We start from the raw sequence: 56,295 nt of genomic DNA on the forward strand, positions 1-56,295 counted from the left end.
TGCGACCATTGCTCGTCATTCAACCAAAACAAGCGGCTCATGGAACTTACCTCTCCCATGACCTGCTTGAATCACAAACTGGCCGTTGAGTTTAGACCCTAGAGCATCGCGCGTCCGATCGGACGCGATAACGATGATCTATCACATTGTTATCGCATCGGATTCTTCCGAAAAGAGGATTCCACTTTTCGGTCCGATGCCATAGGCGCTGTCGGCGGCGAGCCTCACCGGCCAGAGGCCGAAGCGCTCCTGCGTCCGATCGAGCATGGTCCGGGCCGAGCCGACCTTAAGCCTGCCGGATGGCGCGGCTGGCCTCGACATCGACGATGACGGCGTGGTCGAGCTCGATCAGATAGTTGGTCGCATAGGCGAAGAAGGCATGGCCCGTCAGGGCTCCGGTCCATTGCGCCGCCGGATCGGAGCGCGAGACGAACTTCGGCTTGGCCTCGCTCGCGGCGCCCCAGGCGGCCTCGTCGAGCGTATCGAGATGCTCGCGCACCGAGCGCCGTGTCCGGGCCAGATCATCCCGGTCGATCGGCTCGGACGCGTCGGCCGAGCCTTGCTTGTTTGCGTCGGCTCGGATCAGGCCGGCATCGACCGCGAAGCCTTCGCCGCCGACGAGCCCCTCCGCGGTGCAGCGCCGGAGGGTCGCCTCGAACAGCTCGCGCGGCATGGGGTATCAGTAGCCGAGCGCGGTCTCCAGCGGCCCCTTCGGCAGCGGCACCAGGAACCAGACCTCGAACATCATGAAATTGACGATCGCAATGCCGAGCGAGACGGCCAGAGCCTTCCACACCGCGAACTTGCCGAAGAACACCATGAAGGCGCCGATATAGATCGCGGCCGAAACGTAGATGCCGATATAGTTCGTCGCCAGCACGAAGACGACGGCGGGAACGAAGATCGCCGCCATGCGCTTGAGGCCCGGCACGGTCGTCGCAACCTTCTCGCCCTCTGCCGTGTCCGGCAGCGCATGGGCCAGGTTGATCAGCGAGGCGATGCCCATCGCCATGACGATGTAGAACGGGAACAGGCCGGGCTGCGGCCCCTCGTTCGGCTTCCAGGAGATGCCGAGGCGCAGGCTGTCGGTCATCACGATCGCCGCGACGATCAGGAAGAAGATCGCGACCGCGATGTCCAGCGTGCGATGGCTGACGAGCGGGCGTTCTTCGGCTTCTTCGTTGCTGCTCATTGTCTTGCTCCTGGCTGGCTTCCGTTTCCGGCGCGCCGGCTTCATGACGGTTGGCTGATCGGAGCGCGATCGCTGGCGCCGCGCTCCGCTGCTGTCGGGCTCACTGGGTCGCGAGGAAGCCGGCCTTTTTCATCAAGTCGGAATGCAGCGCCTCCGCAGTGGTCAGCCACTTTTCGAAATCGGGGCCGGTCATGAAGGTCTGGTTGAAGGCGCCCTTCTCCATGAATTCCTTCCAGTCCGGCGTCGCCATCACCTTCTTGAGCAGATCGACATAGAAGGCGACCTGCTCGGGCTTGGCATTCTTGGTGGTGAAGATGCCGCGCAGCATCTGGTATTCGACCGGCAAACCCGATTCCTTGCAGGTCGGAATGTCGCTCCAGGCTTCCTTCTCGGTGACCTTGGCGGTGTAGGTCGAGCGCTGCGCATCGAAGATGCAGAGCGGACGCAGTTGGCCAGCACGCCATTGGCCGACGGCCTCGATCGGGTTGTTCACGGTCGAGTCGACATGGTTGCCGACGAGTTGAACCGCGACCTGGCCGCCACCGGCATAGGGCACGTAGGTGAACTTCTTGCCGCCGGTCTGCTGCTCGACCGCCGCCGTGACGATCTGGTCTTCCTGCTTCGAGCCGGTGCCGCCCATCTTGAACTGGCGGTCCTCGCCGGCCTTGACCGCCTCCACATAGTCCTTCGTCGTCTTGTAGGGCTTCTCGCTGTTCGTCCACAGGATGAACTGGTCGAGCGCCAGCATCGCGACCGGCTTCATGTCCTTCCAGTTGAAGGGCGAGCCGGTGCCGAGCGGCGTCGTGAAGACGTTCGACAGGGTGATGGTGATCTTGTGCGGATCGTTGGCGCTGGCCTTCATCTCCAGGAAGCCTTCGGCGCCGGCACCGCCCGCCTTGTTGATCACGATCAGCGGCTGCTTCATCAGGCTGTGCTTCTGGACGACGCCCTGGATGAAGCGCGCCATCTGGTCGGCACCGCCGCCGGTACCCGCCGGGATGACCAGCGTCACGGGCTTGCTCGGTTCCCATTTCTGCTGCGCCAGGGCTGGCGCGGTCAGGCAGGCGCTCGCCGCCAGCGCTATCGCAATTGTCCTTGCCTTAGACGCTCCCGTCCGGATCATCACGCTTCCTCCCTTGAGGCGGCTTTGGTGCCGCGTTGGTAAAGTCATGAAGGCGAATAGTTTGCGGAAACCGGCCCGCGCGGGCCTCAGGCTGCGCGGGCGACGGCGTCGTTGCTCGAGAGTTTGGTGCGCAGCGCCTGCAGGGCCGGCCAGAACGCCATCAGCAGGCCGAGCGTCATGATCCCGCCACAGAGCCAGTTCGACCAGAACACGCCGACATTGCCCTGCGAGACCAGCATGGCCTGGCGGAAGGAGCTCTCCGCCTGGTCGCCGAGCACCAGCGCCAGCACGAGCGGCGGCAGCGGGTAGCGCAGCTTGTTGAAGAGATAGCCGAGCACACCGAAGACCAGCATCATCCAGACGTCGAACATCGCGTTGTTCACGGTGAAGGCACCGATGGCGCAGACGAAGACGATGGCCGGCGCAATGATCGAGAAGGGCACGCGCAGGATCGCGGCGAAGAAGGGCACGCAGGTCAGCACCATGACGAGGCCGACGACGTTGCCGAGATACATCGAGGCGATCAGGCCCCAGACGAAATCCTTCTGCTCGACGAAGAGCAGCGGGCCGGGCTGCAGACCCCAGATCAGCAGGCCGCCGAGCAGCACCGCTGCGGTCGGCGAGCCGGGGATGCCGAGCGTCAGCATCGGCAGCAGCGCGCTCGTGCCGGCGGCGTGGGCGGCGGTCTCCGGCGCGACGACGCCCTCGAGCTCGCCCTTGCCAAAATTGTCGCCGCGCTTCGAGAGGCGCTTGGCGATGCCATAGCCCATGAAGGAGGCTGGCGTCGCGCCGCCGGGAGTGATGCCCATCCAGCAGCCGACGATGCAGCTGCGGAGGAAGGTCATGCTCATCGCCGGCAGTTGCTTCCAGGTGCGGATGACCGCGTCCATGCGCAGCTTCGCAGCGGCTCCGTTGAACTTCAGCCCATCCTCCATCGAGCAGAGGATCTCGCCGATGCCGAACAGGCCGATGACGGCGACGAGGAACTTGAAGCCGTTCAGCAGCTCGTCCTGGCCGAAGGTCATCCGGAGGGTGCCGGTCACGCCGTCGAGCCCGACGGAGGCGAGCGCGAAGCCCAGGCACATCGAGGCGATCGTCTTGAACGGCGAGCCCCGGCCCATGCCGATGAAGCTGGCGAAGGTGAGGAACTGCACCGCGAAGAACTCGGCTGGACCGAATTTCAAGGCGAATTTAGCGACCACCGGCGCCAGGAAGGTGATCAGGCAGACGGCGAAGATGGCGCCGACGAAGGAGGCCGTGAAGGCGCCGACCAGCGCCTCGTCGGCCTTGCCGTTTTGCGCCATCGGGTGCCCATCGAAGGTCGTCGCCACCGACCAGGGCTCGCCGGGAATGTTGAACAGGATCGAGGTGATGGCGCCGCCGAACAGCGCGCCCCAGTAGATGCTGGTCAGCAGGATGATCGCCGAGGTCGGCGGCATGGTGAAGGTCAAAGGCAGGAGAATGGCGACGCCGTTTGCACCGCCGAGCCCCGGCAGAACGCCGATGACGACGCCGAGCGTGATGCCGATGACCATGAGCAGGATGTGATAGGCGCTGAGAGCAACGGCGAATCCGCCGAACAGGGCGTTCAGTTCATCCATAGCGCTTCGTCCCCATAAAATGGCCTTGTTCAGGGACCGCGCAATGACCAACGCAGAGCTGACTGGCCTTGTTTGAGTTAGCCTAGGATGAAACTGCTTGGCATGCAATATGCCATATTTGGATGCGGCGCAGCATAATAATTGCTGGGTTTCGGCCGTTGCGCCACCATTTCTTTCATTATATGGTATGCCAGAAACCACCGGGCTGGGACGCATCCTGCGTCCGGGCGAGGCTCGGGTAAGGCAGAACGGAAATCGACGTCGCAATGATCAAGGCACAGCTTGAAATTCAGCCGATCGAGGAGGTGCAGAGCCTCAAGAGCCGCACCTATGAGGCGCTGAAGGCCGCGATCGGCGCGATGAAGATCTATGACGCCGGCGCCGAGCTGCGGCTCGACGAGCGCGCGCTCTCGCTCCAGTTCGGCGTCAGCCGGACGCCGCTGCGCGAGGCGCTGGCCCAGCTCGAGCAGGAAGGCCTGGTCAGGATCGCGCCCCGACGCGGCATCTTCATCGTGCGCAAGACCAAGGCCGAGATCCTCGAGATGATCACGGTCTGGGCCGCGCTCGAAAGCATGGCCGCCCGGCTCGCCACCGAAGTCGCCTCGGACGAGGAGATCGCCGGGCTGCACACCCTCGTCGACACCTTCGACAGCGACGCGCTCGAGGGGCATGTGGGCGAATACTCCGACGCCAATATCCGCTTTCACGCGGCGATCATCGCCCTCTCGGGCTGCAAGCTTATCGCGGAGATCACCAACGGCCTGTTCACGCATGTGCGCGGCATCCGCCAGCGCACGATCTTCGAGAAGGACCGGGCCCGGCGTTCGATCGTCGATCACAAGGAGATCATCGAGGCCCTGGAGACCCGCAACGGCGAGCGCGCCGAGCGCCTCGTGCGTGAGCACACGCTCAAGCTGCGCCAGCACGTCGAACAATTCGTCCAGCTCGACTGAGCCGGACCAAGACCAACAAAGAAGAATTATCGACAACAAACATCTATCTAGGGAGAAGCGGGATGTCCGCAGTTGTACAAAGCATCTCTTCTGCCGCGCCGGAAGCTGAGCGCGAGCTGACCGACGGCTTCAACCTCATCATCGATGCGTTGAAGCTCAACGGCCTCGACACGATCTATGGCGTACCGGGCATCCCGATCACCGATTTCGGCCGCATGGCGCAGGCGGCGGGCATTCGCGTGCTGTCGTTTCGCCACGAACAGAATGCCGGCTACGCCGCCTCGATCGCCGGCTTCCTCACCAAGAAGCCCGGCATCTGCCTCACCGTATCGGCACCCGGCTTCCTCAACGGCCTGACCGCGCTCGCGCACGCCACCACGAACTGCTTCCCGATGATCCTGATCTCCGGCTCGTCGGAGCGTGAGATCGTCGACCTGCAGCAGGGCGACTATGAGGAGATGGACCAGCTCGCCGTCGCCAAGCCGCTGTGCAAGGCGGCGTTCCGCGTCCTGCACGCGCAGGATATCGGCATCGGCCTGGCGCGCGCGATCCGGGCCGCGGTCTCCGGCCGGCCCGGCGGCGTCTATCTCGACCTGCCGGCCAAGCTGTTCGGCCAGGTGATGGGCGCCGAGGAAGGCCGCAAGTCGCTGGTCAAGGTGATCGACGCCGCGCCGGCCCAGCTGCCCGCGCCGGAGGCGGTCAAGCGCGCGCTCGACGTGCTCAAGGGCGCCAAGCGCCCGCTGATCATCCTCGGCAAGGGCGCGGCCTATGCCCAGGCCGACGACGAGATCCGCCAGTTCGTCGAAAGGAGCGGTATTCCCTTCCTGCCGATGAGCATGGCCAAGGGCCTGCTGCCGGATCTGCATCCGCAATGCGCCGGCGCGGCGCGCTCGACGGTGCTGAAGGATTCCGACGTCGTCATGCTGATCGGCGCTCGGCTCAACTGGCTGCTGTCGCACGGCAAGGGCAAGAGCTGGGGCGATCAGCCGAAGAAGTTCATCCAGATCGACATCGAGCCGAAGGAGATGGACTCCAATGTCGAGATCGTCGCGCCCGTGGTCGGCGATATCGGCTCCTGCGTCTCCGCGCTGCTCGCGGGCATGGGCGGCGCCTGGCCGGTGCCGCCGGCCGACTGGACCGCGGCCGTCGCCAGGAAGCGCGACGAGAACGTCGCCAAGATGGCGCCGCGCCTGATGAACAACAACGTGCCAATGGACTATCACGGTGCGCTCGGTGTGCTGCGTACGATCATCGCGGAGCGGCCTGACGCCATCCTGATCAATGAAGGCGCCAACACGCTCGACCTCGCGCGCGGCGTCATCGACATGCATCAGCCGCGCAAGCGTCTCGATGTCGGCACCTGGGGCGTGATGGGCATCGGCATGGGCTATGCCATCGCCGCCGCCGTCGAGACCGGCAAGCCCGTGCTCGCCGTCGAGGGCGATTCGGCCTTCGGCTTCTCCGGCATGGAGGTCGAGACGATCTGCCGGTACAACCTGCCGATCTGCGTCGTCATCTTCAACAATAACGGCATCTATCGCGGCACCGACGTCAACACGGCCGGCGACGATCCGGCCACGACCGTCTTCGTCAAGGATGCCCGCTACGACCGCATGATGGAGGCGTTCGGCGGCGTCGGCGTCAACGCGGTCTCGCCCGACGAACTGAAGCGCGCCGTCAACGCCGCGATGGACAGCGGCAAGCCCACCCTGATCAACGCGGTGATCGACCCGACCGCCGGCAGCGAAAGCGGCCGCATCGGCAATCTCAATCCGCAAAGCGCACTCAAGAAGAAGTAAGGGAGGACTCAACAATGAAAGCGCTCGAAGGCGTCAAGATTCTCGACTTCACCCATGTCCAGTCAGGCCCGACCTGCACGCAGCTTCTCGCCTGGTTCGGCGCCGACGTGATCAAGGTCGAGCGTCCCGGCAGCGGCGACATCACGCGCGGCCAGCTCTGCGACGTGCCGGATGCGGACAGCCTCTATTTTACGATGCTGAACCACAACAAGCGTTCGATCACGCTCGACACCAAGAACCCCAAGGGCATGGAAGTGCTCTGGGAGATGGTGAAGGTCTGCGACGTCCTCGTCGAGAACTTCGCCCCCGGCGTGCTCGACCGCATGGGCCTGACCTGGGAGAAGATCCACGCCACCAATCCCCGGCTGATCGTCGCCTCGGTCAAGGGCTTCGGCCCCGGTCCCTATGAGGACTGCAAGGTCTACGAGAACGTCGCGCAATGCGCCGGCGGCGCCGCCTCGACCACCGGCTTCCGCGACGGCGTGCCGCTCGTCACCGGCGCCCAGATCGGCGACTCGGGCACCGGGCTGCATCTGGCGCTCGGCATCGTCACGGCGCTCTATCACCGCACCCATTCCGGCCTCGGCCAGAAGGTCGATTGCGCGATGCAGGACGGCGTGCTCAATCTCTGCCGCGTCAAGCTGCGCGACCAGCAGCGCCTCGAGCACGGCCCGCTGAAGGAATACAGCCAGTTCGGCGAGGGCGTGCCCTTCGGCGACGCCGTGCCGCGCGCCGGCAATGATTCCGGCGGCGGCCAGCCCGGCCGCATTCTCAAGTGCAAGGGCTGGGAGACCGACCCCAACGCCTATATCTACTTCATCACCCAGGCGCCTGTCTGGGAGAAGATCTGCGACGTCATCGGCGAGCCGGGCTGGAAGACCGATCCGAACTACGCCAAGCCGCCGGCCCGCCTGCCTCGGCTGAACGAGATCTTCGGGCGGATCGAGCAGTGGACCATGACCAAGACCAAGTTCGAGGCCATGGACCTCCTCAACGAATACGACATCCCCTGCGGGCCGATCCTGTCGATGAAGGAGATCGCCGAGGAGAAGTCGCTGCGCGACACCGGCACCGTGGTCGAGGTCGACCATCCCAAGCGCGGCAAGTACCTCTCGGTCGGCAATCCGATCAAGCTCTCCAACAGCCCGACCGTGGTGAAGCGCTCGCCGCTGCTCGGCGAGCACACCGACGAGGTGCTGCGCGACGTTCTGAAATTCGACGAGGCACGGATCGCCGCGATCACCGAGTCCGGCGCCACCGGCGCGCTGACCCGCGAGGCGGCGGAATAGCTCCCTCCGAGCCCTCGATGGCGACTATGGGCGGCGCTTTGGCAACGAGGTGCCGCCTCTTTTTCATGCGCGCATGGTTTCGCACCGAGAGCGAACGGTGCGGTGACCGCGCGGGAATTGACGCCTCCATCAGGGCGGCCCCCGAGGGCGCGTGGCAGAGCCTGGTGCAGCGGTCGGAATTGTTCGAGCCGAAACCGGTTCGAACCAGCTTCTGGAACAGATTGGCCTCCTCGTTCGAGCCTTGGCCGAGCCGACGCCTGCTTGCTGCGCCGTCATCCCGGCACTCGCGGCGAACCGGGAGGGGTTATTCGACAGATTTCGAGGCGCTAGCACTGGCATTCATAATGCCAATTGATGACACATGGCGGAATCGTTTCGCATTGTCGGGCCCAATCCGTCGCTTCTCGTCACTAATCCCCTCTTGACAGTCGCGCTAATTGGCATGCCAAATACCAAACAAGAACCTCGGCCGGGCGGAACGCACCGAAGCACACGGGCAGCCCGCCGAAGGATCAGCAAATAAGATTCCACGGGAGGAAGCGCATCATGAACCACGCAGCCCTCAAGATGAATCCGCGCGAAACAGACATCGACCAGGCAACGGTTCGCAAGGTCCTGGATGGCGTCAAGGCCGATGGCCGCACCAGTCTGACGGCTCCCGAAGCCAAGCTGGTCTGCGACGCCTACAACATCCCGCTGCCCAAGGAAGGCCTAGCCAAATCGGCCGATGAGGCCGCCAGGCTCGCCGGCGGCATGGGCTATCCCGTCGTCATGAAGATCGTGTCCGCCGACATCCTGCACAAGACCGATGCCGGCGGCGTGATCGTCGGCGTCAAGAGCGATGACGAGGCGCGCCGAGCCCATGACACCATCCTGGCCAATGCCAGGAAGTACAAGGCCGACGCCAAGATCGAGGGCATCCAGGTCCAACAGATGCTGCCCACGGGCGCGACCGAGACGCTGATCGGCGCGATCACTGACCCCTCCTTCGGCAAGCTCGTCGCCTTCGGTCTCGGCGGCGTGCTCGTCGAGGTGCTGAAGGACCTGACCTTCCGCCTGGCGCCGGTCAACGAGGCGCAGGCGCTCGACATGATCGGCTCGATCAAGGCCAAGGAGATGCTCGACGGCGTGCGCGGCGGCGAAGCCGTCGACCGCGGCGCGCTCGCCTCGATCCTCGTCCAGGTCTCGGCGCTGCTCGACGATTTCCCGGAGATCGAGGAGCTCGACCTCAACCCCGTCTTCGCGACGAAATCCGGCGCGACGGCGGTCGACGCCCGCATCGTCTGCAATTTCGAGGCGCGCAAGGAGCGCTTCCGCCCGGATCAGGATGAGATCGTCAGGGCGATGAACCGCATTTTCCACCCGAAGGCGGTGGCGGTGATCGGCGCTTCGAACGAGGCCGGCAAGATCGGCAATTCGGTGATGAAGAACCTGATCAATGGCGGCTACAAGGGCACGATCGTGCCCGTGCACCCGAAGGCCGACACGATCGAGGGCATCAAGGCCTACAAGTCGATCCTCGACTATGACGGCGAGGTCGATGTCGCGGTCTTCGCCGTGCCGGCCAAGCTTTGCAACGGCGCCATGGACGAGGTCGGCCGCAAGGGCGTGCCCGGCACGGTGATGATCCCCTCGGGCTTTGCCGAGTCAGGCGAGCCCGAGCTGCAGGAAGAGCTGCTGGCGACCGCCCGCAAGTACAATGTCCGGATCATGGGGCCGAACATCTACGGCTTCTACTATACGCCGGAGAACCTCTGCGCGACCTTCTGCACGGCCTTCGACGTCAAGGGCAAGGCGGCCCTGTCCTCGCAGTCCGGCGGCGTCGGCATGTCGATAATCGGCTTCGCCCGCTCGACCAAGATGGGCGTCTCCTCGATCGTCGGCCTGGGCAACAAGTCTGATCTCGACGAGGACGACCTGCTGACCTTCTTCGAGCAGGATCCGAACACCTCGGTGATCGCGATGCATTGCGAGGACCTGAAGGACGGCCGTGCCTTCTCCGAGGTCGCCGAGCGCGTCTCGAAGAAGAAGCCGGTGATCGTGCTCAAGGCCGGGCGCACGGCTTATGGCGCCAAGGCCGCCGCCTCGCATACCGGCGCGCTCGCCGGCAACGACAAGATCTATGACGACGTCCTCAAGGCGTCGGGCGTCATCCGCGCGCCCTCGCTGCGCGGCATGCTCGAATATGCCCGCGGCGTGCAGGTCCTGCCGGCGCCGAAGGGCGAGAACGTCCTGATCATCACCGGCGCCGGCGGTTCCGGCGTGCTGCTCTCGGACGCCTGCTTCGACAACGGCCTGACGCTGATGAAGATGCCAGACGATCTCGACGCGGCCTTCCGCAAGTTCATCCCGCCCTTCGGCGCCGCCGGCAACCCGGTCGACATCACCGGCGGCGAGCCGCCGCTGACTTACCAGAACACGGTCCGGCTCGGCCTCAATGACGAGCGCATCCATGCGCTCATCCTCGGCTACTGGCATACGATCGTGACGCCGCCGCTGGTCTTCGCCGACAAGATGATCGAGGTCGTCACCGAGGCCCGCGCCAAGGGCATCGACAAGCCGATCGTCGCCTCGCTGGTCGGCGATGTCGAGGTCGAGAAGGCCTGCGAGAAGCTCTACGACCACGGCATCGTGGCCTATCCGTACACCACGGAGACGCCGGTCGAGGTGCTGGGCGCCAAGTACAAATGGGCGCGCGCCGCCGGCCTGATCAAGGGCTGAGCCGCCAGGTTCCCGATTCCCGCGACTCCCGGAGTCCGTCCAGCGTCGCAGGCTGCACGCAACGCGTGATCGCCGCTCCCATCCGGCAGGAGGGAGCGGCCTAGAGCATGTTCCGCAAAAGTGGATACCACTTTTGCGATGAGAACAGGCTCAACATTATAGTTTTGCGCGAATTCTTTTCGTTCGACCGATGGTCGAACGGAAAGCGCGCAGACAAATCGTTCAAGGCTTCTGTTCCGAATGGCCGGCGCCTCGGAAGGGCCGGTCGCTCTCCCCGAACTTCGAGAGAGATCGCAATGAACATCCATGAATATCAGGCGAAGGGGTTGCTGAGGGAATTCGGGGTGCCCGTCCCGGACGGCCTCCCCGTGCTGACGGCTGAGGATGCCGAGGCCGCCGCAAAGCAGCTGCGGGGTCCGGTCTGGGTCGTCAAATCGCAGATCCATGCCGGCGGCCGCGGCAAAGGCACCTTCAAGGAGGCCGAGGCCGGCGAAAAGGGCGGGGTTCGCCTGGCGAAGTCGGTCGACGAGGCCAAGGCTTTCGTCCAGCAGATGCTCGGCCACACCCTGGTCACCGTCCAGACCGGCCCGGCCGGCAAACAGGTCAATCGGCTCTATATCGAGGACGGCTCGCTGATCGACCGCGAATTCTATCTCTCGATGCTGGTCGACCGCGAGACCTCGCGGATCTCCTTCGTGGTTTCGACCGAAGGCGGCATGGATATCGAGGCCGTCGCGCACGATACGCCCGAGAAGATCAAGACCTTTTCGGTCGATCCGGCCACCGGGATCATGCCGCTGCATGGCCGCACCGTCGCCGAGGCGCTGAACCTCTCCGGCGACCTCGCCAAGCAGGCCGAGGACCTGACCACCAAGCTCTATGCCGCCTTCATCGCCAAGGACATGGCGATGCTCGAGATCAACCCCCTGATCGTCACCAAGGACGGCAAGCTGCGTTGCCTCGACGCCAAGATCTCCTTCGACGACAACGCGCTTTACCGGCATCCGGACGTCTACAAGCTGCGCGACGAGACCGAGGAAGACGCCAAGGAGATCGAGGCGTCCAAGTACGACCTCGCCTATATCGCGCTCGACGGCACGATCGGCTGCATGGTCAACGGCGCCGGCCTCGCCATGGCGACGCTCGACATCATCCAGCTCTACGGCGAGAGCCCCGCCAACTTCCTCGATGTCGGCGGTGGCGCCTCCGAAGAGAAGGTCACGGCCGCCTTCAAGATCATCACCGCCGATCCCAATGTGAAGGGCATCCTGGTCAACATCTTCGGCGGCATCATGAAATGCGACGTCATCGCCCGCGGCGTGATCGCGGCGGTGAAGACCGTCGGGCTGGAAGTGCCGCTGGTGGTTCGCCTCGAAGGGACGAACGTCGAGGAGGGCAAGGCGATCATCCGCTCCTCCGGTCTCAACGTCATTCCCGCCGACGACCTCGACGACGCCGCCCAGAAGATCGTCACCGCCGTGCGCAAGAATTAGGGACGGGAAGAAAGCGCGGGAGCCGAGTTCCCGCACGGGCAATGCTCCAAACAACTAAAAACGATCATGCTTTTTGCGTTGAGACGAGCCCGCGCCAACGCGACGTGATCTAGGGGAAGAAACATGTCCATCCTGATCGACAAGGCCACCAAGGTCATCTGCCAGGGTTTCACCGGCAAGAACGGCACCTTCCACTCCGAGCAGGCGATCGCCTATGGCACGCGCATGGTCGGCGGCGTCGCCCCCGGCAAGGGCGGCCAGAACCATCTGAATCTGCCCGTGTTCAACACCGTCGCCGAGGCGCGCGCGAAGACCGGCGCCACCGCCTCCGTCGTCTACGTTCCGCCGCCGGGCGCGGCCGACGCGATCTGCGAGGCGATCGACGCAGAGATGCCGCTGATCGTCTGCATCACCGAGGGCATCCCGGTGATGGACATGATCAAGGTCAAGCGCATGCTCTCCGGCTCGAAGTCGCGGTTGATCGGGCCGAACTGCCCGGGCATCGTCACCGCCGGCGAGAGCAAGATCGGCATCATGCCAGCCAACATCTTCAAGCGCGGCTCGGTCGGCATCGTCTCGCGCTCCGGCACGCTGACCTATGAGGCGGTGTTCCAGACCAGTTGCGAGGGGCTGGGCCAGACCACGGCCGTCGGCATCGGCGGCGACCCCGTCAAGGGCACCGAGTTCATCGACATGCTGGAAATGTTCCTGGCCGACCCCGCGACCGAGTCGATCGTGATGATCGGCGAGATCGGCGGCTCGGCCGAGGAAGACGCGGCCCAGTTCATCAGGGATGAGGCCAGGCGCGGACGAGCCAAGCCGATGGTCGGCTTCATCGCCGGCCGGACGGCGCCTCCCGGCCGCCGCATGGGCCATGCGGGGGCGATCATTTCCGGCGGCAAGGGCGGTGCCGAGGACAAGATCGCGGCGATGGAAGCAGCCGGCATCCGGGTCTCGCCATCACCGGCGCGGCTTGGAAAGACGCTGGTCGAGCTGCTCAGCGGCGAGGTCGCCGTCAAGAAGCGCTGCGCCGAGATCGAATGGTCATTCTGATCCCGGCTGCCAGGTCCCAGCCGACGATCAGTCGATCCGACCTTCCCCTGTGGCGCCCGTAACCATCCGGACACAGGGCCTCCATTCCGGCTGCCGCTACGGCAATCAACTTTGCCCGCCGCGTAGACGCGGCGTGCCCCCGGCGCTATGCCCTGCAGCAATGCAGGAGTAGCGATCGTGAAAGCCCCCAGCGCCACCACCACACCCGCCGCCGTGACGCAGGGCCTCGAGCTCAAACGCTTCGCGCCCGAGGTGACCTTCAAGACCAAGGTCTATGCTGCGCTGAAGCAGGCGATCATCACCATGGACATCTACGGCACACCGGAGCCGACCTGGATCGACGAGCGCCAGCTCTCGGAGCAGCTCGGCGTCAGCCGTACGCCGGTGCGCGAGGCCGTCGCGATGCTCGAGCAGGAAGGGCTGGTGAAGTCGCTGCCACGCCGTGGCATCATGGTTCTGAAGAAGACCAAGAGCGAGATCGTCGAGATGATCCAGGCCTGGGCGGCGCTGGAGAGCATGGCCGCGCGCCTCGCCGTGGAGCGTGCCAGCGATGCCGAGATCGGCAGGCTTCGCCTCTTGTTCAAGGCTTTCGACGAGGCACACAAGCCGTCCGACCATGTCGGCGAATACTCGTCGGCCAATCTTCTCTTCCATCAGACCCTGATCGGGCTGAGCAAATCGCAATTGCTCGTCGAGATGACCGACAATCTGCTGCTGCATGTACGTGGCATCCGCCAGATGACGATCGGGCGCGAGGACCGCGCCAGCCGCTCCATCGTCGACCACCTGCAGATCATCGAGGCGCTCGAGCAGCGCGACGTCGCCCTTGCGGAGCGCCTCTCGCGCGAGCATACGCTGGGCCTCGCAGCTTTCGTCGACCAGCACGCCGACATCTTCGACTGAGATACCAATCAGTTGCCCTGCACGAAGGCGTTGGCCAGCGTGCCGATGCCCTCGATCGTCACCTCGACCGTGTTGAGCGACTCCTTCATGGTGCCGACGCCAAGCGAAGTGCCGCAGCAGATCAGGTCTCCCGGCAGCAGCGTCATGTCATGGGAGAGTCGGCTGACCAGCTCGTGCGGCTGGAAGATCATGTCGGCAACGGGATAGTTCTGGCGCTCCTGGCCGTTCAGCAGCGTGCGAACCGTCAGGTCGCGCGGGTCGAGGCCGGTCGCGATCACCGGGCCGAACGGCCCGAAGCCGTCGAAGCTCTTGGCGCGTACCCATTGCGCGAAGCTTGGATCGGCGGCGATCAGATCCAGCGCCGTGATGTCGTTGACGCAGGTATAGCCGAAGATGAATTCGCCGGCCTCCTGCGGGGTGACCTTGCTGCAGCGGCGGCCGATGACGATGCCGAGCTCGCCCTCATAGACCACCTTGCCCGCATAGGATGCCGGCCGCGCGATCGTCGCGTCCGGCCCCGCCGCGCAGGACGGCGCCTTCATCAGGTAAAGCGGCTCCGCCGGCACCGGGCTCGACAGCTTGGCGGCGAGCGCATGGAAATTGTTCCAGAGGGCGATGATCTTGGACGGGGTGGTCGGCGCCAGCAGCGTGACCTCGCCAAGCGGCACTCTTTCGCCCGTCGGCCGCGCCCCTGCGAACATATCGCCGCTGTGAATAGCGATCGCTCCACCGACAAGTGTGCCGAAGCGTTCGCGACCCGCAAAGACGAAGCGCACCCAACGCGCGCTCGCCTGGACACTTTCCGCCCGCGTTATCCGCTCGATGGTCGTGTTCAACATGGCACCGTCTCTCTCGTCACGAGGCCGCCAACTGGAGCGGTCGCTCCTGTGCCGGTTCGGTAGCCCCCTCCCCGGCGAGCGCCTCGGGCGGGAAGGTCGGATAGAGTCCCCTCACGCTCGCCATCTGCTGGACGAGCCCGAGCACCGCGTCGATGTAAGGCGTCGGTGTCTCGACGAGACGTCCCATCTCCTGCACGGCGCCGAGCAGGGCGTCGATCTCCAGCGGCCGGGCCTTATCCAGATCCTGCAGCATCGAGGTGCGATGGGCGCCGACGCCGGCCGCACCGTTGATCCGGCGCTCGACATCGACGCGGAAATGGACCCCGAGCTTTTCGCCGATCTGCTGCGCCTCCAGCATCATGTTGCGGGCGAGCGCCCGGGTGCCGGGATCGGTAGCGACGACATCGAGCGTCGCATGGGTCAATGCCGAGATCGGGTTGAAGCAGAGATTGCCCCAGAGCTTGAGCCAGATGTCGTCGCGGATATCGCTGAAGAGCCTCGGCTTCATGCCGCCGGCGGCGATCGCATCGGCGAAGCGCGTCAGCCGCTCGCTCTCCCGGCGGTTGGGCTCGCCGAGGCCGAACTGGTCGCCATAGATGTGCTTGATCACGCCGGGCTCGGTGATCTCGGTCGCCGGGTAGACCGTGCAGCCGATGACGCGCTCGGGGCCGATCGCGTTCCACTGCCGGTCGCCGGGGTCGACGCTACGCAGCCGCAGATCGGCATGGGGACCGTCGAGGCCATGGAAATACCACCAGGGCACGCCGTTCTGGGCGGTCACGACGGCGGTCCCAGGTCCGATGAGCGGCTTCAGCTCCTCCGCCGCCTCCCAGGCCTGGTGCGCCTTGAGCGCGATGATCACATAGTCCTGGTGGCCGAGATCGCGCGGATCGCGACTCGCCGGCATCTGCTCGGTGATCGTTTCGGTCTTGGTGACGAGGGTCAGGCCCCTGGCTTTGATCGCCTCTAGATGGGCGCCGCGCGCCACGAGCGAGACGTCGAGGCCGCCGCGCTTCAGCATCACACCCATATAGCCGCCGATCGCGCCGGCGCCGTAGATGCAGATCTTCATGGGCCTCCCCTTTCTTGCTTCTATGAGCTCGCGACCTGGTGGTTCGCCATGATCTCCAACGCCCGCACCATGGCCGAATGGTCCCAGTCCTTGCCGCCATGGGCGACGCAGGCATTGAACAGCTCCTGGGCCGTCGCGGTGTTGGGCAGCGAGACGCCGAGAGCGCGCGCGCTTTGCAGCGCGAGGTTCAGGTCCTTCCGGTGCAGGCCGATGCGGAAACCCGGGTTGAAGGTGCGCTTGACCATGCGCTCGCCATGGATCTCGAGGATCTTCGAGGAAGCGAAGCCGCCCATCAGCGCCTGGCGGACCTTGGCGGGATCGGCGCCGGCCTTGGAAGCGAAGAGCAGGGCCTCGCCGACCGCCTCGATGGTCAGGGCCACGATGATCTGGTTGGCGACCTTGGTGGTCTGGCCGTCGCCATTGCCGCCGACCAGGGTGATGTTCTTGCCCATCAATTCGAATAGCGGCTTGACCTTGTCGAACGCGCCTTGCGGCCCGCCGACCATGATCGTGAGCGTCGCCGCCTTGGCGCCGACCTCGCCGCCCGAAACCGGTGCGTCGAGATAGGACGAGCCGTTCGCCTCGACCCGCTTCGCGAACTCCTTCGTCGCCATCGGCGAGATCGAGCTCATCTCGACGACGATGCTGCCCTCGTTCAGGCCGAGCGCCACGCCGTTCGTGCCGAACAGCACCTCCTCGACCTGCGGCGTGTCCGGCAGCATCAGGATGACGATCTCGCTCGCCGCCGCGACCGCCTTCGGCGTCGGGTGGACCGTGATCGCCTTCGCCTGCAGCTCTGCATCGGGTGCCTTGTGATGGCTCGATATGTGCAGCGTATGCCCGCCCGTGATCAGGTGTTCCGCCATGGGGCGGCCCATGATGCCGAGGCCGATGAAACCGATATTTGCCATGAGTGCCGTATCCTCCGTTCGACGGGATCGTCGACCGTCTCCGTCACGCAGCCTTCGGGTGTCCCGGCAGCCAGGTCAGGCCGTCGCGGGTGCTGCGGGCAGGCTTGTATTCGCAGCCGACCCAGCCGGCGTAGCCGATGGCGTCGAGGTGCCGGTACACGAAGGGGAAGTTGATCTCGCCGGTGCCGGGCTCGTTGCGGCCGGGATTGTCGGCGATCTGGATATGGGCGATCCGGTCGAGATTGGCCTCGATCGTGCGGGCGAGATCCCCCTCCATGACCTGCATGTGATAGACGTCGTACTGCAGGAAGACATTGCTTGAATCGACGTCGTCGAGCAGGCTCAGCGCCTGCGCCGTGCTGTTCAGGAAGAAGCCCGGCATGTCGCGCGTGTTGATCGGCTCGACCAGCAGCGCGATGCCCTCCTGCGACAGCTCATGCGCGGCAAAGCGCAGATTGTTGACCAGCGTCTCGTGCAGCCTGGCCCGCTCGACGCCCTCAGGCGCGATGCCCACGAGGCAGTTGACCTGCCTGCAGCCCAGCTTGAGGGCATAGTCGATCGCGTCGAACACGCCGTGCTGGAACTCGGTGATCCGGTCGGGCAGGATCGCAATGCCGCGCTCCCCTGCGGCCCAGTCGCCGGCGGGTAGGTTGTGCAGCACCTGGGTCAGCTTCCAGCGCTTCAGCTGGCGAGCCAGCTCGTATTTGTCGTAGCCATAGGGGAACAGGTACTCGACACCGCTAAAGCCGGCTTCCGCCGCCGCCTGGAAGCGCTCCAGGAAGGGCAGCTCGTTGAACAGCATCGTCAGGTTGGCGGCAAAGCGAGGCATGGGTCTCTCCCTGGCGTAGACTGATCGGGCTTATTGGGCGGGCTGCAGTGCGGGCTCGGGCAGAGGCAGGTCGAGCACCTCCTCGAACTCCACGACATTGTCGATCTCGGTGCCCATGGCGATGTTGGTGACCCGTTCGAGGATGAACTCCATCACAACCGGTACCTGATGCTCCTTGAGCCAGGCCCTGGCCTGGGCGAAGGCGGCCTTGAACTCTTTCGAGCTCTTCACCCGGATCGCCTTGCAGCCGAGCCCCTCGGCGACCGCGACATGATCGACGCCATAGCCGTCGAGATCGGGCGCGTTGATGTTCTCGAAGGCGAGCCCGACCTGGAAATCCATGTCGAAGCCGCGCTGCGCCTGGCGGATCAGGCCGAGATAGGAGTTGTTCACGACGATGTGGATGTAGGGCAGCTTGAACTGCGCCCCGACCGCCAGCTCCTCGATCAGGAACTGGAAGTCGTAATCGCCCGACAGCGCCACGATCTCGCGCTCCGGATCGGCCGCGCGGACGCCGAGTGCCGCCGGCAACGTCCAGCCCAGCGGGCCGGCCTGGCCGCAATTGATCCAGTGGCGGGGATTGTGGACGCGCAGGAACTGCGCTCCGGCGATCTGCGACAGGCCGATGGTCGAGACGTAGCAGACGTCGCGGCCGAAGGCCTCGTTCATCTCCTCATAGACCCGCTGCGGCTTCAGCGGCACAGTGTCGAAATGGCTCTTGCGCAGCATGGTGGCGCGCCGGTCGCGGCAGTCCTGCGCCCAGCCGTTGCGGTTCTTCAGCAGCCCCTTCCCTTCCCGCTCGCGCGCCACCTCGACGAAGAGCTCCAGCGCCACCTTCGCATCGGAGACGATGCCGAAATCCGGATTGAAGACCCGGCCGATCTGGGTCGGCTCGATGTCGACATGGACGAATTTTCGGCCCTTGGTGTAGGTCTCGATCGAGCCGGTATGGCGATTGGCCCAGCGGTTGCCGATGCCCAGGACGAAATCCGAGGCGAGCATCGTCGCGTTGCCGTAGCGATGGCTGGTCTGCAAACCGACCATGCCAGCCATCAGCGGATGGTCGTCGGGAATCGCGCCCCAGCCCATCAGGGTCGGCACGACCGGCACACCGGTCAATTCGGCGAACTCGACCAGGAGCTCGCAAGCATCGGCGTTGATGATGCCGCCGCCGGCGACGATCAGCGGCCGCTCGGCGCCGTCCAGCATCGCCATCGCCTTTTCAATCTGCCGGCGCGAGGCGGCCGGCTTGTAGACCGGCAGCGGCTCATACGTCTCGTCGTCGAACTCGATCTCGGCCATCTGGACGTCGACCGGCAGGTCGATCAGCACCGGGCCCGGACGGCCCGAGCGCATGATGTGGAAAGCCTGCTGGAAGACGCGCGGCACCAGCGCCGGCTCGCGCACGGTCACCGCCCATTTGGTCACCGGCTTGGCGATGGCCTCGATGTCGACGGCCTGGAAATCCTCCTTGTAGAGCCGGGCGCGCGGCGCCTGGCCGGTGATGCACAGGATCGGGGTCGAGTCGGCGATCGCCGAATAGAGGCCGGTGATCATGTCGGTGCCGGCCGGGCCGGAGGTGCCGATGCAGACGCCGATATTGCCTGCCTTGGCGCGGGTATAGCCCTCCGCCATATGCGAGGCGCCCTCGACATGGCGCGCCAGGATGTGATGGATCGACTCGCGCCTCTTCAGCGCGGCATAGAACGGGTTGATCGCCGCACCCGGCACTCCGAAGGCCTGGGTCACGCCCTCACGCTCCAGAACCCTGACCGCCGCCTCGACAGCTCGCATTTTCGGCATGCCCGTTCTCCCGCAAGAAAACCATGATTGGCATACCAGATGCCATCTAATGACCTTGGTCAATTTATTTCAGAAATATTTTTCACGGCGCGATTGAAAATAATTTTTCATTTTAAATCAAATAATTACCTTTATCCAATCTGGCATTTCTTGGATCATGCGAAAATTATTTTCGCTGCGAATTGCCCACAGCGCACCATCCGTGTTCTGCTACGCTCCGAACGATCGTCACGGAGGGTGCCATGAGCCTGGTCGAGCACCGCAAAGGGCGTGGGCGGCCGCGCTCGCTGAAGCCGGCGATCGCCGGCGGAGCCGTGCAGGCGCTCGATCGCGGGCTGGCCTTGCTTGAAATCCTGGCCGAAGAGGACGGCTTGACGCTGAGCGAACTCGGCCGGCGCTCTGGCGTCTCGGCTTCCACGGCACATCGCATTTTGCTGACGCTTGAGAGCCGCGCTTACGTCCAGCACGATATGGAGCGCGGCATCTGGCTCGTCGGTGTCGGCGCCTTCAAGACCGGCTCGGCTTTCCTGCGCAACCGCCGCGTCGCGAGCATGGGGCGCGCCACCATGCATGCACTGATGGAAGCCAGCGGCGAGACGGTCAATCTCGGCATCGAGGACAATGGCGAGGTGGTGTTCATCTCGCAGGTCGAGAGCCACGATACGCTGCGCGCCTTCTTCCGGGCCGGCAGCCGCGGCGCGATGCATGCCTCCGGCGTGGGCAAGGCGTTGCTGGCCGAGCTCCCCGAGCATCGCGTGCGCCAGATCTGCGCCTTGCGGCGCCTTGAGCGCTTCACGGATCATACGATCACCGATCTCGGCCGCTTCCTCCGCGAGCTGGCGGAGGGCCGCCGGCGCGGCTGGGCGCTCGACGACGAGGAACGCTCGCTGGGCATGCGCTGCGTCGCCGCCCCGATCTTCAACGAGCATGCCGAGGCGATCGCTGGCGTCTCCATCTCCGGCCCGTCGGTCCGCGTGACCCAGCGCAAGCTCGACGAATACGGGCCGATGGTGCGGCGCGCCGCCGACGAGATCACCCTCTCGATCGGCGGAAGGCTGCCGCAACGCGACTAACTCCCCTCGGCGAGCGCCTGCCGGACGGTCTCGCCGACCAGATGGGCACTCGGCGCGATCCGCACGCCGGCAGCCTCCAGCGCCCTGATCTTGCCGGCAGCATCGCCCTTTCCGCTCAAAGCGAGCGCACCGGCATGGCCCATGCGGCGATCGAGCGGCGCCTCCAGGCCGACGATCAGCGCGATGACGGGCTTCGACATGCGGACGCCGGCCAGATACTCGGCCGCCTCCTCCTCCTCCGTGCCGCCGATCTCGCCGATCAACACCACACATTCGGTATCGGCATCCTCCAGCAGGAGTTCGAGGCATTCGCGCATACCGATGCCATGGATCGGATCGCCGCCGACGCCGATCGTCGTAGACTGGCCGAGCCCTGCCGCGGTGACCTGCGCCACGACCTCACTCGTCAACGAGGCGGACCGGGAGATGATGCCGACGCCGCCCGGGCGCTCGCTACCGGTGGCCATCACGCCGAGCTTGCCGACGCCCGGCACCAGGATTCCCTGCGAATTGGCGCCGACCAATGTGGTGCGCCCACCCTTCAGCGCCGAGCGCACCCGCACCATGTCTAGGGTCGGAATGCGCTCGGTGACGGTGACGACCAGCGGCATCTCGGCCTCGATCGCCTCGATCATGGCGGCAGCGGCGTTGGCCGGCGGCACGAAGACGATGCTGGCATTGGCCCCGGTCTCGCGCCGCGCGTCCGCCACGCGCTCATAGACCGGAAGGTTCAGATGCGAGCGGCCGCCCTTGCCCGGCGTCACGCCGCCGACGACCTGGGTGCCATATTCCATCATCCGCGCCACATGGTACGTGCCGGCCCAGCCGGTCATGCCCTGGCAGAGCACGCGGGTCTCGCGGTTCAGAAAGACGGCCATGGCTCAGGCTCCCTTCTGCGACAGCGCGACCGCCTGCGAGGCGGCGGTCCACATGTCCGGACAATCGATCACCGCGCAGCCGAAATTGCGCAGGCGCGAGCGGGCGAAATCGGCGTTGTTGCCGGCCAGCCGCACCACCAGCGGCAACGACCGGCCGCTGCGCCGCAGGGCGATGCCGAGCCCCTCGGCGATGGTGTCGCAGGGCTGCATGCCGCCGCCATGGACGTTGACCAGGATTGCGCGCGTCGCCGGGTTGTCGAGCAGCAGGCGGAAGCCCTGTGCGATGTCGAGGCTGTTCGCGGTGGTCCTGATGTCCATGAAGTTGGCCGGCCGCCCCTTGGCCGCAACCAGCATGTCGAGGGTGGCGAGGCCGAGCCCGGCGCCATTCGCGACGATGCCGATATTGCCGTCGAGCTGGACGTAGTTGAGCTGGTGGCGCTGCGCCTGCAATTCGGCAGCGCTGGTATCGTCCTCGTCGCGCAGCGCCGCCAGTTCCGGATGCCGGAACAACGCGTTGTCGTCGAGCATCATCTTGACGTCGAGCGCGACGAGGGAGTCTGTCGCAGTGACGGCCAGCGGGTTGATCTCGATCAGGCTGGCGTCGAGCTCGACGAAGGCGCGCCGGAGACTATCGATCAGCGCACAGCCCTGCTCGTGCAGCGCACCCTCGAGCCCGAGCGCCGTGGCGAAGGCCGCCACCTCCTGCGACCGCGCCTCGCTGCCGGAGCCGAGACCGAGCCGGTTGAGCCGGATATCGCCGCGCGCCGCCTGCTCCTCGATATCCACGCCGCCTCTGGCGCTGCCGATCAGCGTCAGCTCGCCCGAAGAGGCATCGATCAGCAAGGCGAGATGCAGCTCGCGCATCGCGGCAATCGCGGTTTCGACGAGGACGCGCCTGACCTTCTGGCCGGTTGGCCCGGTCTGCGCGGTCACCAGCGACGTGCCGAGCAAATCGCCAGCAACAGCTGCAGCGGCAGCAGGATCGCCGGCCGGCTGAACGCCACCGGCGCGCTGGCGCCCGCCGGCATGGATCTGCGCCTTGACCAGCACCGGACCACCGAGACGCCGGGCGACCTGGCCGGCCTCGCCAGCCTCGATCGCGACGCCGCCCGCCGGCACCTGCAGGCCGTAACGAGCGAGGAGCTGCTTCGCCTGGAATTCATGGATTCTCACGATCCGATCCTCCGCGAGCACACGGCAGCAGCACGCATCTGTCTGGCATACATTATGCCAGACAGATGCGTATGGCAATGGGATTTGACTTTTGACACCAGGACGGAACCGGTGGGCATGCGGCCGGTGTCCTCTCCGGCTGCGAATGCTTCACCGAGGCCTGCCGCGCGCTGGTGGAGACGCATGCTCCCCATGTCGCCCAGCCGGCCCTGCGCGGCGGCGTCCATATCCTGCTCTGGGCCCTGCGCGAGAACATCACCGAAGCGCAGAAGCGTGCCGGCCCGAGCTTCAGCCACGACGTCTCGACGCCGATCAGCGCGATCCCCGGCTTCGTTGCGCGCAGCCTTGCTGCCCTGCAGGCGCTCGATGCCGGTCAACGTCCTGGTGCCGGCAGAGCTCGATCCAGGCCGCCGCCAAACACTGCAGAACGGGTCGAGACCGTGCTCTACGAGCTGGTCGACGGCTGCAAGGGCAGCATCAGCGCCGAGCACGGGCTGGGCGAACTGAGGCGCGACCTGATCCAGCGCTATAGGCCGGCCATGACCTCGGAGCTGATGCGCGCCGTCAAGCGACAGTTCGCCCCTGCGAACCTGATGAACCCGGGCAAGGCGGTTTTAGGGCCGCGAGCAAAGCCTGGCTTCTGGCCCCGTATGCTCTCACCCATGGGGGCAGAAGTGCTTCAATCTTTCGCGTTCACCGTCGGTTTCGGCATCGTAGAGAGACTTCCCGACCCTCTTCACTGGGCGATAGGGGCGACCGAGCCATGGATAGCTTGGAACCTGGGCAATCCTTCACTCACCCTCGGAGAAGTAGTTCGACGAGAGCCTGGGTGTTCTTGGCGTTGTATTTCCGGAGCAAACGGGCCCGGTAGATGTCCACCGTGCGCGGACTGATATCGAGCGCCTTCGCCACCTCCTTTCCCGTCTTTCCGTCAATGAGGAGGGTGGCGATATCCCGCTCCCTGGGGGTCAGGGTCGTCCTCAACGACGGACTTGATGGCTGGGCCCTATTGAGTTCGGAGAAGACCCAAAGAGTATGTGCATGAGCATGCTCCGGAGTGTAGGTGAAACCGCTGACCCGAACCCAGAAGAGATCGCCGTCGAGCCGGCGCATGACGCGGTCATCGGTGTAGCTGCGCTCGCTGGCTAAACGCTCGCCAACCCGAGCGCCTGTCTCCTCATAATCCGTCTGGGTCGGGTAGAGCCGCTCGAAGCTCTCGCCGATCATAGCGGCGATCGAGCCTCGAAAGATCCTGGCGAACTCGTGGTTCCCGGCCACGATCATCCGGTTCCTGCCGACCGCCAGGCCGACCGGCGCATTCTCGAATGCCTCCCGATAATCCACGTCCATCACAACGCCCTCCGCGCGGGTGATCCGAGCCGGAACGCCGCTCGAACACTTAAGTGTTCAACACCTATAGCATTAAGTGTATAGGTGTCATAGCGTCCCTCTCGATAAGAGCCGAGCCGCATGCGGCTTCGAGCGGATGAAGGGTCGATGAGTTTCGTCGAAGCCCTCGGGGAAACGCGACATTGGACAGCCATGACACACGCGCAGTTGGAGATCGCTGATCTCTCGATCCGCTTCGGAGGCATCCGCGCGCTCGACGGAGCCTCCTTCGCAATCCAGCCGGGCATCACCACCGGCCTGATCGGCCCCAACGGCGCCGGCAAGACGACCTTGTTCAATTGCATTTCGGGGCTGACGCCGGGGGCGACCGGTCAGGTCCGTTTTTGCGGACGCGACATCTCGCGGGCGGAACCTCAGGAGATTTCGCGCGCGGGCCTGGTCCGCTCGTTTCAGCTCGCACGTGGCTGCGAGAACATGACGGTTTTCGAACACCTCATGCTCTATGGCCCGCGTCAGCGCGGAGAAGGCCTCATCGTCGCTATCCTCGGCAATCCCGAGGCCCGCAGGCAAGAGGAGGCGCTTCGCGAGGAGGCGCTCGACATGGCGCGACGGCTCAAGCTCGCGCATGTCCTCGACAATCTCGTGACGCGCCTGTCCGGCGGCCAGAAGAAGCTGCTGGAGATCGGCCGGGCTCTGCTCGCGAAGCCGAAGATGATCCTGCTCGACGAGCCGATGGCGGGCGTGAACCCGACGCTCGTCCAGGACATCGCCGACCATCTCGTCGAGATCAGGAAGAGCGGGATCTCGATCGTCCTGATCGAGCACGAAATGGAGCTGATCGAGCGTCTCTGCGACGAGGTCATCGTCATGGCGGGTGGACGCTTCCTGACGCGCGGCAGCTTCTCCGACATCGCCGGGAACCGCGACGTCCAGGAAAGCTATCTCGGGATCCGTCGCCAATGACCGACCTTACCGTCCGTGGACTCCGAGGCGGCTACCCCAACGCCGAGGACATCGTCAAAGGCATCGATCTGGATGTCCGAGCCGGTGATCTGACCGTCATCATCGGCCCCAACGGGGCTGGAAAATCGACATTCCTGAAGCTCGTCGCCGGGTTGCTGACGCCGACATCGGGCGAGATCAGCCTGCAGGGAAAGGCCCTTCAACCCGGGAATGCGCAGGCGGCTTGCAAGAGCGGAATGAGCTTCGTTCCGCAAGAACGGAACGTCTTCGCCAGCCTGACGATCCGCGAAAATCTGGAGATGGGCGGCTATCTCCACCGCAGGGGATTGAAGGATCGCGTCGACGAGCAGCTCTCGCGCTTCCCGCTCCTGAAGACCAAGCTGCGCGACAAGGCCGGGAACCTTTCGGGTGGCCAGCGCCAGGTGCTCGCCATGGGCGTCGCGCTCATGACCAGCCCGAGCGTCCTGCTCCTAGACGAGCCCACAGCCGGGCTTTCGCCAGCGGCCGCCGACGAAGTCTTCGAACTCGTTCGCGACCTGGCGAAGTCGGGTCTCGCGGTGCTGATGGTCGAGCAGAACGCACTTCTGGCTCTCGAATACGGAACCAAGGGCCTTGCCCTGGTCGCTGGGCGCAAAGCCCGCGAAGGCACCGCCTCGTCGCTGCTTGCGGACGACGAGGTGCGTCACCTGTTCCTTGGCCGCCGCGACCATGGCCAGGGCGCAACGCAAAAAACAGAACAAGGGGATCGTCATGAGCAAGTTTGACCGTCGTGATTTCCTGGTCGGCGCCGCGGGCGTCGGCTCCCTCGCGACCTTTTGGCCACGGGCTTTGCTGGCCCAGGGCGCGCAGCCGATCAAGATCGGGATCGTCATCCCCTTGACCGGAGCGACCAGCCAGTTCGGAGCGACGATGAGCGCCGCGGCGAAGATCGCGGTGAGCGACATCAATGCCGCCGGAGGTGTGGCGGGCCGTCCGATCGAGGTTCTGATCGAGGACGACCAGAGCAACCCCGAAGCTGCCGTCCGCGCTGCGCGTAAGCTGATCGACGTCGACAAGGTCGTCTCGATCGGCGGCTCCTATGCTTCGGCCGTAACCTCGGCGATCGCGCCCCTGTGCTATGAAAGCAAGACGGCGCTCTTCACGTCTTCCGGCGCGGACAGCATCACCAAGACGCCGCATAACGGCTACATCTTCCGCACCTCTCCCACCGTGACGCTGCAAGGCACGCGGGTCGGTCAGTACGCGCTGGAACTCGGCGCCAGGAAGATGTTCTTCCTCGGGCCGCAGACGCCATTTGCGCAGTCCTACATCGACATCATCTCGAAGCTGTTCAAGGATGCCGGCGGAGCCGGACAGGGGCTGATCTACGAGGACAAGCGCGCCAGCTATCGCACCGAGGTCGACCAGGCTCTGCGCACGAACCCCGATATCATCGTGCTCGGCGGCTACGTGCCCGATACCTCCGTCGTGCTCAAGGACCTGTATCGTGCCGGCTTCGGCGGCAAGAAGATCGGATTCTCCTTCGGGGTGAATCAGGTTCTGGCCGAGGGTGTTCCTCACGAGGTGTCGGACGGGACCGCGTCGCTCGTGCCATCGGCATCCGAGGATTCAACGGCCTACAAGACGCTCATCGGCAAGATGGGACGGCCAGCCCTCGATAGCTATTCCTGCCAGGTCTACGACCATGTCGTGCTGACCGCCTTGGCGCTGGCTCAGGCCGCGGTCGCATCGCCGAGCGGCACGGCAGTGCGCGACGCCGTCAGGGCGATCTCGCAGGATCCGAAGGGAGAAAAGGTCAGCGACGTCGCCCGGGGTCTGAAGCTCATCGCAGACAAGAAGCCGATCAACTATGACGGCCCGAGCGGCCCGCTCGAATTCGCAGCGAACGGCGACGTCGAAGGCGTCTTCTTCCGGTACGAGCAGGTTCAGAAGGGGAAGATGGCCCTTCTGAAGGTTGCCTGAGCGCATTCGGGCGAGCGAGCCGTGTTCACCGAAATCGCACAATATGTGCTGAACGGCCTCGTGCTGGGAGCGCTGATCGCGCTTCCGGCGCTCGGCCTGACCTTGATCTTCTCCGTGCAGGGGTTCGTCAATTTCAGCGTCGCCGCGCAGATGACAGTCGGCGCCTATGCCGCCTGGTACGCAGGCGCCCATCTGGGGTGGTCGCCGGTCCTGATGCTGGTTTTTGCATTCGCGGTCCCGGGCATGCTGGGCATTGCGGCCGACCGTCTCGCGCTCGCGCCCGTTCGGCGCCAGTCAGGAGCCCATACCGCCCTGATGCTCGCGGTCGTCTCGATCGCGCTCAACCTTGCGATCGAGAATGCGCTCCGCTTCCTCTTCGGGAGCGATCTCAACAGCTTCGATCTTCCGATCGAACGCAATGTCCGGGTTTGGGGGCTGAGCGTCGGCCCCCAGCAGCTCCGCAATCTCATCACCGCGCTCGTCATCGCCATCGCGCTCGCCGCATTCTTCTCGCTCACCCGCTGGGGCAAGGCGATGCGGGCCGTCGCCGACAACACCGACCTCGCCAGATTGAAGGGCATCGAGCCGCGCAACCTGTCGAACCTCGCGACGTTCATCGGCATGGGGCTGGCCGGCATCGGCGGTTCCCTGCTGGCGATCGATACGAGCGTCGATCCCTCGACCGGCTCGCGGCTGATCCTCGTCATCTTCGCGGCGAGCGTCCTCGGCGGGTTGACCAGCCTTTACGGGGCGGTCCTCGGGGCCCTGATCATCGGTGTCGCGGGCGAGGTCGCGATGATCGCCATGCCCCCGGTCTACCAATCCCTCACGGCCTTCCTTGCCATCCTCTTCATCCTTCTGGTGAAGCCGACAGGCCTCTTCGCCGGCGCGGCAGGAGTCAGGAAATGACCTCCTATCTTCTGTTCATCGGAACCATCACGGCGATCTATGCCCTGCTCTCCCTCGGCCTCGTCGTGAGCTGGGGCCAAGCCGGCATGGTCAATCTCGGCCTGGTCGGCTTCTTCGGCCTCGGAGCCTATTGTTCCGCGCTGCTGACCAAGCTGGGAGCGCCGATCGGCCTTGGCTGGGTCGCAGGCGCGGCTCTCTCGGCTGTGATCGGCGTGGGGTTCTGCCTGCTGACCCGAACGCTTCGGGGCGACTATCTCGCCATCGTGACGCTTGGCTTCGGCGAGGGCCTGCGTCTCGTCGAGCTCAACGAGCGCTGGCTCACGGGCGGCAGCGACGGCATTTCGGGTATCCGGGCGCCGTTCAAGGACGCCCTCGGCGAACTCTATCCCTGGTTCTATTTCGCCTTGGCCTGGACCCTCGTCGCGCTGGTCGCCTGGATGCTCGCCCGCGTCCTCGGCAGCCCCTTCGGCCGGGCGCTGCGTGCGGTTCGTGACGACGAGAAGGTGGCCGCCGTCGCCGGCAAGAACGTGTTGCGGCTGAAATGCCAGGCCTTCGGCATCGGGGCCGCGCTGTTCGGCCTTGCCGGTGGCCTTTATGCCCACTTCACCAGCTACATCTCGCCCGACAACTTCGTCGTGCAGCTCACCATCTACATCTTCCTCGCGGTGACGGCGGGCGGCTACAGCAGGCTGATCGGCGCCGTCTTCGGCTCGCTCGCGGTGATGACGATCCTGGAATCCTCGCGCTTTGCGGCCGAGTTCATCCCGGGCCTGAGCGCGGTGCAGATCGCCTCGCTCAGGGAGTTCGCCATCGCCGTCGCGCTGATCGTGATCATGCAGCTCCGGCCCCAGGGCGTCTTCGGCCTCCGGAACGAGCGCGCAGGTTCGGCCCGCGCCGATGCGGCAGCACCTGCGGCAGCCATTCCGGCCCCGTCGAAGTGAGAATGCCATCATGACGACTACACCGACTGCCGGCGCACCGGGAGACGAGTTCGCGACGATGTTCGCGGCGTCGGGCATGCCCGGATTGGCCGCGGCGACCGAAGGGACCCGGGGCCGTGAACCTCGTCGCTATCTCAAGCTCACCGGCGCGCGCGTGATCGACGGAACCGGGGCTCCGCCCTGGGGGCCGGTCGACCTGATCGTCGAGAACGGCCGGATCGTGGCCCTGGCCAAGACGGGCAAGGCGAAGCTGCCCGAGGACACGCGCGCCGAAGATGTCTTGGACATCGACTGCTCCGGCAAGTTCCTCACGCCGGGCTTCATCGACTGCCATGCCCATATCGGCGCTCCGTTCCATGCCAAGAACGGACCGCAGCCGTCTGCCGACTACATCTACAAGCTCTGGCTCGGGCATGGGGTCACCACCGTCCGCGAGACCGGATGCTTCAACGGGCTGTCCTGGACATTGCGGCAGAAGGCAGCCGCCGAGGAGCATCGGATCGATGCGCCTCGAATCATGGCCTATGCCCCGTTCCCGGCGACGACCGACTACGTCAAGAGCTTGCATACGCCGGAACAGGCGGCCGCCTGGGTCGATGGCGTGAAGGCTGCCGGTGCCGACGGCGTCAAGTTCTTCGGGGCTCCGCCCGCCCTCATGAAGGCAGCGCTCGAAGCGTGTGCCAGGCATGAGCTGGGGAGCTGCTGCCACCACGCGCAGCTCGCCGTCGGCCGGATGAACCCGCTCCAGACGGCCAGCTGGGGTCTGAGCAGCACCGAGCATTCCTACGGCATCCCCGAGACGCTGCTCGAAAACCAGACGCTGCAAGCCTTTCCGCCAGACTACGACTACGGCGACGAATATCTGCGCTTCTCGGCAGCGGGCCAGACCTTCATGCAGGCCGCTCGCCCGGGCTCGCCAAAATGGGAAGCGGTTCTCGGCCGGTTCCTGGAGGCGCGCCACAGCTTCGTGCCAACCTTCAACGTCTACGACGCCAACCGCGACCTGATGCGCACGCGGCGGGCCGACTGGCACGAGCGCTTCACCGATCCGACGCTCTGGGCCTATTTCCAGCCCCAGCGCGGGGGGCACGGCGCCTATTGGTATCGCTGGTCGACGACGAACGAGATCGAGTGGCGCGAAACATTCCGTCTCTGGATGCGCTTCGTCAACGACTACAAGAACCTTGGCGGGCGCATCGCAGTCGGCAGCGATTCCGGCTTCATGTTCCAGACCTACGGCTTCGGCTATGTCCGGGAGCTGGAACTCTTGCAGGAGGCCGGGTTCACGCCGCTCGAAGTTCTGCGCTCCGCCACGGCCTGCGGCGCCGAATTGCTGGGCATCGACCAGGATACCGGGACGCTCGAGATCGGGAAGCGTGCCGACATCCTGATCCACCGCAGCAACCCGCTGAACGATTTCAAGCTGCTCTACGGCACCGGCACGATGCGTCTGAACGATGCGACGAAGTCGGTCGATTGGGAGCGCAGCCTCGAGACCGTGATCAAGGGCGGCCTGCTCTATGACCCGGCCGAACTCCTCGGGGATGTCGAGGCGATGGTTGCGGCAGCCAGGCAGGAGGCGTGATGGATCGCCCTGCCCCGATGACGGACCGGCCGGAGTTCATCGTGCTGACGGGCCCCTTGGGCTCGGGCAAGACGACGCTGCTCTCGGACCATCTCTCCTTCGCGGACACATCCGACACGGGCGTCCTCGTCAACGATGCCGGCGAGGTCAACATCGATGGGGCCGTCATCGGTGCCGACCATCGAAACCTTGCGCTCGCCACGCTCGACGGCGGCTGCATCTGCTGTTCCCTCGGCAATGATCTGCAGGAGGGGATCGATGCCTTGCTGCTGTCCCGGGCGGAACGGCAGCTGGGACCACCGCGGCGGATCATTCTGGAAACCAGCGGCCTCGCCGAACCCGCCCCGATCGTTCGTTCCCTGCGCGCGATCCGGCAGGTCGCGTTCGATGTCCGCATCGTCGCCACCCTCGACGCGTCGGCCCCATTCGTCGGCGACAATTTCCTTCCGCACTACGCAGCGCAGCTCGCGGCTGCGCAGACGATCGTGATGACCAAGCTGGATCGACTCTCTCCGCAGGACTGGAATCGCTGCACCGCCGAAGCGCAAGGCTTCAATCCCCTGGCGGCGCAGGTGGTGACGGATCAGCCGCGCGAGCGGGCCCTTTCAGCGTTCTCCGCGCATGGCGATCGATCCGCCCCGGGAACAGCCCGCTTCTCGGCGATTGCGGCCTCGGCCTCGCGCATCACGGTGGCCTTCGCGGAATGGAAACCGAATGCATCCTGGGCCGCGATCTCCGAATGGATCGAGAACCTGGCCGGTTTCTTCGGAAGCCGTCTCCTGCGCCTGAAGGGCCTCGTCAGGCCCGATGGTCAGCCGGACCCCGTGCTCATCAATGGCGTCGGCGATGCGTTCTCCCCGCCCCGCCGGATGCGGCTGGACGACGATGTCGGCCTCGGCCTGACGCTGATCCTGCGCGACGTTGCAGTCGACGAACTCTTCCAGCCCTTCTGCGGCGAGAACCAGCCGGTGGTGAGGGTGCGATGATCGCACAGGACGTCCAGGACTTTCTCGACGTGGTGACGAAAGCGACGACCGAGACAGCCATCTTTTCCGCGCTGGAAGAGCATTCCGCGCGTCTTCACGACCATCTGCTCTTCACCTGCCTGCGCTTCGACTATGACGGCCTGGTCATGTCCCGTCTCTACTCGAACCGGGAGGACGTCAGCCCAACCGGCGGCTCGAAGCCGCTACCGAGTAGCGCCTGGGCCGATCGGCTCATCCTGGAAGGCAGAAGCTATGTTGGCCGGAGCCGCCAAGACCTGAAGGACGTCTTCTTCGACCACGAGGCGCTGTGGGCGATCGGCTGCGAGAGCGTGATGAACATCCCGGTGCGATGGCTGGATCGAACGGTCGGCACGATCAATATTCTCGGCCGGGCGGCGCAGTTCGAGGAGGAAACGGCGTCGCGATTTTCCGTCTGCGCGCAATTGGCCGTGCCCCTCTTCCTCAAGACGGCTTGACCGGAATGCCCTCATCTCCAGCTCAAACGCATAGCGATCACGTTGACGACGCCGGACCGGCACATCGTGCTGTGTTGCCGCGGCGTCGTCTCGCTCGTCGGCGGGGGACGCACGCCATCGGTCGGGCCAAACAATTGCACCGGCTCATGAATTCGAATTCCGCAGCGGCCCGCCCCGACTATGCGGGAGCGGCAGATGTCGCTGTTTCACCGATCGCATTCGGCAAGAGCTGCGGATTGCGGTTGCGGGTTTTCCCGCAATTGCGGCGGGCGGCGCGGCAGAGTGAGAGCACGCACGGGATGCCGACCGGAGCCGCCGGCGAGATGTCGTCGATCGTCATGCGGGCGCGCTCACCCGCCGACCAATGTTTGGCCAACGCGAAGACAGGACAAGACCGATGAAACTGACGGACTTCAAAGCTCTGACGTTCGACTGCTACGGAACGCTGGTCGACTGGGAAACGGGCATGTTCGAGGGGCTGAAGCCGCTCACCGGCCGGCTCGCGACGCCGCTCACGCGCGATCAGGTGCTGGAAGCGCATGCTCGCCACGAATCGTCGCAGCAGCTGCAGACGCCGGCGAAGAGTTATCGCGATCTCCTGCCGATCGTTTACAAGCGGCTGGCCGAGGAGTGGGGCCTGACCGTGACATGGGGCGAATGCGTTGCCTATGGGCAATCGGTCAAGAACTGGCCGGCATTCACCGACTCCGCCGGCGCTCTCCAGTATCTCAAGCGGCATTACAAGCTCGTGATCCTGTCGAATGTCGACAATGAAAGCTTCGCCGCCAGCAACGCGAAGCTCCAGGTCGAATTCGACGCGATCTACACGGCCGAGGATATCGGCTCCTACAAGCCGTCCGACCGCAACTTCGAGTACATGCTCAAGAGGCTGGAGACGCTCGGTATCCAGAAGCACGAGATCCTGCACACCGCCGAGAGCCTGTTCCACGACCACGGTCCGGCGAACAGGCATGGCCTGGCGTCCTGCTGGATCTATCGCCGCTACGACCAGGGCGGGTTCGGCGCGACGATGCATCCGGGCGACATGCCGAAATATGATTTCCGCTTCAACAGCATGGCCGATCTGGCGAAGGCGCATCAGGAAGCGCTTCGCGGCTGATCACGAGGGGAGAGACGCGGGAATGGCGGGCGCACTGAGACTTGATCGCATCGACATCAACATTCTCGCGCAGCTCCAGCAGAACGCCAGGTTGACCAATGTCGACCTGGCGGACGCGGTGGGGCTGTCCCCGAGCCCCTGTCTTGCCCGGCTGCGCCGTCTGGAGGACGCGGGCTATGTCGTCAGCTACAATGCCCGCATCCAACTGTCGAAGCTCGTCGACCACATCACCGTCTTCACCGAAGTGACGCTCAATGATCATCGCCGCGAGGACTTCATAAAGTTCGAGGTCGAGATCAGGCGCTATGAGGCCCTCCAGGAGTGCCATCTGGTGAGCGGAGGGTACGATTATCTGCTGAAGTTCGTGACCAAGAACGTCGCGCGCTACCAGGAACTCATGGAAGGCATCCTGGAGCGCAACATCGGCGTGGAGAAATACTTCAGCTACATCGTGATCAAGACGATCCTCGACAAGGGGCACGTCCCGGTGAAGTACATTCTCGACTGACCGGATCGCCGGTCCTCCAGCGATCAGATTCCGTCACGCTATCTCTGGGGTCGCGGACGGTTCAAGACGTGCGGCTCCAGCCAACCGATGTCGCTTGCTGGGTCCCGGCACGGCTCCGAAACGCAACCTCAGGAAGAACATCGCCTCATGGACGCCATCGCTCGGGTGCTCTCCAGGCTGCCGCAGGACATCGTGACCTGCGACCAGGACATCATCGCCGCCTACGCGACCGATTTCCGCAAGCTCTATTCCGGCAAGACCCGGGCCTTGCTGCGGCCACGGGATACCGCGGGGGTCCAGGCGATCGTCCGTATTTGTGCGGAGGAGCAGGTTCCGCTCGTTCCCCAAGGCGGTAACACGAGCTACTGCACCGCGGCCACTCCAAGCCGCAACGGCAACGAACTCGTCGTCAGCCTCGAACGCATGAACAAGGTGCGCGACCTCGACCCCGGCAACCTTTCGGTGACGGTGGATGCAGGAATCGTCCTCAGCGAGCTTCAGCGCGCCGCCGACGATGCCGGCCTGTTGCTCCCCCTTTCGCTCGGCTCGCAGCAGTCCTGCCGGATCGGCGGCAACCTGTCGACGAATGCGGGCGGCGTTTCGGTTCTGCGCTACGGCATGGCCAGGGACCTGGTTCTCGGGCTCGAAGTCGTGCTCCCCGATGGCGCGCTCTACAGCGAGCTCAGCCCGCTGCGAAAGAACAACTCGGGTTACGACGTGAAGCAGCTCTTCATCGGCGCGGAGGGCACGCTCGGCATCATCACGGGCGCTTCGCTCAAACTGACGCGGAAACCGCGGCAGACGATCACCGCGTTCCTCGCCATCAGGCGCATCGAAGACCTGGCCGGGATACTCGACGCTGCCCAGCGCGAAACTGGCGAAGCGATCACCTCCTTCGAATATGTCTCGGAGGCGTCGTTGCAGCTTCTGCTGGCGTCACGGCCCGATTTTCGTCGCCCCCTCGCCGACCCGGCCGATCACTACGTCCTGATGGAGGCTTCGACGTCGTCGTCGGTGCTCAACCTCGAAGAGGCGAGCACGCAGCTGCTCGCGGAATTGATGGAAAGCGGCCTCGTCACCGATGGAGCCATGGCCGCGAGCGGGCAGCAGGCCGCGGGCTTCTGGCAATTGCGGGAGAACATCCCGGAGGCCGAGGTCCATCACGGAGGCTCGGTCAAGCATGACGTCGCCGTTCGCACATCCCGTCTCGCGGCGTTCATTCAAGCCGCTTCGAACATCGTGAACGAGAACCGTCCCGGGGCGATCCTCTCCGTCTACGGCCATGTCGGTGACGGCAACGTCCATTTCAACGTCGTCGCGCCGAAGGGCGTTTCCGTGCCCGAATTCAAGGCAGGGTTCGAGGAGCAGGTCTCGCCGAAGATCTACGAGCTCGCTTTCGACATGGGCGGGACCTTCAGCGCCGAATACGGGATCGGACGCGTGAAGCTCGACCTGCTCGCCCGGTTCGGGGCCGCGTCGAAGGTCGACATCATGCGCCTCGTCAAGCGAGCCCTGGACCCGCAGGAGCTGATGAACCCGGGAAAAGTGATACCGAATGTCGACTGAGGCCGTCGGGCGCTTCACAATCAAGTTCGCGCTCGCACCCAGGCTCACTCCCCTGAAACCCCGGTGAACGCGAAGCTCACCGGGGCAACTGGATTGCCTTAAGCCGCCTTGGCCGCCTCCGTGGCAGCCAGCACCTCGCCGAGGATGCCCATCGCCTCGTCGAGATCCGCGTCCGAGATGACGATCGGAGCAAGGAAGCGGACGATATTGCGGTGAACGCCGCACTTAATCACCAAGAGGCCCTGTTCGCGGGCGCGTTCCATGACCTGATGGGCCCGGTCCGCATCCGGCGCCTTGCTCTCGGCGTCGGTCACGAACTCGAGCGCGCGCATGAAGCCGAGGCCACGCACCACGCCGATGTCGGGATGCTTCGCCTTGAGCGCATCGAGGGCGGCCGACAGCTTCCCGCCGAGGACCGCGGCGCGCTCGACGAGGCCGTCCTTCTCGAAGGCGTCGAGCACAGCGAGCGCCGCAGCGCAGGCGACGGCGTTGCCGCCATAGGTTCCGCCGAGGCCTCCCGGAGCCGGCGCGTCCATGATCTCGGCCTTGCCGACGACACCGGAGATCGGGAAGCCGCCGGCCAGACTTTTTGCGACCGTGACGAGATCGGGCTGGATTCCGGAGTGCTCGAAGCCGAAGAGCTTGCCGGTCCGGCCGAAGCCCGTCTGGATCTCGTCGGCGATCAGCACGATGCCGTGGCGCTGGGTGATTTCCCGAAGCGCCTTCATGAACGCGGCGGGCGCCGCGAGGAACCCGCCATCGCCCTGGACGGGCTCGATGATGATCGCAGCGACGCGATCCGGCGCGATTTCGGTGGCGAACAGTCCCTCCAGGCCAGCAATCGCATCCTGCGAGGATACGCCGCGATAGCTGTCCGGATAGGCGGTATGGTAGACCTCGCCGGCGAAGGGGCCGAAGTTCTGCTTATAGGGCTGGGCAAAGCCGGTGAGCGTCACTCCAAGCAAGGTGCGGCCGTGGAAGCCGCCGCGGAAGGAGATGATACCCGGACGATTGGTATAGCCGCGGGCGATCTTGACCGCATTCTCGACCGCCTCCGCGCCGGTGGTGAGGAAAATGCTCTTATACCGGGCACCCTTGCCGACCAGCCTGTTGAGACATTCGGCCAGAGCGATGTAGGGCTCATAGGCCGCGACCTGGAAAGCAGTATGCGTGACGCGCCTGAGCTGTTCCTGGACGGCGGCCACGACGCGCGGATGGTTGTGTCCGACATTGATGACGCCGATGCCGCCGACGAAATCGAGATAGCGCCGGCCGGCCTTGTCCCAGAGATAGCCGCCCTCGGCGCGATCGATGACGATCGGATGGGCGGTCAAGATGCCGCGCGGAATGTTGTCGGCGCGCGCCGCCAGAAGCTGTTCGGAGGTCCGCTGATCGACAGACATGGGTTTTCCTTTCTGTTGGAACGAAGCGAGTTTCGTCAGGCGAAGTCTTCCAGCGTGCCGACGACCGGCGCTGCGGCGCCGGGATCGACCACGCAGGCACGCCCTGGCGAGACGTTCTCGGCGGTGATGCCGAGGGCCACGAGATCGGCCGGGATCGCAGTGTCGAGCGCGAAGCTCGCGGCGAGGCGCGCAGCCGCCGCGCCAGCCATCACGCCGTTGCCGCCCTGCCCGGCCAGCCAGATGAAACCGGGTTGCTCCGGGTCTCGCCCGATCACCGGTTCATGATCCGGCGCAAAGGTGCGCAGCCCACCCCATTTATGGACGACCGTCCTGACCTCCATCGTCGTGCAGCGATGGATCCGGTCGATCGCCACGGCGACTTCCAATTCGTCGGCCTGGGCATCGCAGGGAGCGGATGGCGCCATGTCGACGGGCGACACCATGATCCGGCCCGCCTCGGGCTTGAAGTAGAAGGTCTCGGCGACGTCGAAGGTCATCGGCCAGCTTTGGATCGCGCTGCCTGCGGGCGGATCGAAGACGACGGCGGTTCTCCGGAAGGGGACGACGTTCCGGAAAGAGAGGCCGGCGAGTTCGGCGATCTCATGAACCCAGCCGCCGGCGGCATTGACGACGACCGGAGCCTCGAAGCTGCCCCGAGAGCTCAAGGCCCGCCATGTCCCGCCCGCGAGCTGGAGCGACTGAACCCGCGCGCCGGCGATGAATGTCCCGCCGTGTCTCCGGAGCGCCCTCAGATAGCCCGTGAGGAGAGCGTTCGTGTCGATGTCCTTGCAGTCGGGCTCGTACAGCGCCGATACGAATTCGCTGTCTCGGACGACCGGGCAAAACCTCAGAGCCTCCGTGGCCGTCGTCATGTCGATGGTCGCGCCACGGCGGAGCATGTCGTCCGCCTGGCCTTGGAGCTGCGCCTGCTCTCCATCCCGGGCAAGGAAGAGCGCGCCGCGGGGTGTCACCAGCGGAACATCGGTGAAGCCATCCGGAGGCGTCTCCAGAAAGGCTCGCGACGCCGTCACGAGCCTGCTCCACAAGGCCGGGCCATAATTCTCGGACATCACGGCAGCCGACCGGCCCGTCGAGTGGTAGCCGGCAGAGGCTTCCATCTCCAGCACGACGACTCTGCCGTGGCGGCTCAGCTCGTAGCCGACCGACGCACCGGCGATGCCCCCGCCAATGACGATGAAATCCGCGGTTTCCATGATTTCGGTCCCTCAGAAGACCTGCTCGCCGAGCCCGACCTCGTCGGTCGGCGAGAGCAGCTTCACATTGCCGGCAGCGTCACGCGCGCCGAGGATCAGGATGTCCGATTGGAAGCCGGCGATGTTCCGAGGCGGCATGTTGATGACGCAGGAGACCAGGCGGCCGACCAGCTCGTCAGCGGCGTAGCTGGTGATCTGGGCGCTCGACCATTTCTTGCCGAACGCCGCAAAATCGACCTCGACCTTGTAGGCGGGATTTCGAGCGCGCTCGAACGGCAGTACCTGCACGATGCGGCCGATCCGAATGTCGATCTTCGAAAAGTCGTCGTAGACGATCTGATCCTTGGTCATGTTCCAGCCTCGCGTCCTCGCCTTGCAGAGTGCACGGCTTGCACGGCGGGATCGGCAAGAAGCGCAGCCGCATTCGCGCTTTGCGATCGATGTCGGTGCTCCTTTCAGCAGATCGTGCCGCGGCTCGCGAAGCATGATCCCGACAACCGTCGGAGGTCTGGCATGACGATCGCTACCCAGTTGAAAGATCCCTCGCTCTTCAGCGAGCTCTGCTACGTCGATGGGGAATGGCTGGGCGCGGATGACGCCTCGACCTTTGCCGTCGACAATCCTGCGAGCGGAGAGATCATCGGCAACGTTCCTCGGTGCGGAGCCCCGGAAACGGAGGCAGCCATCGCGGCTGCCGAGCGCGCCTTCCACTCCTGGAAGACACGGACCGCTGCCGACAGGGCAGGCCTCCTGGAGCGCTGGTACGGCCTCATGATCGAGCACAGCGACGATCTCGCGCGCATCATGACGCTCGAGCAGGGCAAGCCGCTGTCCGAGGCGCGCGGTGAGATCGTCTACGGCGCCTCCTTCGTGAAGTGGTTCGCGGAAGAGGCGCGCCGCGTCTACGGCGAGACCATTCCTGCCGCGACGACCGACGGCCGCATCATCGTCCAGAAGCATCCGATCGGTGTCGTCGCCGCGATCACGCCCTGGAACTTTCCGAACGCGATGATCACGCGAAAGGCCGCGCCCGCCCTTGCCGCCGGCTGCACCATCGTGATCAAGCCCGCCGAAGCCACCCCCTTCTCGGCACTCGCACTCGGCGTGCTCGCCGAGCGTGCGGGGATTCCGAAGGGGGTGATCAACATCCTGACGGGGCAGCCCGCCGAGATCGGCGAGGCCCTGACGCGCAGCCCGCTCGTGCGGAAGCTGACCTTCACCGGCTCGACCCGCGTCGGCAAGATCCTGATGGAGCAATGCGCTGCCACGGTGAAGCGCGTCGGCCTCGAACTGGGCGGAAACGCTCCCTTCGTGATCTTCGACGACGCCGATCTCGATGCCGCGATCTCGGGCGTCATGGCCAGCAAGTTCCGCAATGGCGGTCAGACCTGCGTTTGCGCCAACCGCATCTTCGTCCAGGACGGCGTCTACGACGCCTTCGCGGAAAAGCTCGCGGCGGCGGCGGCCAATCTCGTCCTCGGCGATGGAATGGCGGACGGCACGACGATCGGCCCCATGATCAACCGGGCGGCGATCGACAAGATCCAGCAGCATGTCGATGACGCGACCTCTCGCGGGGCCTCGGTCACCCTCGGTGGTAGGGTCCGTTCCGGGTTGTTCTACGAGCCGACCGTGCTGACGGGAGCGACGGTGGAGATGAAGATCGCCCGCGAGGAGACCTTCGGCCCGGTGGCTCCGCTGTTCCGCTTCTCTACGGAGGCTGAGGTCATCAGCCAAGCGAACGACACTCCGTTCGGCCTGGCGTCATATCTCTATACCCGGGACATTTCCCGAGCATTCCGGGTGGCGGAGGCCCTGGAATTCGGGATGGTCGGCATCAATGCCGGGTCGGTTTCGACGACGACCGCTCCCTTCGGCGGCATCAAGGAATCCGGTCTCGGCCGCGAAGGCTCCCACCATGGCATCGAGGAATTCCTGGAAATGAAGACGCTTCATCTCGGCGGAATCTGAGAGATCGAGCCGTGGAGCATTTCCGCGACTGGCTGCAACGCTGAAATGCGCTAGAGCAATTCCGCAATTATTCGAAGCGCGGAAATGTTCTAGGTCCTTGTTTTATCGCATTTTCTTCACGCGAACCGGTGTCCACTTCGCTCGAAGATGCCCTAGAGCGCGAACAGACGGCGGCTGCGTTCGGCCAGGTGGGAGGCCGGCATCGCCCCCAAGGCTCGCGGCCTCGTATCCAGTCGATGTGCATCCATGCTGCGCCGCGCTCCGGACAGGTCGCTTGACATGTTTAGCGATAAAAGCTTCACTAAACAAATCGCTAAACAGAGCATGCGACTCTGAACGGCGACCGGCGCTGGGTTCTTCGCTTCCGGCGAGGGCTCTGCCGAACGGTTCGAGGAAACGGTTCAGCTCTTCTGTCCAAGGAGGACATCATGACATCCCTGAGGTCGCTGGCATTCGCCGGCGCCGCCGCCGCGTCGTATCTGCTGGCCGGAACCGGCGCCCAGGCCCAATCCAAGACGATCACGCTCTGCTGGGCGGCCTGGGACCCGGCCAATGCCCTGGTCGAACTGTCCAAGGACTTCACAGCCAAGACCGGCACGCAGATGAAATTCGAGTTCGTGCCCTGGCCGAACTTCGCCGACCGGATGCTCAACGAGCTTAACGCGAAGGGCCGACTCTGCGACCTGATGATCGGCGACAGCCAGTGGGTCGGCGGCTCGGCCGAGAACGGCCATTACGTCAAGCTCAACGATTTCTTCGCCAAGGAAGGAATCAAGATGAGCGATTTCTCGCCGGCGACGGTCGAAGGCTATTCGACTTGGCCGAAGGGGACGCAGAACTATTGGGCACTGCCGGCCATGGGCGACGCCGTCGGCTGGACCTATCGCAAGGACTGGTTCGCGCGCCCTGACCTCCAGGCCGCGTTCAAGGCGAAGCACGGGCGCGACCTCGCCCCGCCGAAGACGCAGACGGAGCTCAAGCAGATCGCGGAGTTCTTCCAGAATCGCGAGATCGACGGCAAGAAGGTCTACGGCGCCTCGATCTACACCGAGCGCGGCTCGGAAGGCATCACCATGGGCGTGACCAATGCGCTCTACCCGTTCGGCTTCCAGTATCAGGACCCGAAGAAGCCCTATGCCATGGACGGCTTCGTCAACTCGCCCGACGCTGTCGCCGGTCTCGAATTCTACAAATCGCTTTACAAGTGCTGCACGCCGCCCGGCGCCTCGAACGGCTACATGCAGGAGGGGCTCGACGCCTTCAAGTCCGGGCAAGTGGCGATGCAGATGAACTTCTTCGCCTTCTTCCCGGGCCTCTACAAGGATCCGAATGTCGGCGGCGACAAGATCGGCTTCTTCGTCAATCCCAGCGAGAAGACCTCCGGATCCCAGCTCGGTGGCCAGGGCATCTCGGTGGTGAGCTATTCGCAGAACCGCAACGAGGCGCTCGCCTACATCAAGTGGTTCGCCGATCCCGAGATCCAGAAGCGCTGGTGGGCGCTGGGCGGCTATTCCTGCCACAAGGCGGTGCTCGACGATCCGAACTTCGCCAAGACGGCGCCGTTCGCGGCCGACTTCCTCACCGCCATGGGCCAGGTTCGCGATTTCTGGCAGGAGCCCGCCTACGCCCAGCTGCTCCAGGCGACGCAGCGGCGCGTCCACGACTACGTCGTCGCCGACCAGGGCACGGCCAAGCAGGCGCTCGACCTGCTGATTCAGGACTGGACGAAGGTCTTCAAGGAAGACGGCAAGCTCTGAGCCCTCGCAAGGGACTTGGGGCCGGCGCGAGCATGCGCCGCCCCAAACCCCTCTCTTCCCGCCGACGGCCGATCGACAGCGGCCCGCGGAGATCGTGATCCGATGAATCAGATGCCCTCGTTCGACAGCATCAGTACGAGAGCGGCTGCGGCCACCCCGGTCCGCATCGCAGCCCGCGTGCGGGGGCTTTCCGACACTGCCATCGCCTGGCTCTTCATCACCCCGACGATGCTGCTTCTGCTGGCGATCAACCTGTTCCCGCTGATCTGGACGATCCAGCTGTCGTTCACAAATTACCGCGCCAACCGGCCGAACGCACCGGTGCGCAATGTCGGTCTGGAGCACTACCAGACCATCCTGACCGATCCTGACATCTGGGCGCGGATGCAGGCGACGGCGCATTTCGTGTTCTGGACCATCCTGCTCCAGACCGTGATCGGCTTTGCGCTCGCTTACCTGATCGACCGCAAGTTCCGCGGCCACGGCTTCTGGACCACCTTGATCCTGATCCCGATGATGCTCTCGCCGGCGGTCGTCGGGAACTTCTGGACCTTCCTCTACCAGCCGCAGATCGGCCTGTTCAATTATCTGGTCTCCTTCGTGTCGGGGGTCGAGCCGGCCTCGTTCCAGATGCTTGGCGACGTCTCCTTGAGCCCCTGGGCGATCATCATCGTCGATACCTGGATGTGGACGCCCTATGTCATGCTGATCTGCCTGGCGGGCCTGCGCTCCATCCCCGATTACATCTACGAGGCCGCCGAGGTCGACCGCGCCTCCAACTGGCGCCAGTTCGTCTCGATCACGCTGCCGATGTGCCTGCCCTTCATCATGCTGGCCGTGCTGTTCCGCGGCATCGAGAACTTCAAGATGTTCGATCTCGTCAACCTGCTGACCGCCGGCGGGCCGGGCTCGACCACCGAACTGGCCTCGATCACGCTTAAGCGCGCGGCCTTCGAGGCCTGGCGCACCGGGTATTCGTCCGCCTTCGCGGTGATCATGTTCGTCATGATCTTCGGACTGGCGAACATCTACGTGAAGGCCCTCAACCAGGTGAAAGCCCGATGAGCGCGAACGCCCACTCCGTCGTCGAACCCTCGGCCGGTGCCAAGCTCGCCGCCAGCGTGCTCGTCATCCTCTATGCCTGCGTCGCCCTGATCCCGCTGCTCTGGATCGGCCTGACCAGCATCAAGTCGCCGCCGGACTCGATCGCCTATCCGCCGAAGGTCGTCCCCTTCGTGCATTTCACGCCGACGGCCGAAGGCTTCTGCAACCTCTTCACCACCCGCTCGCGCCAGACGCCCGACTACATTGCGGGCCTGCCGCCGAGCACTGGCGGCTGCGACGAGGTGGCGCGCTCGCGCAACATGGTGGTGGTCGGCGCCTCCAATTATGTGCCGCGCTTCGTCAACTCGCTGATCATCGCCTTCGGATCGACGGCGCTGTCGATCGTGCTGGGCACAGCGGCCGCCTACGCCTTCTCGCGCTTCCGCGTGCCGCTAAAGGACGATCTCATGTTCTTCATCCTGTCGACGCGGATGATGCCGCCGATCGCCGTCGCGATCCCGGTCTTCCTGATGTACCGCGAACTCGGCCTCTCCGACACCAGGCTCGGCATGATCCTGCTCTACACCTCGGTGAACGTCTCGCTCGCCGTCTGGCTGCTGAAGGGCTTCATCGACGAGATCCCGCGCGAATACGAGGAGGCGGCGATGATCGACGGCTATACGCGCCTCCAGGCGTTCTGGAAGGTCGTGCTGCCGCAGGCGACGACCGGCATCGTCGCCACCGCGATCTTCTGCCTGATCTTCGCCTGGAACGAGTACGCCTTCGCAGTGCTCCTCACCTCCGGCGCGGCGCAGACCGCCCCGCCCTTCATCCCGATCATCATCGGCGAAGGCGGGCAGGACTGGCCCGCCGTGGCCGCCGGAACCGCGCTCTTCCTCCTGCCGATCCTCGTCTTCACCGTCCTGCTCAGGAAGCATCTCCTGCGCGGCATCACCTTCGGAGCGGTGCGCAAATGACCACCGTCAATCCCAACAGCTCGCTCCCGCGCCGGTCGCGTTGGCCAGCAGCGCTGCGCCGGCGGCCGATGGAAGCGCTCGCGACCGTGCTCATCGCGGCCGGCGTCCTGATGCTGCTGCAGCCCTTCGCCCTGGTGCTCTACACCTATTCCTTCGCGACCACGCTCCTGGGCGTCGCCATGTTCACGCTCGTCTCGAAATTCCCGGAGTGAGCCATGGCCGAGATCAGGGTTGAGAATCTCCTGAAGCAGTTCGGCTCGTTCACCGCGGTGAGGGACACGAGCTTCACCGTGCAGGACGGCGACTTCTTCTGCCTGCTGGGGCCCTCGGGCTGCGGCAAGACCACGACGCTGAGGATGGTGGCCGGGCTCGAACTGCCCAGCTCCGGCAGCATCCGGCTCGATGGCGAGGACGTCACCTTCAAGCGGGCGCGCGAGCGCGACATCGCGATGGTGTTCCAGCTGTTCGCGCTCTATCCGCATATGAACGTGCGTCGCAACATCGCCTTCCCGCTCGTCTCGGTCGGCACGCCGAAGCCGGAGATCCGGCGCCGGGTCGAAGAAGCTGCGCGCATGCTGCGCATCGAGCATCTGCTCGACAAGCCCGTATCCGGCCTGTCGGGAGGCGACCGCCAGCGGGTCGCACTCGGCCGCGCGCTCGTTCGCCAGCCCAAGGCCTTCATGATGGACGAGCCGCTCGGCGCGCTCGATGCCGAGTTCCGCCACATCATGTGCGGCGAGCTTCGCGCCATGCACGACCGCCTCAAGGCCACGACCGTCTACGTCACCCATGACCAGCTCGAGGCCATGTCGATGGCCAATGTCATCGCCGTGATGAATGGCGGGGTTGTCGAGCAGCTGGGCTCGCCCCAGGACATCTATGACCGCCCGGCCTCGATCTTCGTCGCCGAGTTCATCGGCTCGCCGGCCATGAACTTGCTGAGATTCGAAGGCGCAGTCGAACCAAACGCCAGCGAGCTCGGGCTCGGCGGCGTCCCGGTAGCGATCCCGGCCTCGCGCGAGGGGCGCGCCTCCGGCCCGCTTGCCCTCGGCGTCCGGCCCGAGCATGTCGCGCTCGTCAGCGAAGGCGGAATCCGCGGCAAGGTGGTCGGCACCGAATATCTCGGCACCACCCAGATCGTCACGGTCGGCACCGCCTATGGCGCGGTGAAGGCGCGCGTGTCCTCAGCCCAGACCCTATCCCCCGACGAACTCGTCGGGCTCCAGCTGAGATCGGCGAAGCTGTCCCTGTTCGCGGGTGACACCGGCAAGGTCATCCGCTCCACCTTGCACGAGGCGCCGCATGCCGCCTCCCGGCATCGCAAGACGATGAATTCCCCTCACGCGCCGGGAGCCGCCCATGTCTGAGGTCGCCTTGAAAGGCCTGATGAAGCGCTTCGGCGCGACGAGCGCGATCGAAGACGTATCGCTGACGATCGGCGACGGCGAGTTCGTCGTCCTGCTGGGTCCGACCGGCGCCGGCAAGACCACTCTGCTGCGGCTCGCCGCCGGGCTCGACCATCCCGATGCCGGCCGGGTCCTGATCGACGGACACGACGTCACCCAAGAGCCGCCGGCGGCCCGCGACGTGACCTTCGTCTTCCAGCAGTACTCGCTCTATCCGCATCTCTCGGTCTACGACAATCTCGCCTTCCCGCTGCGCTCGCCGCTGCGGCGCACGCCCGAAGCCGAGATCCGGCGCATCGTCCACGACGTCGCCGACCTCCTCAGGATCGCCGACAAGCTGCAGAACCGCGCCACGCATCTGTCGGGCGGCCAGATGCAGCGCGTCGCGATCGGCCGCGCCTTGGTGCGCCGCCCGGCGATCGCGCTGATGGACGAGCCGCTCTCCTCGCTCGACGCCAAGCTGCGCGCCGATCTGCGGATCGAGCTCAAGCGCATCCAGCAGGAGCTCGGCGCGACCTTGCTCTACGTGACCCACGACCAGACCGAGGCGATGACCTTGGCGACGCGCGTCGGCGTGCTGCGGGAGGGCCGGCTCGTTCAGCTCGGCACGCCGCGCGAAATCTACGAGAGCCCGGCCGACGCCTATGTCGCCGGCCGTCTCGGCCATCCACCGATCAACCTGTTGTCGCGGCGGCTCTTTCCGGATCTCGCGGCGCCCGGCGCCACTGCAACGATCGGGGTCAGGACGGAGCATCTGGAGATCGCGCGGGCGAGCGACGGCCCGCGCGCCGGGCCGGTCGGCACGGTGAGCTGGATCGAGCATCTGGGCGACCAGAATCATATCCACGTCGCGATAGAGAACGAGAAGACCGTTAGCCTCGTCGATCCGGACACCCCGCTTGCAGTCGGCGATCTGGTGAGCATCGGCCTGCGCGCGCCGCTCTTCTTCGACGGCAAGGGCGCGCGCGTGCAAGCATGATGGGGTCGATTCCGCGCAATGGAGGCATATCGATGAGACCTGCCACCCAGCATGCCCTGATCGCAGCGATGGCGACGACCATCATCGCCCATGCCGACGAGCTGACCGCGCTTGATCAGGCCATCGGCGACGGCGATCACGGTCTCAACATGCGCCGCGGCTTCGAGGCCGTCCTCTCCGATGTCGACGCGCTCGCCGGCCAGCCCCTTCGCGATGCTCTCATGAATCTCGGCACGATCTTGATCATGAAGGTCGGCGGCGCTTCCGGGCCGCTGTACGGAACGCTGTTCATGACCCTCGCCAAGGAATTGCCGGCGGAGCCGACCGTGACCGAAGCCGCGACCGCTCTCGACAAGGCGATCACGGCGGTGCAGGCGCGCGGCAAGTCGGAGCCCGGACAGAAGACGATGCTGGACGTCCTCATCCCTGTGCAGCAGGTGCTCGCCCGTGGCGGCTCCGATCTGCTCCGGCGCCTGCCGCTCGTCGCAGAGGAAGCCGCGCAGGCGACAGTCCCGATGCACGCGATCAGGGGCCGCGCCTCGTTTCTCGGCGCGCGCTCGGTCGGACATATGGATCCCGGCGCCCGCTCGTCGGCTGTTCTCGTTGCAGCGGCCTGCAGCGCCTTGGAGGGAGCCTGCCTGTGACGCAGAACGTCGGAATCGTGATCGTCTCCCATTCTCTCAAAGTCGCCGAGGGAGCGGCCGACATGGCGCGCCAGATGGTCGGCAACAGCGTCTCGATCGCCTATGCCGGCGGCAATGCCGAAGGCGGTATCGGTACGGACGTCGCCTCGATCATCGCGGCCATCGAGACGGCCTGGTCGGACGCCGGCGTCGCCATCCTCGTCGATCTCGGCGGCGCCGAGACCAATAGCGAGATGGCGATCGAGATGATGCAGGAAGACCGAAGGGATCGCGTCGTCATCTGCAACGCTCCGATCGTCGAGGGCGCGGTGATGGCGGCGACGGAAGCCTCCGGAGGTTCCAATCTCGCCAAGGTCAAGGCCACGGCCGAGGAGTTGATGGCGCAATGAAGCCTGAATCCGAGGCCATGACGCTCGACCTCAAGGCATCCGTTCGTCTCACCAACGAAGTCGGCCTGCATGCCCGTCCTTCGGTCAAGCTGACGCAGTCCGCCAAGCGCTTTCGGGCGCGTGTCGAGGTCGCCACGGCCGCCGACGGTCCCTGGGTCGATGCGAAGAGCCCGGTCAAGATCATGCGCGTGAAGGCCCTCAAGGGCGAGACCCTGCATTTCCGGGCTTCGGGAACCGATGCCTCCCAGGCCCTCGACGCGCTCGTCGACCTCGTCCAGCGCAAGTTCGGCGAGGAGTGACGGCGATGGAGCGGGCCATATCAGGGCTTGGCGCAGCCGCGGGTGTCGCGGTCGGCGCCGCCTGGCCGATCCATCCGCTTTCAGCCGTCGCGCGCACCGCCGGATCGCCGGGAAACGAGCGCACCGCCCTGACCGATGCGATCCAGGCCGCCGCCGCCGCGATCAACGCATTGGCTGCCGCGCAAGCGGGCGAGGCCGCGGAGATGCTCGGCTTCCAGGTGGCGATGCTGGAGGACGAGGCGCTTGCAGAGGGCGCCTTCGCCGCAATCGCCGCGGGCATGCCCGCGCACCAGGCCTGGGCTGCGGCGCTCGATGCCGAAATCGCGGGCTATCTCGCGGCCGACGATCCGCATTTCCGGGCCCGTTCGAGCGATCTCGCCGATATCCGCGATCGCGTCCTGCGTCATCTGTTCGGCCTTGGCGCCGTCGCGATCCGGTCAGGCGACGTCATCGTCGCTGAGGACCTGCAGCCATCGCAGTTTCTCGCCGTCGACTGGTCGAAGGGCGGCGGGGTCGCGCTCGGTGCCGGCAGCCCGACGAGCCATGTCGCCACCCTCGCGCGCGCCCGGTCCGTGCCGATGGTCGTCGGTCTCGGGCCGTCCTGGACGACGCTGTCGGGCATCGTCGCGGTGGACGGCGATGCCGGGCGGGTGATCATCGCTCCCTCTGCCGCAACCTTGGCCGAGACGGAGCAGCGCTCGGCCGCTCGCAAGACTGCAACGCGACAGGCCGAACACCGTCGGCTTGAGCCGGCGGTCACCCGCGACGGCACCCGGATCGCGGTCTCGATCAATGTCAGCGGTGTCGAGGACATCGCCGGTTTCGCGGCTGAATCCTGCGACGGGATCGGCCTGGCCCGAACCGAATTCCTCGCCGGAGACGCCCTCGACGACGAGGAGCGCCAGTTCGGCCTCTACCGCGCGCTGGTGCGCTGGGCGGACGGCCGGCCGGTCACCATCCGCACGCTCGATGCCGGCGGCGACAAGCCGATCCCGGGCTATACCGTCGAGGATGAGAGCAATCCGTTCCTGGGACTGCGTGGCATCCGCCTCTCGCTGCGACACCCCGATCGCTTCGGCGTGCAATTGCGCGCGCTCGCCCGCGCTGCAGCCGACGGGCCGGTGCGGATCATGCTGCCGATGGTCACGCGCCAGGACGAGATCGATGCCGCAGGCCGACTGCTCGACCAGGCGACGGCGGAGCTCCAGGCGGCCGGCCTCGCGCATGCGCGGCCTCCGCTCGGGATCATGGTCGAGGTTCCCGCGCTCGCCTTCGCCATCGGCGATATCCGCGCCGATTTCCTCTCGATCGGCTCGAACGATCTCACCCAGTACGCGGCAGCCGCGGCTCGCGACAATCCGGCGGTGTCCGCCTATGCGGACACCCTTCATCCCGGCGTTCTCGGCCTGATCGCCCATGTCGCGCGCCATGGCTCGGCCGGAGGCCGGTCGGTCAGCCTGTGCGGCGACGCCGGAGCCGACCCGCGATCGATCCCGGCCTTGCTGCGTGCCGGCTTGCGGAGCCTCTCGGTCCCGCCTGGTCTCGTCGCGGCGACGAAGGAAGCGATACGGGCGGTTGACCTGTCCGAGGAGCGCGGCCATGAGCCCTGAGATCCCCCAGCCGGGCGCTACGGAGGCCCTCTCCCCGCTCGCGCGCTACAAGACCATCCTGCGCCAGGTTCTGGACAACAGGCCGTCGGGAACCCGGCAGCGGCTGGCCGAGGCGCTCGGCAAGAACCGCAGCTTCATCTCGCAGATCGTCAATCCGACCTACATCACGCCGATTCCGGCGCAGCATCTCGATACGATCTTCCAGATCTGCCACGTCACGCCGACCGAACGCGAGGCGTTCCTCGATGCCTATCGGCAGGCCCATCCCGGCCGCCTCGACGTCGCCAGCGGCCCACGCGCCTTGCGTCAGATCACGGTCTCCGTCCCGGACCTCGGCGACCCCGCTCTGAACGCCCGCGCGGACGCGCTGATCCGCACGCTGGCGACCGGCATTGCCGGCCTGCTGCCGGCCGACGACGAAGATGCTGAATGACCCCGAAGAGGGCCGATATCGACGAGCGAGGGGAAACGCCGTGAAGAAGTTGATCAACACTGTCGACACGGTCCTGAGCGAGAGCCTTCGCGGGCTGGTGGCGACGCATGGCGACATCCTGGCCCTTGCCGATGACGGCAAGTTCGTGCGCCGCAGGGACGTTCGTCGCGACAAGGTCGCGCTGATCTCCGGCGGCGGCTCCGGGCACGAGCCGCTGCATGTCGGCTTCGTCGGCCGCGGCATGCTCGATGCCGCCTGTCCCGGCCAGGTCTTCACCTCGCCGACCCCCGACCAGATGGTCGCGGCCGTCGCCGCGGTCTCCGGCGCGCCTGGAACCTTGTTCATCGTCAAGAACTACGAAGGCGACGTGATGAACTTCGAGATGGCGGCCGAGATGGTCGCCGGCCCCGTCGCCAGCATCGTCATCGACGACGACGTCGCGGTGAAGCCGTCGGCCCATTCGACCGGGCGACGGGGCGTCGCCGGCACGCTCGCGGTCGAGCGCATCGTCGGCGCCGCAGCCGAACAGGGGCGCGATCTCCAATCCCTGGCGGCGCTCGGGCGCTCGATCAATGGGCGCACCCGTTCGATGGGCGTCGCCCTCACCTCCTGCACCGTTCCGGGGGCCGGCCGACCCACCTTTTCCCTCGCGGAGGACGAGATGGAGCTGGGCGTCGGCATCCATGGCGAGCCGGGCTGCCGACGTGTCGCGCTGGCCGGCGCCGACGAGATCGCCGAGGCGCTCCTCGCCCCGATCCTGAGCGAGCTGGCGCCGCGGCCAGGCGATCCTCTCCTGCTGATCGTCAACGGTTTCGGCGGTACGCCGACGATGGAGCTCTACCTGATGGCGAACAGCGCCAGGCGCATCCTCGCCGGTCGCGGGCTGGCACCTGCGCGCAGTCTCGTCGGATCCTACGTCACTTCGCTCGACATGGCCGGCTGCTCGTTGACGGTGACCACGATGGACGACGACGCGCTCATGCTCTGGGACGCGCCGGTCCACACGGCAGCCCTTCGATGGGGCATGCAGAACCCTGTGCCGAGCTCCGCCTAATTCTCCGTATCCCATCCAGGCCGACAGGCGCCTTTACCGCCCACTTCACAGCAGGACTTCGCATGCGACATTTCATCAACAGCAGCGATGCGATCGTGACCGAGGCCCTCGACGGGCTGCTCCTCGCCTCGGCCGATAGCGGTCTCGCCCGCCTGGACGGCTATCCGGAGATCAAGGTCGTCCTCCGCACCAACCGCAATCCGGATCATGTCGCCGTCATCTCCGGCGGCGGCTCCGGCCATGAGCCCGCCCATGCCGGCTTCGTCGGCGAAGGTCTCCTCGACGCGGCCGTCTGCGGCGACATCTTCGCCTCGCCGACCGTCGATGCCGTCCTCGCGGCCATCCTCGCCGTGACGGGGCCAGCCGGATGCCTGCTGGTCGTCAAGAATTATGTCGGCGACCGCCTGAATTTCGGCCTTGCCGCCGAAAAGGCCCGCGCGCTCGGCCGCAAGGTCGAGATGGTCATCGTCGCCGACGATGTCGCGATCCCGGACAATCCCCGGCCGCGTGGGATCGCGGGCACCATCTTCGTTCACAAGGCAGCGGGCTTCGCCGCGCGCGCCGGCCTACCCCTGGCGGAGGTTCGGGCTGCCGCCGAAGAGGTTGCCCGCTCGGTCCGCTCGCTCGGCGTCACCACCACGAGCTGCACGATCCCCGGGCGCGCTCACGAGGATCGGATCGGAGACGGCGAAGCCGAGCTCGGGCTCGGCATCCACGGCGAACCCGGCTCGGCGCGCATTCCGCTACCGCCGGTCTCCGAGCTGGTCGCCAGGATGCTGGCGCAGTTCGGCCCGGACATTCAGGCGGCGCCGCAGCTGGCGCTGCTGGTCAACAATCTCGGCGGCGTGCCGGCGCTCGAAATGGCGCTCGTCACCCGGGCGGTCCTCGTAAACCCGCTCGGAGCCCGCATCACCTGGGTCCTTGGACAGGCGGCGGCCGTCACGGCGCTCGACATGCGTGGTTTCTCGCTGTCGCTGATGCCGGTCGACGATGCGAAGGTCGCCATGTTGAGGGCTCCCGTCGCCTCGCCGGCATGGCCCGCCGCCCGCCGCGCGGCGCAGGCGGTTCCGACGCTCGCCGTGCCGGCAGAGCTATCGCAGTCGCCGGCCAAGGCCACGGCAAACCCGGCCGCTCGCGCCCTTCTTGAAAAGATCTGCTCGACGCTGATCGACGCACAGTCCGAGCTCGATGGCCTCGACGCGCGTGTCGGCGACGGCGACACCGGCTCGACCTTCGCCGCCGCGGCCCGCCGCGTTCGCGAGGACCTTGACGACTTGCCGCTCGCGGAGTCGGGAGCGCTTTGTCGCGCGCTGGCCGAACGCCTGTCCCGCGTCATGGGCGGTTCGAGCGGCGTGCTCTTGTCCATCTTCGTCGCCGCGGTCGGGGTGGCCCTCACGGAAGGCGCGGAGATGCCGAAGGCGCTCCAGGCCGGCGTCGAGCGCATGCAGCACTATGGCGGGGCACGGACGGGCGATCGCACGATGCTCGACGCGCTCGTGCCGGCCATCGAAGCTCTCGCGGCCGGGCTCGGCCTCGCCTCGGCGGCGACGGCCGCTCGGGCCGGTGCTGACCAGACCGCGAGCATGCCCGCAGCGCGGGCCGGACGCTCGAGCTATGTCGGCAGCAAGGACCTGCTCGGCGTCGTCGATCCCGGCGCCGAAGCCGTCGCCCGGGTCTTCAGCGCCGTTGCGGGGACCTAGAGGCTGTTAGTGACCATGCGAGCGATTTGACGCTGGCGATTCTGCGCGGATGCAAGGAGTTCGAGGACGCACGCCTTCCGGCTTGCTACTAAGAATGACACGGCAGTCGCGCAAAAGCGCCGCGCCCTGCGGGTGAGGTGAAAACCGCAGATCTGCAGCGTCGCCCCGCTTGCCGATACGGATGTATCGGTGGCGCGATACTCCTCCCATCTCTGCGGTTTTGACCTCACCAAATCGCTCGCATGGTCACCAACAGCCTCTAAGCGGATCATCCTTGAGATAGGTGGACGAACCTAGAGCATTTCCGCAATTCTTCGAATCGCGAAATTGCTCTAGGTCCTTGTTTGATCGCATTTTCTTCACGCGAACCGGTATCCACTTCGCTCGAAAATGCTCTAGGCCAGGCCAGCCCTGATGTCCGCTCTTTACGGCGCCTGACGGTCTGCGAACGGCGCCGAACATTTGCCGCCGACTACGGAAGCTGCGCAGCGTCGGCGGGTTCATCGCCTCTTTTTAATTGACAGTATCTCAATTAATGCGAGAATGGAGGAAAATCGGGAGGAGAGAGAATGGCGAGGATCGGGCAGGAGCCGCGTCAGAGGGTACCGCGAACCGCATTAGAAGCGCTCGCGTCCTCCGTCGAGCGCAATTCCGACAAGACGGCCCTGGTCGGTAGCGGCGCGCGGATGACCTTCCGGGAGCTGCAGAGCCGGTCGGACAATCTCGCGTCGGGCCTGCTGGCCGCCGGGCTTCGTCCGGGCGATACGGCTCTGTTCCAGATGGGAACCATTCCCGATACCGTCGTCGCACTCTTCGGCTGTCTCAAGGCCGGGATCGTTCCGGTCTGCACGCTGCCGCAGCATCGTGGCCACGAGATCCGCGCGATCAGCGCCATCACCAAGCCGCGCCTCCACATCGTCCAGGCAGACTATCCGTCGAGCTTCGACCTCGTTGGGTTCGCCCGGGAGATGCGGGAGGAGATCGCGACGCTCAGCCATACCATGGTGGTGCACGGCACCGCTGCCGAGGGCGAACTCGATTTCGCGCGAATGGTCGAGATGCCTCGCGATGCCGCCATCGACGCGATACGGCCCGGTCCGCACGATGTGCTGATGCTGCAGCTCTCGGGCGGGTCGACCGGCCTGCCCAAGGTCATTCCGCGATTGCACGGCGAGTACATGAGCTACGTCGCCTCCTGGGAGCACCTGCTGGGGCTCGGCCCGGACGATGTCCATCTCTGGTCCCTGCCGCTCATCCACAATGCGGCGATGATCTACCACCTGTTTCCGGCGATCAGCGGCGGGCGAAAGCTCGTGCTGATGCAGCGCTTCGACGCGCGGGAGTTCTTCACTCTGATCGAAACCGAGCGTGTCACCTATTCGGGCAGCATCGGCCCGGTCGCCAGCGGCATCCTGGCTTATGATCGCATCGCCGACCACGACATCTCGTCATTGCGCTTCCTGACCACGCTCAGCGGCGCGGACCGGATCGAGGCCCATGTCGGCGTCCCGGTGATGAACGCCTACGGCATCACGGAGGGATTGCTGACCTGCGCACGGCCGACGGCATCCCTCCATGCCCGGCATATGACGGTCGGCATTCCGGCCTCGCCGCTCGACGAGATTCGCCTGCTCGATCCATCCGGCAACGAAGTTCCGCTTGGAGAAAGCGGCGAACTCTGTTTTCGCGGTCCCTCGCTCTTCGCCGCCTATATGGGCGGTGCCGAGCAGATGGATGGGAAGCTCACCCCGGACGGCTTCTTCCGGACGGGCGACCTGATGCGCGCCCACCTGATCGACGGCGAGCGTCACTACTCCTTCGAAGGGCGCCTGAAGGACAATATCGATCGCGGCGGCGAGAAATTCGGAACGGAAGACATCGAAGCGCTGATCAACCAGCATCCAGCCGTCGCCGATTCCAAAGTCGTCGCCATGCCCGACCCGCAATATGGCGAGAAGGCCTGCGCCTATCTCATCGCCGCCCCCGGTGCGGCCCTGCCCGATGTCAGGGAGCTCGGAGCATTCCTGAGCGCGCGCGGTCTGGCGAACTTCAAGCGACCCGAGCGGATCGAAGCGATCGACGCCTTTCCAACCACCCGGGTCGGCAAGCTCGACCGGCAGGCCCTGCGCGACCTGATCGCAGCCAAACTTCGGGACGAGTTGGGCCATCTCTCCTAGAATCGATCAGAAGAAACCGGCCGGACGCGAACTGCGCCCGGCCGGTTTTTTGTGTCTGTCTTGCGCGTCAGAGCGGCTTGTTCGTCCCGACGACTCGGACCTCGTCACGGCCCCAATCGGCGATCTCGCCATTGAGGCCACCGGTGAAGATGCCGTACCAGACGGCCGGCTTCATCTTCATGGCCTTGCGATTGAAGCGCAGTTCCGTCGACGCCTCGATCGTCCAATAGCCCTTGACCGGACCGGAGACCGTGACCCCGTCCTGCCCCTCGGCGGTTTCGACCATCGGCCGAAACTCCGGGACGTCGACCACATAGACGGTGATCATGCCGGCGCTCCCTTGTAGGCGTCGACGAGCTTGGCCTTGCGGCGCCAGATGGTGTCGATATCGGCGAGCAATCTGTTCTCGGCACGCGCTTCGGCTTCGGTCTCCATGGCGGCCTGGATCGTCAGCCTGGCGTCGACCTCGTCGATCACCTCGGTCTCGCGCAGGCGCAACGTGACCTCGACGGGGTAGCCGTTGGGATCGGTGAAATAGATCGATTCCAGGATCTCGTGCTTGGTGTAGGGCGAGACCTTGATGCCCCTGGCCTCCAGGGTTTCCTTCCATTGGATGAGTTGCGCTTCCGTCTCCACCGCCCAGGCGGTGTGGGTGGCGAAATAGAAGTGGTGCTCCTCGGGCACGTATTTCTCGGGGCGCTGCGAGCCGATGTAATAGAAGAAGGCGATCGTCGCGCCTTTGCCGGCATCGAAGAAAAAATGCAGGAAATCGTGGTGGCCGGGCGGCCCCCAGCCGCGGGCGCTGATCGCATGCACCAGCGGCAGGCCGAGGATGTCCCGATAGAACTCCACGGTCTCGTTCAGCTTCCAGGTCGGCCGCGCCGTGTGGTCGACGCCGTTCAGCGACAGTTGCACGCCGTCGAGGCTCGCATGCCTGAGGCCGGCCACGGCGCCGTCGCTGATGCCGTAAGCCTCATTGAACGTCTTGGCGGACGAGGCATCCTCGCGCGTGCCGAGCCGGTCTGTCGTGTCGGTCATCTCGCTACTCCCTTGCCATCATTTGCATCTGGAACATAGTCAATAATTGAGACTATATCAATATTTGTTTCCTGCTGGCTCCGCAATTCATGCCATGTCAATATCGGGCATGGACGCAGAGAAGGTGAAGATTCCCCGCGGGCGCGGCCGCCCGCGGCTCGATGGGCAGAACGATGCCGGGGTCGTCAACCGCGAGGTTGTCGTCGACCTCGCCTATGATCAGGCAAAGCAACAATCCCTGGGCGATATTTCGTTTGTCGGCCTGGCGAAAGAACTGGGCGTGGCTCCGGGCGCCCTGCACTATCATCTCGGCACGAAGGACGATTTGATATCTGCGATCCTGAACCGCTTCTACAAGGAGCTGCTGGCCAGGCTCGCCAAGCTTCCCGCAGGCTCCGACTGGCGCGACCGGATCGGCAACTTCGCGACTGCGCTGCGGGATGCCTATGGCGCCCATCGTGGCGCGGCGGAGCACATTCTCATGCATGCGAAGTTTCGCGTGTTTCAGAAGGTCCGCGAGGGAGAGACCGACTACGGCGCGCTCTACCTCGACAAGGTCTTTTCGATGTTCAGGGAAGCGGGCTTCGACGCCACGCAGACGGCGCAGTTCTATCACGCTTTGGCGCTGCACTGCCTGACCGCGGCCGGTTCGGAAGCCTCGCGGCTCGCGCCGGTCGAGCATGAGGCTTTCCTGCTCAAGAAGGCCGACAGCTACCCGAACGGCACGATGCCCGGGCTGAAATACGCCCTGCGCCAGTTCGCGCATGTCAACGCGAAGGAAACCTTCCGGATCGGGCTGGAGGCCTTGCTCGATCGCTTCGCCGTGGAGCGGGCCAAAGCGTAGTCGATCGGAACCTCGGCCCGCATTTCCATCCCGACCGCAGTCAACGGCGCCTACACACCGAGATAGCGGTCGAGGATCTCGTGGGTCAGCGTCGCGCTCGTTCCTTGATGCACCGTCCTGCCTTTTTCCAGGATGAAGCAGCGGTCGACGGTCGGCAGCAGTTCGGACAGGGTCTTGTCGACGACGAGAATGGACTGCCCGTTGGCCTTCAGCTTGCGGATCACCGACCAGATGTCCTGACGGATGATCGGCGCGAGCCCTTCCGTCGCCTCATCGACCACGAGC

54 protein-coding genes and 1 pseudogene (1 of these 55 only partly in view) are annotated in these 56,295 nt (G+C 65.4%); 35 read left to right on the top strand and 20 right to left on the bottom strand.

Features of this window, described 5'->3' with window-relative positions; genetic code table 11:
* Positions 1–198 precede the first annotated feature (198 nt).
* The 4 genes and pseudogenes from BMZ69_RS02795 to BMZ69_RS02810 all read right to left on the bottom strand — a co-directional run.
* Positions 199–673 (bottom strand): annotated as a pseudogene (locus tag BMZ69_RS02795) (IS5/IS1182 family transposase); the annotation flags it as partial.
* 6 nt (positions 674–679) lie between these two features.
* The gene (locus BMZ69_RS02800) at positions 680–1,192 is read right to left on the bottom strand and encodes a tripartite tricarboxylate transporter TctB family protein (RefSeq protein ID WP_092154666.1); all 513 of its coding nucleotides are present in this window, start codon (positions 1,190–1,192) and stop codon (positions 680–682) included.
* A 100-nt stretch (positions 1,193–1,292) separates the two neighbouring features.
* Positions 1,293–2,315, bottom strand: a complete 1,023-nt coding sequence (locus tag BMZ69_RS02805) for a Bug family tripartite tricarboxylate transporter substrate binding protein (RefSeq protein ID WP_092154668.1) — start codon at positions 2,313–2,315, stop codon at positions 1,293–1,295.
* Positions 2,316–2,401: 86 nt separating this feature from the next.
* On the bottom strand, positions 2,402–3,916 hold the full coding sequence (locus BMZ69_RS02810) for a tripartite tricarboxylate transporter permease (RefSeq protein WP_092154670.1): 1,515 nt from the start codon (positions 3,914–3,916) through the stop codon (positions 2,402–2,404).
* 266 nt (positions 3,917–4,182) lie between these two features.
* On the opposite strand from BMZ69_RS02810, the gene BMZ69_RS02815 reads away from it, so the two are divergent.
* The 7 genes from BMZ69_RS02815 (at position 4,183) to BMZ69_RS02845 (ending at position 14,127) form a co-directional block, all read left to right on the top strand.
* On the top strand, positions 4,183–4,869 hold the full coding sequence (locus tag BMZ69_RS02815) for a GntR family transcriptional regulator (RefSeq protein WP_092154672.1): 687 nt from the start codon (positions 4,183–4,185) through the stop codon (positions 4,867–4,869).
* A gap of 62 nt (positions 4,870–4,931) precedes the next feature.
* Positions 4,932–6,668 carry an oxalyl-CoA decarboxylase gene (gene oxc, locus BMZ69_RS02820; protein WP_092154674.1) on the top strand — a complete coding sequence of 579 codons (1,737 nt, stop codon included), beginning with the start codon at positions 4,932–4,934 and terminating at the stop codon, positions 6,666–6,668.
* Between the two features lie 14 nt (positions 6,669–6,682).
* Positions 6,683–7,957 (top strand): formyl-CoA transferase, encoded by a 1,275-nt coding sequence (frc, locus tag BMZ69_RS02825; RefSeq protein WP_092154677.1) that lies wholly within the window; start codon positions 6,683–6,685, stop codon positions 7,955–7,957.
* 546 nt (positions 7,958–8,503) lie between these two features.
* A complete protein-coding gene (locus BMZ69_RS02830) occupies positions 8,504–10,678 on the top strand; it encodes an acetate--CoA ligase family protein (RefSeq protein ID WP_175506642.1) in 2,175 nt (724 codons plus the stop codon).
* 296 nt (positions 10,679–10,974) lie between these two features.
* Positions 10,975–12,171: an ADP-forming succinate--CoA ligase subunit beta gene (gene sucC, locus BMZ69_RS02835; protein ID WP_092154679.1), complete on the top strand. Its 1,197-nt coding sequence runs from the start codon at positions 10,975–10,977 to the stop codon at positions 12,169–12,171.
* 123 nt (positions 12,172–12,294) lie between these two features.
* The gene (gene sucD, locus BMZ69_RS02840; RefSeq protein WP_092154681.1) at positions 12,295–13,224 is read left to right on the top strand and encodes a succinate--CoA ligase subunit alpha; all 930 of its coding nucleotides are present in this window, start codon (positions 12,295–12,297) and stop codon (positions 13,222–13,224) included.
* A 177-nt stretch (positions 13,225–13,401) separates the two neighbouring features.
* A complete protein-coding gene (locus tag BMZ69_RS02845; protein WP_244543183.1) occupies positions 13,402–14,127 on the top strand; it encodes a GntR family transcriptional regulator in 726 nt (241 codons plus the stop codon).
* A gap of 8 nt (positions 14,128–14,135) precedes the next feature.
* Here the strand turns inward: BMZ69_RS02845 and BMZ69_RS02850 are convergent, their stop codons facing one another.
* The 5 genes from BMZ69_RS02850 to gcl are packed head-to-tail and all read right to left on the bottom strand — an operon-like array spanning position 14,136 to position 19,581.
* A complete protein-coding gene (locus BMZ69_RS02850) occupies positions 14,136–14,966 on the bottom strand; it encodes a fumarylacetoacetate hydrolase family protein (protein WP_092154685.1) in 831 nt (276 codons plus the stop codon).
* A 16-nt stretch (positions 14,967–14,982) separates the two neighbouring features.
* The gene (locus BMZ69_RS02855) at positions 14,983–16,038 is read right to left on the bottom strand and encodes a 2-dehydropantoate 2-reductase (protein WP_092154687.1); all 1,056 of its coding nucleotides are present in this window, start codon (positions 16,036–16,038) and stop codon (positions 14,983–14,985) included.
* 20 nt (positions 16,039–16,058) lie between these two features.
* On the bottom strand, positions 16,059–16,949 hold the full coding sequence (locus BMZ69_RS02860) for a 2-hydroxy-3-oxopropionate reductase (RefSeq protein WP_092154689.1): 891 nt from the start codon (positions 16,947–16,949) through the stop codon (positions 16,059–16,061).
* Between the two features lie 43 nt (positions 16,950–16,992).
* Positions 16,993–17,778: a hydroxypyruvate isomerase gene (gene hyi, locus BMZ69_RS02865; RefSeq protein ID WP_092154691.1), complete on the bottom strand. Its 786-nt coding sequence runs from the start codon at positions 17,776–17,778 to the stop codon at positions 16,993–16,995.
* Between the two features lie 30 nt (positions 17,779–17,808).
* Positions 17,809–19,581: a glyoxylate carboligase gene (gcl, locus tag BMZ69_RS02870; RefSeq protein WP_092154693.1), complete on the bottom strand. Its 1,773-nt coding sequence runs from the start codon at positions 19,579–19,581 to the stop codon at positions 17,809–17,811.
* Positions 19,582–19,823: 242 nt separating this feature from the next.
* Between gcl and bhcR the strand changes: the two genes are divergently transcribed.
* The gene (gene bhcR, locus BMZ69_RS02875; RefSeq protein WP_092154695.1) at positions 19,824–20,654 is read left to right on the top strand and encodes an HTH-type transcriptional regulator BhcR; all 831 of its coding nucleotides are present in this window, start codon (positions 19,824–19,826) and stop codon (positions 20,652–20,654) included.
* Here the strand turns inward: bhcR and sucD (BMZ69_RS02880) are convergent.
* The 4 genes from sucD (BMZ69_RS02880) to BMZ69_RS02895 form a co-directional block, all read right to left on the bottom strand.
* Positions 20,651–21,532: a succinate--CoA ligase subunit alpha gene (sucD, locus tag BMZ69_RS02880; RefSeq protein WP_092154697.1), complete on the bottom strand. Its 882-nt coding sequence runs from the start codon at positions 21,530–21,532 to the stop codon at positions 20,651–20,653. The genes bhcR and sucD (BMZ69_RS02880) overlap by 4 nt on opposite strands.
* A 3-nt stretch (positions 21,533–21,535) precedes the next feature.
* A complete protein-coding gene (sucC, locus tag BMZ69_RS02885; RefSeq protein WP_092155443.1) occupies positions 21,536–22,705 on the bottom strand; it encodes an ADP-forming succinate--CoA ligase subunit beta in 1,170 nt (389 codons plus the stop codon).
* A complete protein-coding gene (locus tag BMZ69_RS32015) occupies positions 22,702–23,082 on the bottom strand; it encodes a hypothetical protein (RefSeq protein ID WP_244543184.1) in 381 nt (126 codons plus the stop codon). The genes sucC (BMZ69_RS02885) and BMZ69_RS32015 overlap by 4 nt, the downstream gene beginning before the upstream one ends.
* 418 nt (positions 23,083–23,500) lie before the next feature.
* On the bottom strand, positions 23,501–24,055 hold the full coding sequence (locus BMZ69_RS02895; RefSeq protein ID WP_092154701.1) for a LuxR C-terminal-related transcriptional regulator: 555 nt from the start codon (positions 24,053–24,055) through the stop codon (positions 23,501–23,503).
* Between the two features lie 192 nt (positions 24,056–24,247).
* Between BMZ69_RS02895 and BMZ69_RS02900 the strand changes: the two genes are divergently transcribed.
* Genes BMZ69_RS02900 through BMZ69_RS02935 form a run of 8 tightly spaced genes read left to right on the top strand, consistent with a single transcriptional unit; the run spans position 24,248 to position 31,877 of the window.
* Complete coding sequence (locus tag BMZ69_RS02900; RefSeq protein ID WP_092155444.1) at positions 24,248–25,018, top strand: ABC transporter ATP-binding protein; 771 nt, start codon at positions 24,248–24,250, stop codon at positions 25,016–25,018.
* Positions 25,015–25,782 carry an ABC transporter ATP-binding protein gene (locus BMZ69_RS02905; RefSeq protein ID WP_092154703.1) on the top strand — a complete coding sequence of 256 codons (768 nt, stop codon included), beginning with the start codon at positions 25,015–25,017 and terminating at the stop codon, positions 25,780–25,782. The genes BMZ69_RS02900 and BMZ69_RS02905 overlap by 4 nt, the downstream gene beginning before the upstream one ends.
* Positions 25,712–26,980 (top strand): ABC transporter substrate-binding protein, encoded by a 1,269-nt coding sequence (locus tag BMZ69_RS02910; RefSeq protein WP_244543185.1) that lies wholly within the window; start codon positions 25,712–25,714, stop codon positions 26,978–26,980. Before BMZ69_RS02905 ends, BMZ69_RS02910 begins: the two co-directional genes overlap by 71 nt.
* A gap of 21 nt (positions 26,981–27,001) precedes the next feature.
* Positions 27,002–27,889, top strand: a complete 888-nt coding sequence (locus tag BMZ69_RS02915) for a branched-chain amino acid ABC transporter permease (RefSeq protein ID WP_092154707.1) — start codon at positions 27,002–27,004, stop codon at positions 27,887–27,889.
* Positions 27,886–28,830: a branched-chain amino acid ABC transporter permease gene (locus BMZ69_RS02920; protein WP_092154709.1), complete on the top strand. Its 945-nt coding sequence runs from the start codon at positions 27,886–27,888 to the stop codon at positions 28,828–28,830. Before BMZ69_RS02915 ends, BMZ69_RS02920 begins: the two co-directional genes overlap by 4 nt.
* A 10-nt stretch (positions 28,831–28,840) precedes the next feature.
* The gene (locus BMZ69_RS02925; RefSeq protein ID WP_092154711.1) at positions 28,841–30,415 is read left to right on the top strand and encodes an amidohydrolase family protein; all 1,575 of its coding nucleotides are present in this window, start codon (positions 28,841–28,843) and stop codon (positions 30,413–30,415) included.
* A 17-nt stretch (positions 30,416–30,432) separates the two neighbouring features.
* Entirely contained in the window at positions 30,433–31,401 is a 969-nt protein-coding gene (locus tag BMZ69_RS02930) for a CobW family GTP-binding protein (RefSeq protein ID WP_175506644.1), read from the top strand.
* A gap of 29 nt (positions 31,402–31,430) precedes the next feature.
* A complete protein-coding gene (locus BMZ69_RS02935; RefSeq protein WP_175506645.1) occupies positions 31,431–31,877 on the top strand; it encodes a GAF domain-containing protein in 447 nt (148 codons plus the stop codon).
* 178 nt (positions 31,878–32,055) lie between these two features.
* Here BMZ69_RS02935 and BMZ69_RS31485 read toward each other — a convergent pair whose 3' ends face one another.
* The gene (locus BMZ69_RS31485) at positions 32,056–32,217 is read right to left on the bottom strand and encodes a hypothetical protein (RefSeq protein ID WP_175506646.1); all 162 of its coding nucleotides are present in this window, start codon (positions 32,215–32,217) and stop codon (positions 32,056–32,058) included.
* Positions 32,218–32,274: 57 nt separating this feature from the next.
* On the opposite strand from BMZ69_RS31485, the gene BMZ69_RS02940 reads away from it, so the two are divergent.
* From BMZ69_RS02940 to BMZ69_RS02950, 3 genes are all read left to right on the top strand, one after another.
* Positions 32,275–32,997, top strand: coding sequence for a haloacid dehalogenase type II (locus BMZ69_RS02940; RefSeq protein ID WP_092154718.1), 723 nt, complete (start codon positions 32,275–32,277; stop codon positions 32,995–32,997).
* A 22-nt stretch (positions 32,998–33,019) separates the two neighbouring features.
* Positions 33,020–33,505 carry an Lrp/AsnC family transcriptional regulator gene (locus tag BMZ69_RS02945; RefSeq protein WP_092154720.1) on the top strand — a complete coding sequence of 162 codons (486 nt, stop codon included), beginning with the start codon at positions 33,020–33,022 and terminating at the stop codon, positions 33,503–33,505.
* A 147-nt stretch (positions 33,506–33,652) separates the two neighbouring features.
* Positions 33,653–35,071, top strand: coding sequence for an FAD-binding oxidoreductase (locus tag BMZ69_RS02950; RefSeq protein ID WP_092154723.1), 1,419 nt, complete (start codon positions 33,653–33,655; stop codon positions 35,069–35,071).
* Between the two features lie 98 nt (positions 35,072–35,169).
* Here BMZ69_RS02950 and gabT read toward each other — a convergent pair whose 3' ends face one another.
* Genes gabT through BMZ69_RS02965 form a run of 3 tightly spaced genes read right to left on the bottom strand, consistent with a single transcriptional unit; the run spans position 35,170 to position 38,039 of the window.
* Positions 35,170–36,474 (bottom strand): 4-aminobutyrate--2-oxoglutarate transaminase, encoded by a 1,305-nt coding sequence (gene gabT, locus BMZ69_RS02955; protein ID WP_092154725.1) that lies wholly within the window; start codon positions 36,472–36,474, stop codon positions 35,170–35,172.
* Positions 36,475–36,509: 35 nt separating this feature from the next.
* Positions 36,510–37,688 carry an NAD(P)/FAD-dependent oxidoreductase gene (locus BMZ69_RS02960; RefSeq protein WP_092154727.1) on the bottom strand — a complete coding sequence of 393 codons (1,179 nt, stop codon included), beginning with the start codon at positions 37,686–37,688 and terminating at the stop codon, positions 36,510–36,512.
* A gap of 12 nt (positions 37,689–37,700) precedes the next feature.
* Complete coding sequence (locus BMZ69_RS02965) at positions 37,701–38,039, bottom strand: tRNA-binding protein (RefSeq protein WP_092154729.1); 339 nt, start codon at positions 38,037–38,039, stop codon at positions 37,701–37,703.
* A 162-nt stretch (positions 38,040–38,201) separates the two neighbouring features.
* Here BMZ69_RS02965 and BMZ69_RS02970 point away from each other — a divergent pair, with 162 nt between their 5' ends.
* The 15 genes from BMZ69_RS02970 to BMZ69_RS03040 all read left to right on the top strand — a co-directional run bounded on the left by BMZ69_RS02970 (position 38,202) and on the right by BMZ69_RS03040 (position 54,128).
* A complete protein-coding gene (locus tag BMZ69_RS02970; protein WP_092154731.1) occupies positions 38,202–39,659 on the top strand; it encodes an NAD-dependent succinate-semialdehyde dehydrogenase in 1,458 nt (485 codons plus the stop codon).
* 428 nt (positions 39,660–40,087) lie between these two features.
* Positions 40,088–41,416, top strand: a complete 1,329-nt coding sequence (locus BMZ69_RS02975) for an ABC transporter substrate-binding protein (RefSeq protein WP_092154734.1) — start codon at positions 40,088–40,090, stop codon at positions 41,414–41,416.
* A gap of 102 nt (positions 41,417–41,518) precedes the next feature.
* Positions 41,519–42,481 carry a carbohydrate ABC transporter permease gene (locus tag BMZ69_RS02980; protein WP_092154735.1) on the top strand — a complete coding sequence of 321 codons (963 nt, stop codon included), beginning with the start codon at positions 41,519–41,521 and terminating at the stop codon, positions 42,479–42,481.
* Complete coding sequence (locus BMZ69_RS02985) at positions 42,478–43,437, top strand: carbohydrate ABC transporter permease (RefSeq protein ID WP_092154737.1); 960 nt, start codon at positions 42,478–42,480, stop codon at positions 43,435–43,437. Before BMZ69_RS02980 ends, BMZ69_RS02985 begins: the two co-directional genes overlap by 4 nt.
* Entirely contained in the window at positions 43,434–43,649 is a 216-nt protein-coding gene (locus BMZ69_RS02990; RefSeq protein WP_092154739.1) for a hypothetical protein, read from the top strand. The genes BMZ69_RS02985 and BMZ69_RS02990 overlap by 4 nt, the downstream gene beginning before the upstream one ends.
* Positions 43,650–43,652: 3 nt before the next feature.
* Entirely contained in the window at positions 43,653–44,804 is a 1,152-nt protein-coding gene (locus BMZ69_RS02995) for an ABC transporter ATP-binding protein (protein ID WP_092154741.1), read from the top strand.
* Entirely contained in the window at positions 44,797–45,822 is a 1,026-nt protein-coding gene (locus tag BMZ69_RS03000; protein WP_092154743.1) for an ABC transporter ATP-binding protein, read from the top strand. Before BMZ69_RS02995 ends, BMZ69_RS03000 begins: the two co-directional genes overlap by 8 nt.
* 32 nt (positions 45,823–45,854) lie before the next feature.
* Positions 45,855–46,466 (top strand): dihydroxyacetone kinase subunit DhaL, encoded by a 612-nt coding sequence (gene dhaL, locus BMZ69_RS03005; protein ID WP_092154745.1) that lies wholly within the window; start codon positions 45,855–45,857, stop codon positions 46,464–46,466.
* Positions 46,457–46,855 (top strand): dihydroxyacetone kinase phosphoryl donor subunit DhaM, encoded by a 399-nt coding sequence (dhaM, locus tag BMZ69_RS03010; RefSeq protein WP_092154747.1) that lies wholly within the window; start codon positions 46,457–46,459, stop codon positions 46,853–46,855. Before dhaL ends, dhaM begins: the two co-directional genes overlap by 10 nt.
* 17 nt (positions 46,856–46,872) lie before the next feature.
* On the top strand, positions 46,873–47,154 hold the full coding sequence (locus BMZ69_RS03015; RefSeq protein WP_092155445.1) for an HPr family phosphocarrier protein: 282 nt from the start codon (positions 46,873–46,875) through the stop codon (positions 47,152–47,154).
* 5 nt (positions 47,155–47,159) lie between these two features.
* Positions 47,160–48,764 carry a phosphoenolpyruvate--protein phosphotransferase gene (locus tag BMZ69_RS03020; protein ID WP_092154749.1) on the top strand — a complete coding sequence of 535 codons (1,605 nt, stop codon included), beginning with the start codon at positions 47,160–47,162 and terminating at the stop codon, positions 48,762–48,764.
* The gene (locus BMZ69_RS03025) at positions 48,754–49,197 is read left to right on the top strand and encodes a hypothetical protein (protein ID WP_244543186.1); all 444 of its coding nucleotides are present in this window, start codon (positions 48,754–48,756) and stop codon (positions 49,195–49,197) included. The genes BMZ69_RS03020 and BMZ69_RS03025 overlap by 11 nt, the downstream gene beginning before the upstream one ends.
* Positions 49,198–49,237: 40 nt before the next feature.
* Positions 49,238–50,251: a dihydroxyacetone kinase subunit DhaK gene (gene dhaK / locus BMZ69_RS03030; RefSeq protein WP_092154751.1), complete on the top strand. Its 1,014-nt coding sequence runs from the start codon at positions 49,238–49,240 to the stop codon at positions 50,249–50,251.
* A gap of 62 nt (positions 50,252–50,313) precedes the next feature.
* Positions 50,314–51,951, top strand: coding sequence for a dihydroxyacetone kinase subunit DhaK (locus tag BMZ69_RS03035; RefSeq protein WP_092154753.1), 1,638 nt, complete (start codon positions 50,314–50,316; stop codon positions 51,949–51,951).
* Between the two features lie 569 nt (positions 51,952–52,520).
* Complete coding sequence (locus BMZ69_RS03040) at positions 52,521–54,128, top strand: AMP-binding protein (protein ID WP_092154755.1); 1,608 nt, start codon at positions 52,521–52,523, stop codon at positions 54,126–54,128.
* A gap of 67 nt (positions 54,129–54,195) precedes the next feature.
* On the opposite strand, the gene BMZ69_RS31865 is transcribed toward BMZ69_RS03040, so the two are convergent.
* Complete coding sequence (locus tag BMZ69_RS31865; protein ID WP_210187981.1) at positions 54,196–54,456, bottom strand: hypothetical protein; 261 nt, start codon at positions 54,454–54,456, stop codon at positions 54,196–54,198.
* Positions 54,453–55,166: a VOC family protein gene (locus BMZ69_RS03045; RefSeq protein WP_210187982.1), complete on the bottom strand. Its 714-nt coding sequence runs from the start codon at positions 55,164–55,166 to the stop codon at positions 54,453–54,455. The genes BMZ69_RS31865 and BMZ69_RS03045 overlap by 4 nt, the downstream gene beginning before the upstream one ends.
* 64 nt (positions 55,167–55,230) lie before the next feature.
* Here BMZ69_RS03045 and BMZ69_RS03050 point away from each other — a divergent pair, with 64 nt between their 5' ends.
* Entirely contained in the window at positions 55,231–56,010 is a 780-nt protein-coding gene (locus tag BMZ69_RS03050; protein ID WP_139218962.1) for a TetR/AcrR family transcriptional regulator, read from the top strand.
* A 50-nt stretch (positions 56,011–56,060) separates the two neighbouring features.
* Here BMZ69_RS03050 and BMZ69_RS03055 read toward each other — a convergent pair whose 3' ends face one another.
* Positions 56,061–56,295: the final stretch of an ABC transporter ATP-binding protein gene (locus tag BMZ69_RS03055; protein WP_092154759.1), read on the bottom strand. 452 nt of this gene lie beyond the right edge of the window; 235 of the gene's 687 nt are visible here — the last part of the coding sequence; its start codon lies off the right edge, out of view — the gene reads right to left on this strand; it ends in the stop codon at positions 56,061–56,063.

Source organism: Allobosea sp. CRIB-10 (genome assembly GCF_900112185.1).
In the GTDB taxonomy this organism is placed as follows: domain Bacteria; phylum Pseudomonadota; class Alphaproteobacteria; order Rhizobiales; family Beijerinckiaceae; genus Allobosea.

Bases quoted from the DNA above. Each gene is read 5' to 3' on its own strand.
- BMZ69_RS02800 (WP_092154666.1), bottom strand. From the start codon at position 1,192: ATGAGCAGCAACGAAGAAGCCGAAGAACGCCCGCTCGTCAGCCATCGC.
- BMZ69_RS02805 (WP_092154668.1), bottom strand. From the start codon at position 2,315: ATGATCCGGACGGGAGCGTCTAAGGCAAGGACAATTGCGATAGCGCTG.
- BMZ69_RS02810 (WP_092154670.1), bottom strand. From the start codon at position 3,916: ATGGATGAACTGAACGCCCTGTTCGGCGGATTCGCCGTTGCTCTCAGC.
- BMZ69_RS02815 (WP_092154672.1), top strand. From the start codon at position 4,183: ATGATCAAGGCACAGCTTGAAATTCAGCCGATCGAGGAGGTGCAGAGC.
- oxc (WP_092154674.1), top strand. From the start codon at position 4,932: ATGTCCGCAGTTGTACAAAGCATCTCTTCTGCCGCGCCGGAAGCTGAG.
- frc (WP_092154677.1), top strand. From the start codon at position 6,683: ATGAAAGCGCTCGAAGGCGTCAAGATTCTCGACTTCACCCATGTCCAG.
- BMZ69_RS02830 (WP_175506642.1), top strand. From the start codon at position 8,504: ATGAACCACGCAGCCCTCAAGATGAATCCGCGCGAAACAGACATCGAC.
- sucC (WP_092154679.1), top strand. From the start codon at position 10,975: ATGAACATCCATGAATATCAGGCGAAGGGGTTGCTGAGGGAATTCGGG.
- sucD (WP_092154681.1), top strand. From the start codon at position 12,295: ATGTCCATCCTGATCGACAAGGCCACCAAGGTCATCTGCCAGGGTTTC.
- BMZ69_RS02850 (WP_092154685.1), bottom strand. From the start codon at position 14,966: ATGTTGAACACGACCATCGAGCGGATAACGCGGGCGGAAAGTGTCCAG.
- BMZ69_RS02855 (WP_092154687.1), bottom strand. From the start codon at position 16,038: ATGAAGATCTGCATCTACGGCGCCGGCGCGATCGGCGGCTATATGGGT.
- BMZ69_RS02860 (WP_092154689.1), bottom strand. From the start codon at position 16,949: ATGGCAAATATCGGTTTCATCGGCCTCGGCATCATGGGCCGCCCCATG.
- hyi (WP_092154691.1), bottom strand. From the start codon at position 17,778: ATGCCTCGCTTTGCCGCCAACCTGACGATGCTGTTCAACGAGCTGCCC.
- gcl (WP_092154693.1), bottom strand. From the start codon at position 19,581: ATGCCGAAAATGCGAGCTGTCGAGGCGGCGGTCAGGGTTCTGGAGCGT.
- bhcR (WP_092154695.1), top strand. From the start codon at position 19,824: ATGAGCCTGGTCGAGCACCGCAAAGGGCGTGGGCGGCCGCGCTCGCTG.
- sucD (WP_092154697.1), bottom strand. From the start codon at position 21,532: ATGGCCGTCTTTCTGAACCGCGAGACCCGCGTGCTCTGCCAGGGCATG.
- BMZ69_RS02895 (WP_092154701.1), bottom strand. From the start codon at position 24,055: ATGGACGTGGATTATCGGGAGGCATTCGAGAATGCGCCGGTCGGCCTG.
- BMZ69_RS02900 (WP_092155444.1), top strand. From the start codon at position 24,248: ATGACACACGCGCAGTTGGAGATCGCTGATCTCTCGATCCGCTTCGGA.
- BMZ69_RS02905 (WP_092154703.1), top strand. From the start codon at position 25,015: ATGACCGACCTTACCGTCCGTGGACTCCGAGGCGGCTACCCCAACGCC.
- BMZ69_RS02920 (WP_092154709.1), top strand. From the start codon at position 27,886: ATGACCTCCTATCTTCTGTTCATCGGAACCATCACGGCGATCTATGCC.
- BMZ69_RS02925 (WP_092154711.1), top strand. From the start codon at position 28,841: ATGACGACTACACCGACTGCCGGCGCACCGGGAGACGAGTTCGCGACG.
- BMZ69_RS02930 (WP_175506644.1), top strand. From the start codon at position 30,433: ATGACGGACCGGCCGGAGTTCATCGTGCTGACGGGCCCCTTGGGCTCG.
- BMZ69_RS31485 (WP_175506646.1), bottom strand. From the start codon at position 32,217: ATGACGATCGACGACATCTCGCCGGCGGCTCCGGTCGGCATCCCGTGC.
- BMZ69_RS02940 (WP_092154718.1), top strand. From the start codon at position 32,275: ATGAAACTGACGGACTTCAAAGCTCTGACGTTCGACTGCTACGGAACG.
- BMZ69_RS02945 (WP_092154720.1), top strand. From the start codon at position 33,020: ATGGCGGGCGCACTGAGACTTGATCGCATCGACATCAACATTCTCGCG.
- BMZ69_RS02950 (WP_092154723.1), top strand. From the start codon at position 33,653: ATGGACGCCATCGCTCGGGTGCTCTCCAGGCTGCCGCAGGACATCGTG.
- gabT (WP_092154725.1), bottom strand. From the start codon at position 36,474: ATGTCTGTCGATCAGCGGACCTCCGAACAGCTTCTGGCGGCGCGCGCC.
- BMZ69_RS02960 (WP_092154727.1), bottom strand. From the start codon at position 37,688: ATGGAAACCGCGGATTTCATCGTCATTGGCGGGGGCATCGCCGGTGCG.
- BMZ69_RS02965 (WP_092154729.1), bottom strand. From the start codon at position 38,039: ATGACCAAGGATCAGATCGTCTACGACGACTTTTCGAAGATCGACATT.
- BMZ69_RS02970 (WP_092154731.1), top strand. From the start codon at position 38,202: ATGACGATCGCTACCCAGTTGAAAGATCCCTCGCTCTTCAGCGAGCTC.
- BMZ69_RS02975 (WP_092154734.1), top strand. From the start codon at position 40,088: ATGACATCCCTGAGGTCGCTGGCATTCGCCGGCGCCGCCGCCGCGTCG.
- BMZ69_RS02980 (WP_092154735.1), top strand. From the start codon at position 41,519: ATGAATCAGATGCCCTCGTTCGACAGCATCAGTACGAGAGCGGCTGCG.
- BMZ69_RS02985 (WP_092154737.1), top strand. From the start codon at position 42,478: ATGAGCGCGAACGCCCACTCCGTCGTCGAACCCTCGGCCGGTGCCAAG.
- BMZ69_RS02990 (WP_092154739.1), top strand. From the start codon at position 43,434: ATGACCACCGTCAATCCCAACAGCTCGCTCCCGCGCCGGTCGCGTTGG.
- BMZ69_RS02995 (WP_092154741.1), top strand. From the start codon at position 43,653: ATGGCCGAGATCAGGGTTGAGAATCTCCTGAAGCAGTTCGGCTCGTTC.
- BMZ69_RS03000 (WP_092154743.1), top strand. From the start codon at position 44,797: ATGTCTGAGGTCGCCTTGAAAGGCCTGATGAAGCGCTTCGGCGCGACG.
- dhaL (WP_092154745.1), top strand. From the start codon at position 45,855: ATGAGACCTGCCACCCAGCATGCCCTGATCGCAGCGATGGCGACGACC.
- BMZ69_RS03015 (WP_092155445.1), top strand. From the start codon at position 46,873: ATGACGCTCGACCTCAAGGCATCCGTTCGTCTCACCAACGAAGTCGGC.
- BMZ69_RS03020 (WP_092154749.1), top strand. From the start codon at position 47,160: ATGGAGCGGGCCATATCAGGGCTTGGCGCAGCCGCGGGTGTCGCGGTC.
- BMZ69_RS03025 (WP_244543186.1), top strand. From the start codon at position 48,754: ATGAGCCCTGAGATCCCCCAGCCGGGCGCTACGGAGGCCCTCTCCCCG.
- BMZ69_RS03035 (WP_092154753.1), top strand. From the start codon at position 50,314: ATGCGACATTTCATCAACAGCAGCGATGCGATCGTGACCGAGGCCCTC.
- BMZ69_RS03040 (WP_092154755.1), top strand. From the start codon at position 52,521: ATGGCGAGGATCGGGCAGGAGCCGCGTCAGAGGGTACCGCGAACCGCA.
- BMZ69_RS31865 (WP_210187981.1), bottom strand. From the start codon at position 54,456: ATGATCACCGTCTATGTGGTCGACGTCCCGGAGTTTCGGCCGATGGTC.
- BMZ69_RS03045 (WP_210187982.1), bottom strand. From the start codon at position 55,166: ATGACCGACACGACAGACCGGCTCGGCACGCGCGAGGATGCCTCGTCC.